Here is a 55,704-nt window from a genome sequence, read left to right on the forward strand (position 1 = left end):
CACTTTGGGAACAACGTGCGCGCGGCCAGCGCGTCGATGCGGCGATCGAATCGTTGGCACCGGCTTTTCGTGAAGTGATCGTGCTGCGGGAGCTGGAGGACCTGTCGTACGAGGACATCGCGCGTATCGCGGGCATTCCCATCGGCACGGTGATGTCGCGCCTGTCGCGCGCCCGGGCCCTGTTGCGTGCCGCACTGCATGCGGAAGCGCCGCGCGCGCAGGTTGGAGGAAAGCGTGATGCAAGCACCTGACGACGACCGACTCGGGCGCCTGATCCGGCGCGAAGCGACCCGGCATGCGCCGCCCCCTGCCCTGGCCGAGCGCATCCTCGCCGACTTGCGCAAGGCGGGCGTGGGGGAACCTGTCCGTCCGCCGCATCGCCCGCCCGCGTGGCGCTGGCTTCAGGCGATCGCACTGTTTGGTGCGGGTGCCGCCACCGCCTGGAGCATTGCGCTGAGTCTGCTGGTGATGCCGGCACAGGACGTCATGAGCGAGTCCGTCGCAGACAGTCATGTGCGGTCCTTGATGGGATCGCACCTTGCCGACGTGCTGTCGTCCGACCGTCATACGGTCAAGCCCTGGTTTGCCGGCAAGCTCGACTTCTCGCCGCCGGTGGTCGACCTCGCGGCGGAGGGCCTGCCGCTCGTCGGCGCGCGACTCGACTACATCGGCGGCCGGTCGGTCGCCGCGCTGGTCTATCGCTCAGGTCAGCACGTCATCAACCTGTTCGTATGGCCGGCATCGGCGGACAAATCGGCAGCGCCCCGCCTGCTCGCGAGACGCGGGTACAACCTCGTGCACTGGACCCAGGGCGGCATGCAGGCCTGGGCTGTTTCGGACCTGAATGCGTCCGAACTGCAAGCCTTCGCCACCCTGACGCGTAAGCGAATGGCCGCCTCAGATCCCGCCCCCCCCTAAGTCCGCCCCAACTCCAGAAATACCGCAGCGCCGGCTCCGTCGGGCTGCCGGTATTGCCCCCGGCAGGGGGTAGGCGGCCACACGAAGTGGGCAAGCCTGGGGGCGAGCTAGATAGCCACCAACTGGCGCACGCCCTGGGCTTCCATGTCCTTGCCGAGCCCGCGCGCGATGACTTCGCCGCGCTCCATCACGAGGTAGTCGTCCGCCAGTTCCTGCGCGAAGTCGTAGTACTGCTCGCACAGCACGATCGCCATGTCGCCGCGGTCGGCGAGCATGCGGATCACGCGGCCGATGTCCTTGATGATGCTGGGCTGGATGCCTTCGGTCGGCTCGTCCAGGATCAGCAGCTTGGGCTTGGGCGCCAATGCGCGCGCGATGGCCAGTTGCTGCTGCTGGCCGCCGGAGAGGTCGCCGCCGCGCCGGTTCAGCATCTGCTTGAGCACCGGGAACAGCTCATAAAGCTCCGGCGGGATGGGCGTGCTGCCGGACTTGTAGGCGAGGCCCATGCGCAGGTTTTCCTCGACGGTAAGGCGCGCGAAAATCTCGCGACCCTGCGGGACGAAGCCCATGCCGGCGCGGGCCCGTTCGTAGGGCGTCCTTTTCTGGACAGGGGCGCCATCGAATTCGATGCTGCCGCTCTTGATCGGGACCAGTCCCATCAGGGACTTGAGCAGGGTGGTCTTGCCCACGCCGTTGCGGCCGAGGAGGACGGTGACCTTGCCCAGCCGCGCCTCGAAGCTCACGTCGCGGAGGATGTGGGAACCGCCGTAGTACTGGTGGATATTCTTTACGCTCAGCATGCGATCCTCAACGTCCGAGATAAACCTCGATGACCCGCTCATCCGCCTGGACCTCATCCAGTGTCCCCTGAGCCAGCACAGCCCCGTCACACAGCACAGTGACGATCTCCGAGATGGTCCGGATGAAGCTCATATCGTGCTCCACCACCATCAGCGAGTGCTTGCCCTTCAGCGAAAGAAACAGTTCGGCCGTCCGCGCGGTTTCCTCGTCGGTCATGCCCGCAACCGGCTCGTCGAGCAACAGCAGCTTCGGGTCCTGCATCAGCAGCATCCCGATTTCCAGCCACTGCTTCTGCCCATGGCTCAGATTGCCCGCCAGGCGCAGCACGCTGCCTTCCAGATGAATCGTGTGCAGCACCTCCGCCAATCGGTCGCACTGCGCCGAATCCAGCTTGAAGAGCATCGACGCTTTCACGCCCTTGTCCGTCTTCAGTGCCAGTTCGAGGTTCTCGAACACGGTGAGATGCTCGAACACCGTCGGCTTCTGGAACTTGCGTCCGATGCCGAGCTGCGCGATCTCGGCTTCCTTGTGGCGCAGCAGGTCGATGGTGCTGCCGAAGAAGACTGTCCCTTCGTCGGGCCGCGTCTTGCCGGTGATGATGTCCATCATCGTGGTCTTGCCGGCGCCGTTGGGTCCGATGATGCAACGCAACTCGCCCGGTGCGATGTCGAGCGAGAGCTTGTTGATCGCCTTGAAGCCGTCGAAGCTCACGCTCACGTCTTCGAGGTAGAGGATGCGGCCGTGCGTCGTGTCGACCTCGCCGGCCGTCATGTGCCGGCCGTAGCCCGCCGAGCGGCCACCCGACTCGGTCTGCAGCGCGTGGTCGAAGGCGATGTGCCTGGCGACGCGTTCCGCGCCGGCGTCCATCAGGTCGGGGGTCATGCGCGGGCTCCCTTCGGTTCGACGGCAAGGGGTGGGGTGAGTGCAGCGGGCTCGACGCCCTGCTCCGCCGCCATGGCGCGCTGCACCTCGCGGCGGCCTTCGCTCGGCGCGGCCTTCTCCCTCGTCGCCCATTTCTTGACGAGGCCGACGATGCCGTTGGGCAGGAACAGCGTCACGGCAATGAACAGTGCTCCGAGGAAGTACAGCCAGTACTCAGGATAGGCCACGGTGAGCCAGCTCTTGGCCCCGTTGACGATGAAGGCGCCGATGATCGGCCCGATCAGGGTCGCGCGGCCGCCGACCGCCGCCCAGATCGCGATCTCGATCGAGTTGGCCGCGCTCATCTCGCCCGGGTTGATGATGCCGACCTGCGGCACGTAGAGCGCGCCGGCCACGCCGCACATGATGGCCGAGATGACCCAGATGGTGAGCTTGTAGCCCAGCGGGTTGTAGCCCGAGAACATCACGCGCGACTCGGCATCGCGAATCGCCTGCAGCACGCGGCCGAACTTGCTGCCTATCAGCCACCTGGAGAACAGAAAGAAGCCGAGAAGCGTGAGGCCGGTGAGTACGAAGAGCGTCATGCGCATCTCCTGCGTCGCCAGCGGAATGCCCAGGATGCGCTTGAAATCCGTAAAGCCGTTGTTGCCACCGAAGCCGGTCTCGTTGCGGAAGAAGAGCAGCATCGCCGCGAAGGTCATGGCCTGTGTGATGATCGAGAAGTAGACCCCCTTGATGCGCGAGCGGAAGGCAAAGAAGCCGAACACGAAGGCGATCAGGCCCGGCACGGCGACGATCAGGACCAGCGTGGCGATGAAGCTGTCGCTGAAGGTCCAGTGCCAGGGCAGCGTCTTCCAGTCGAGGAACACCATGAAGTCCGGCAGGTCGCTCTTGTAGTTGCCGTCGCGGCCGATCTGGCGCATGAGGTACATGCCCATCATGTAGCCGCCGAGTGCGAAGAAGAGGCCGTGGCCCAGCGAGAGGATGCCGGTGTAGCCCCAGATCAGGTCCATGGCCAGCGCGCAGATGGCGTAGCACATGATCTTGCCGACCAGCGCGACGGCGTAGTCGCTCATGTGCAGCGCGCTGCCGGTGGGCACCACGATGTTGAGCACCGGCGCCAGCGCGCACAACACGATCAGCACGACGAAGAAGGTGGTCCAGCCCTTGCCGCTGAGCAGCGGGCCCTTGGTGGGAAGTACGACCTTGCTCATGCTTCTGCGCTCCGGCCCTTGACGGCGAAGATGCCCTGTGGCCGCTTCTGGATAAAGATGATGATGAAGACGAGCACCGCGATCTTCGCGAGCACCGCGCCGGCCCAGCCTTCGATGAACTTGTTCAGGATGCCGAGGCCCATCGCCGCATACACCGTGCCCGCGAGCTGGCCGACGCCGCCCATCACGACCACCATGAACGAATCGACGATGTAGCTCTGGCCCAGGTCAGGCCCGACATTGCCGATCTGCGAGAGCGCGCAACCAGCGAGCCCCGCAATGCCGGAGCCCAGCGCGAAAGCGTAGGTGTCGATGCGCGCGGTGTTGACGCCCATGCACGATGCGATCGGACGGTTCTGCGTGACGCCCCGAACGAAGAGACCGAGACGCGTGCGCCCGATCAGCCACCCCATCGCGAGCAGCACCAGGCCCGCGAAGATGATGATGCAGATGCGGTTCCAGGGCAGCGTCACGTTGCTCAGCATGGTGAAGCCGCCGCTCATCCAGGCGGGGTTCTCGACGCCGACGTTCTGCGCACCGAAGAGCGACCGCACCAGCTGCTGCAGCATCAGGCTGATGCCCCAGGTTGCGAGCAGCGTTTCGAGCGGCCGGCCGTAGAGGAAGCGGATCACGCCGCGTTCGAGCACGGCCCCAACCAGGGCCGAAGCGAGGAAGGCAACCGGAATCGCCGCGACCAGGTACCACCCGAAGGCCGACTCCGGAAAGTAGCGCTGGAAGATGCCCTGCATCACATAGGTCGCATAGGCCCCGATCATCATCAGCTCGCCGTGCGCCATGTTGATCACGCCCATCAGCCCGTAGGTGATGGCCAGACCGAGTGCAGCCAGAAGCAGCACCGAGCCGAGGCTGATGCCGCTGAAGATCGCGTTGATGCGGTCGCCCCACACGAGCGAGCCGTCGATGCTGCTGATCGACGCAACGATGGCCGCCTTGACGTCCGCCTCGGTCTCGTCGGCAAGCCGCTGATTGAGCAGCAGCTTGGTATCCGGACTGCGGCTCTCGCCAAGTTCCTTGGCCGCAACGAGCCGCTTGCCCTTGTCCGCACTGCTGAGCATGCTGGCGGCCCGCACCAGTTCGAGTTGCGCCTTGATCTTCGGGTTGGTCTCGGCGGCGAGCGCCTTCTCGACCATCGGGAGCCGCGATTCGTCGGGTTCCTTGAACAGCGCCTGCGCCGCTTCGGCGCGCACTGCGTCGTCCTTGCTCGTGAGCTTGAGCGCAGCCTGCGCGGCATCGAGTGCGCCACGCATCATGTTGTTGTTGACCACGTCCTCCGCATCGTCGGGCAGTTTCAGCACCGCGCCGGTGACCGGGTCGTAGGCCTTGTCGTCCTTGATGACGAACACTTTGTCTTCAGTGAACTTGACCGCATCGTCCGACATCGCCTTGATGAAGGCGGCGGTCTTCTCGTCAGCCGTCGCAACGGCCTTGTTGAGCGCCGCGATGCGGGCTTCGGATTCGCCCGAAGCGATGGCCTTCGCCTCGTCGGCCGTCAGCGCATGGGCTGAGATATTCGCCAGCAGCAAGAATGCCGCAGCACAGGAGTAGATAAGACGCATAGATGTGTGACGGTCGTTCTCAGCTTCCAGAAACACCGCGGGCCGGCTCTGCCGGCCCGCTGGTGTTGCCCCCCTGAAAGGGGGTGTCCGAGCCACACGAAGTGGGCGAGGCTGGGGGTTAGAGCGATTTACCGGCAGGGTAGTCAGGCTTCTTGTCGTTGCCCTCGATGAACGGGCTCCATGGCTTGGCCTTGACCGGGCCCGGCGTCTTCCACACCACATTGAACTGGCCGTCGGCCTTGATCTCGCCGATGAACACGCTCTTGTGCAGGTGGTGATTCTTCTCGTCCATCTTCGAGACGATGCCCGAAGGCGCAGTGAAGGTCTGGCCGGCCATCGCCGCGATCACCTTGTCGGTGTCGGTGCTCTTGGCCTTCTCGACGGCCTGCTTCCACATGTGGATGCCGATCCATGTCGCTTCCATCGGGTCGTTGGTCAGCGGCTTGTCCTTGTGGCCGGCGATGTTCTTGGCCTTGGCGTAGTCGCTCCATTGTTTGATGAACGCCGTGTTGGTCGGGTTCTTGATGCTCATGAAGTAGTTCCACGCTGCGAGGTGGCCGACCAGCGGCTTGGTGTCCACGCCGCGCAGTTCTTCCTCGCCCACCGAGAAGGCGACCACGGGCACGTCCTTGGCCTTCAGGCCGGCGTTGCCGAGTTCCTTGTAGAAGGGCACGTTGGAGTCGCCGTTGATGGTCGAGACCACCGCCGTCTTGCCGCCGGCCGAGAACTTCTTGATGTCGGCGACGATGGTCTGGTAGTCGCTGTGGCCGAAGGGGGTGTACTTCTCGTCGATGTCCTTGTCAGCCACGCCCTTGCTCTTCAGGTAGGCGCGCAGGATCTTGTTGGTGGTGCGCGGGTAGACGTAGTCGGTGCCCAGCAGCACCCAGCGCTTGGCGCCGCCGCCTTCCTTGCTCATTAGGTAATCGACGGCCGGAATGGCCTGCTGGTTCGGCGCTGCGCCGGTGTAGAACACGTTCTTGCTGAGTTCTTCGCCTTCGTACTGCACGGGGTAGAACAGCAGGCCGTTCATTTCCTCGACGACCGGAAGCACCGACTTGCGCGACACCGAGGTCCAGCAGCCGAAGATCACGGAAACCTTGTCCTGACCGAGCAACTGCTTGGTCTTTTCAGCGAAGAGCGGCCAGTTGGAGGCCGGATCGACCACCACGGGCTCAAGCTTCTTGCCGAGCACGCCGCCCTTGGCGTTGATGTCGTCGATGGCCATGAGCACCGTGTCCTTCAACACCGTCTCCGAAATAGCCATCGTGCCGGAAAGCGAGTGCAGCACGCCCACCTTGATGGTGTCCTGTGCGAACGCAGGCGCGGCAGACAGGCTCGCCAGGGCGACAGCGGCGGTAAGCGCCTTGAGGGTGAAACGACGTTGCATGGTGACTTCCTTCTCCTGGAGTGGTGTGAACGATGGAGAGGAGTCTGCGGAATCGGTCACGAGGCGTGAATACGCCCGGTGGCGTACATGTTGCTCGCCGCCAGCATGTCGCTCGCCCCCAGGTCGGACTCACTGCGTGTAGCCCTCCCACCCCCTGCCGGGGGCGCAGCCGGAGGCCCGGCGAAGCCGGTTCCTCGGCTGCCTCCGGAAGGGCGTGCACGCAGCGATGACAGAGATGCGCGGTTCAGATGTCCGGCGGCAGCCGCGCCCGGCAGGGGGTGCCCGAGCCACACGCAGTGGGCGAGGCTGGGGGCGAGCTAGAAGAACCCTCGCGCGTAGTTGATGGGCGCATGGTCCGCCAACTCGCGCAGCAGCACTGCACCGGGCTTCCACGCATGCTCCGTCGCATAGCGGGCTCGGCCTTCGATGCGGTCGGCCTCGATCATGGGCGGTGCAGGATCGTCGATGCAGCGGCCATCCAGGCAGGAGATGTAGGTCACCGCGCCGGCGTGCGCATAGAACGACAGGGCCGGCGGCAACTGCGTCACCACGTCGCAGCCGTCGACGAGGCGCACGATGTTCGTCTCCGCCAAGGCGGCAACGAAACTCGCGTCGCCCACACGCGGTGACCCGAGCGTGACGAGCAGTTCCGGCCGCAGCAACGTGGCGATCAACGTGGCGAGCGCTGCACCCAGGCTGTGGCCAGCGAAGATCAGGCGGCTGCGGCGACTTCCCTCGCCCGCCAGCCATTCGCTCAATTGCGGAATGACGGCACGTGCCGCCTTGGCGAAGCCGGCGTGCACGCGGCCGCCGCTTTCGCTCCACGCCGACTGCTGCGCCTGGAGACTGGTCGCGAGGTGGCGAATTTCGTCGGGCTGCGTGCCGCGGAAGGCAATGAGCGCACTCCGGTCGCCCGCATGCAAGGTGCCGAACGCAAAGGTTGCCCCATCCACGAAAAGCGTCGGTGCGCCGAAGCCTGCGTTGGCCAGCGCTTCTATCAGCCGCCCCTTCTCGGCCTCGGAAGTCTCGGCGCGATAGTACGCAAGCCGGGACGCCTCGATGGCCCATTGCGTGGGCGTGTAGTTGCGTCCCCGTTCGAACAACGCCTCATGCCGCTCGGGAGAATAGAGCGCCGTTCGGCTTGCGTCGTAGGAGATGGTGGGCATGGGCTGGCGCCTCGTCCATCCACTCTACTGCGGTTGCCCGGCCAACCGGAACTGCCGCGATGCGAACGCCCACACGAGCTTGGTCGCGTCCGGACCCGATGCGTCGGTGAAGAGCATGCTGGCCAAGCCACCGCTCCAGGCATGCCCAAGCCCGGCGATCTCGCAGAGGGTGACCACGGTACGGCCCCGGCGCGTGTAGTCCGTGATGCGCATGGGGTGGCGCCTGCCGCGCTGCTGCAGCCGGGTCGTGCCGGGCTGTGCGCCGGTGGCCACGGCCCAGACCTCGGCGGTGCTGCCGGCATTGCTGGCCGACACGACGGCGTCGGCATCGCCATGGAGGATCAGCAGCGGCGGCAATGTCGTGAACGCCGCCGCGGCGCCCATGGCCTTGCCGACCGCCGTCGCCGGCATGGGCGGCACGTGCCGTCCGCGCATGGCGCCGAGTGCCGTTGCAGGCGACTTGGCGGCGCCGGGCGCCACGCCCGAGTGCATGGCCAGCGCCTTGAAGCGCTGCGGATAGCGCGTCGCCAGGAGGGCCGCCATGCTGGCGCCGGCCGAGAGACCGGCGATCGCCACGCGCTCTCGGTCGATCGGATAGAGGGCCTGCACCTGGTCGATGGCCGCGATCAGCGTCGCGGCTTCGGCGTCGGCCTTGCCGGAGCGTCGGTCGTACCAGTTCCAGCAGCCCTGCGCGTTGGCAAGGCGGTCCTGCTCGGGATACAGCACCAGGAAGCGTTCGCGCGCAGCAAGGCGATTCATGCGGGTGCTGACGGCAAAATCGCGCCCGGTCTGGCCGCAGCCGTGCAGCATGACCAACAGGGGCAGCTTCTCGCCGAGTGTCAGGTCAAGATCAGGCGGACGATAGACGTGATAGCGCCGCGCACCCGCCGGGCCCAGCGCCACGCCGGGGAGCCAGTCACCGCTGCCGGGCGGCGGCTTGAGCTGCCTCGTTGCCGCGCGCTGCACCTGGTTGGCTATGCGCTTGCTGCTGCTCAACGTGGCTTTCGTGAGCGCCTTGAGGTTGCGCTGATAGGCACGCGTGAGCGGGGAAAGGAGGCGGCGGGACATCGGGTGCGCGTGGGTCGATCGACGCACGGTAGCAGCTTCGACCGCCGCTTTCTACCCAAACGAACGGCCGAGCCGGCCGCGCGGTCGGATCAATACACCTCGGGAACGTACATGTTGGCCGGCACGGGGTGGCGCAGGTAGTCCTCGTTGCGCACGCGGGCGGGCAAGGTGATCGGCGCGTGTTCGACCTCCTGGTAGGGCAATTGGCCCAGCAGGTGGGTGATGCAGTTCAGCCGCGCCTTCTTCTTGTCGACCGCCTGCACGACCCACCACGGTGCCTCGGGGATGTGGGTCCGGTCCAGCATCGTTTCCTTGGCCTTGGTGTATTCCTCCCACCGGCGGCGGGATTCCAGGTCCATCGGGCTCAGCTTCCACTGCTTGAGCGGGTCGTGGATGCGGCCCAGAAAGCGCATGTGCTGCTCTTCGTCGGTGATGGAGAACCAGTATTTGATGAGCTTGATGCCCGAGCGCACGAGCATCCGCTCGAAGTCGGGCACGGTGCGGAAGAACTCCTCGTACTCGTCGTCGGTGCAAAAGCCCATGACCCGCTCCACGCCCGCCCGGTTGTACCAGCTGCGATCGAACAGCACCATTTCGCCCGCGGCCGGAAGGTGGGCCACGTAGCGCTGGAAGTACCACTGGGTGCGCTCGCGGTCGTTGGGCGCCGGCAGGGCCGCCACGCGGACCACGCGGGGATTGAGTCGCTGCGTGATGCGCTTGATCACGCCTCCCTTGCCCGCAGCATCACGCCCCTCGAACAGGATCACGACCTTCTGCCTGCTGTGCTGCACCCAGTCCTGCAGCTTGACGAGTTCGCCCTGCAGGCGAAACAGCTCCTTGAAATAGGCCTGCCGGCCGGCCTTGTCGGTGATCCTGCCGGATTCGAGTTCATCGAGACTTCGGTCCTCGAGCTCGAGTTCGATCTCCTCGTCATAGCTGTCGATCAGGTCGCGCGCGATGCGTCCGATCAGTTCGTCCTGGTCTCCGAGGGTGCTGGGCAACGTCATGGTCGTTCTCTGGATGAAGGCAAGGGAAAACCGCATGCTCACCCCGCGGCATGACTGTCATGTGACAGAAAGTGTGCTCACACGGCGTCGTCACACGGCTGACACACGCGGCGACCACGATGGCGCGTTCATGACAAGGACCCCCTGAGCTTCAATGGCCGGCGCGTATGGAAGCGACGAAGCCGGACTGATCTGCGGCTATTTGTTCGATGCGGATTCGCCGGAGCCGGCGCGCTCCGTCGATTCGTCGCAGGCCGCCGAATGGCTCGCCCGGCAAGGCGATGCGGGCCCGGGATCGGGCGGCGCTTACATGTGGCTCCACTTCAATTTGAGCCACGCACAGGCCGAGCGCTGGCTGCAGCGGCATGCCGGTCTTTCCGACCTGTTCTTCGAGACGCTCAGGGACGGGCTGCACTCGACCCGCATCGAGCGCGCCGACGACTCGCTGATCGCCGTCATCAACGACGTGCACTTCGAATTCAGCTTCGAGCCCTCGGACATCTCGACCTTGTGGATCAGCGTCGGCCCGCGTCTGGTGGTGACGGCGCGCACGCAACCGCTGCGCTCGGTCGACGCCCTGCGCACGGCCGTGAAGGCCGGAGACGCGCCGCGCTCCAGCACCGAACTGCTCGAGCATCTGCTGCGGGTGCAGGCGGACGTGCTCGTGAACATCGTGCGCGGCGTGACGACGCGCATCGACCGGATCGAGGATGAGCTGCTGGCCGGCCGACTCGACCACAAGCGGGCCCGGCTGGGCGTGTTGCGCCGGGTGCTCGTACGTCTGCAGCGCCTGCTGGCGCCTGAGCCCGCCGCCCTCTTCCGCCTGCTGCAGGACCCGCCTGCCTGGATGGCCGAGCCCGATGCGCAGGAACTGCGCGGCTCGACCGAGGAGTTCTCGGTGGTGCTGCGCGACATGGGCGCGCTGCAGGAACGCATCAAGCTCTTGCAGGAAGAAATCGCCGACAACGTGAACGAGGACAACAACCGCAGCCTGTTCGTGCTGACCGTGGTGACGGTGCTGGCGCTGCCCATCAACATCCTCGCCGGGCTGTTCGGCATGAACGTGGGCGGGATTCCGCTGGCCGAGCACAAGCACGGGTTCTGGATCGTCGTGGCCATCGTACTGAGCTTCACGGCCGTCGCGGCATGGGTGGCGTTCCGCAAGAAGCGCTGAAGCGCAACTGCGGCATCGCAAGGCCGGAGCCGTACCAGCGCTATCCATTTGGTAGCAGCCCCCGTAGACGCCATGCGCTCTGCAAGCATTTTGGAGAAAGAATAAGATCGTGGTGTGTCTTCCATCCTCAACGCCGACCTGCATTGCCACTCCGTGGTATCGGACGGCACGCTGACGCCCGAAGCGCTGGCGGCCCGCGCCGCAGCCAACGGCGTCGAGCTCTGGGCCTTGACCGATCACGACGAAATCGGCGGTCAGCACCGCGCCGCGGCGGCCGCCCGCGAACAGGGCATGAAGTACCTCACCGGCACCGAGATCTCGGTCACTTTCGCTGGTGAAACCGTGCACATCGTGGGTCTGGGATTCGACCCCGACGACGCGGCCATGAGTGAAGGCCTCTACGACACGCGAGGCGGCCGCGGCAAGCGGGCGCAGGAGATGTCCGAGGGGTTGGCCAAGGTCGGCATCCAGGGTGCCTACGAGGGCGCGCTCAAGTTCGTCGGCAACCCTGAACTCATCTCGCGCACCCATTTCGCTCGTTTTCTGGTGGAAGCCGGCCATTGCAGGGACACCTCCGAGGTGTTCCGCAAGTTCCTCACCGAGGGCAAGCCCGGCTACGTGCCGCACCGCTGGGCCGCACTGAAGGACGCGGTGCAGTGGATCACCGCCGCCGGCGGGCTGGCCGTGATCGCCCATCCCGGTCGCTACAAATTCACCGCCAATGAGGAGTACGCGCTTTTCGTCGAATTCAAGGCGCACGGCGGCAAGGCGATCGAGGTCGTGACCGGCAGCCACACGCCCGCCGAGTACGTCGAATACGCCGACAAGGCGCTGGAGTTCGGCTTTGCCGCCTCGCGTGGCAGCGATTTCCACAGCCCTGACGAAAGCCACTGCGACCTGGGCAAGCTGCCTTGGCTCCCGGGCAAGCTCACGCCGGTGTGGGAGTTGCTGGAGCACCGCATCCAGTGAGCGCGTTGGGAGGCGGCGGCACCGTCGCCAACAAGGGCACACGCGACCTCGAATCGGAACGCATCCTCGCCGGCATCGGCCTGGTGCTGCTCGCCGTCGCCTGCTTTGCCACGCTGGACACCGCGACGAAGCTCTCGACTGCCGCCGTGCCGATCCTGATGGGCGTGTGGGTGCGCTATGCCTTCCAGGCGGTCGCGACGACGCTCGTGCTGCTGCCGAAGCACGGCCCGCGACTGCTGCGAACGGAACACCCGAAATACCAGTTGCTGCGCGGCGCCTTGCTGCTCGCGTCGAGCACGCTGGCCTTCCTGAGCCTGCGCTACATGCCCCTGGCGGAATTCACCTCGATCGTGCTGATCGCACCGCTGGTCATCACGCTGCTGGCCGCCACCACCCTCAAGGAGCAGGTGTCGCCGCTGCGCTGGGCCCTGGTGGCTGGCGGGTTCGCCGGCACGCTCGTGATCCTGCGGCCGGGCGGCGAGGCGTTCAGTTGGGCAATGCTGTTGCCGATCGGGCTGGTGCTGACCAATGCGTGGTTCCAGGTGCTGACCAGCAAGCTCGCACGCACCGAAAACCCGCTCACGATGCACTTCTATACCGGCTGGGTAGGGGCGCTGCTCGCCTCGGTCGCCCTGCCCTTCGTCTGGACGGCCCTGCCGTCGTGGCACTGGTGGGCGCTGCTGTGCCTCATGGGGTTCATGGGGACGGTGGGCCACTTCATCCTGATCCTCGCCTACCAGCGTGCGCCGGCATCGACGCTCACGCCCTATCTGTACGCGCAGATCGCCTTCGCGATGCTGGGCGGCTGGCTCATGTTCTCCCAGATGCCGGACAAGATCTCACTGACCGGCATGGCGCTGATCGCCATCTGCGGCGCGGCCGGTGCGTGGCTCACGGTGCGAGAGCGGCGCGTGCCGATCGAGCCGGCGGAGTCCTGAAGCCCGATACTTTGCATTCCCCAGACCCGGTGACGCCATGGCCCAGTTCTTCGAAGTCCATCCCGACAACCCGCAGCAGCGTCTGCTGAAGCAAGCCGCCGCCCTGCTCGCGCGCGGGGAGATCGTCGCCGTGCCGACCGATTCGAGCTACGCACTGGCCTGCCATCTGGACGACAAGGACGCGGTCGACCAGCTGCGGCGCATCCGCCAGGTCGACGAGAAGCACCACCTGACCCTGCTGTGCCGCGACCTGAGCGAGCTTTCCAACTACGCGCGGGTCGACAACAAGCAATACCGGCTCCTGAAGGCTGCCACGCCCGGCCCCTACACCTTCCTGCTCGAAGCCACCAAGGAAGTGCCGCGCCGCGTGAGCCATCCCCAGCGGAAGACCATCGGCCTGCGCGTGCCGGACCACAGGGTGCTCGGCGAACTCCTCATGCTGCACGGCGAGCCGCTACTGGCAACTACGCTGATCCCTCCCGGGGAAACCGAGGCCCTGAATGACGCCGCCGAGATCCGCGAACGTTTCGAAAAGCAGATTGGCGCGGTGATCGACTCCGGCGCCTGCCCCTCGGAGCCGACCACCGTGGTGGACCTGACGCCGATGGGCACGGGCGGCGATCCCGTGCTGGTGCGGCAAGGCCGCGGACCGCTCGCGGTGCTCGGTCTCTGAGTCCCGCAGGGGACAGGCAACCGTCTGAGACAATCCGGCGGTGGATTTCTCAAACCTCATCCAAACCGTCCTCATCTACGCACTGCCCGTGATCTTCGCGATCACGGTGCATGAAGCCGCGCATGGCTACGTCGCCCGCTACCTTGGGGACAACACTGCCTACATGCTCGGCCGGGTGACGCTCAATCCCGTCAAGCACATCGACCCGATCGGCACCATCCTGATGCCCTTGATGCTGTATTTCGCGACCTCGGGCGCCTTCCTCTTCGGCTATGCCAAGCCGGTGCCGGTCAATTTCGGCCACCTGCGCAACCCGAAGCGGGACATGATCTGGGTGGCGCTGGCGGGCCCCGCATCCAACTTCATCCAGGCGATCATCTGGGCGCTGTTCTTCTACGGGCTGGTCGGCGCAGGCATCAATGAACCCTTTTTCATCAAGATGGCGCAGGGCGGCGTGCTCGTGAACCTCGTGATGTGGGCCTTCAACCTGTTTCCCCTGCCTCCGCTCGACGGTGGGCGCGTGCTGGCCGGCTTGCTGCCGCGCGGAGGCGCGCAGAACTTTCTGGCGCGCATCGAACCCTACGGCTTCTTCATCGTGATGGGCCTGGTCCTCGCGGGCATTGTCAGCACCTACTGGCTGCGGCCGTTGATGAGCTTCGGCTACGCGGCGGTCGACCTCCTGCTCTCGCCCCTTGCCGCCCTGATCCGCTGAGTCTTCTCCCATGGCCTCGTCTTCTACCGACCCCGTTCGCTTCCTCACCGGCATCACGACCAGCGGCACGCCGCACCTTGGCAACTATGTCGGCTCGGTGCGGCATTCCGTGCGCTTCAGCCGCCGCGCCGATGTGCAGAGCTTCTATTTCCTGGCGGATTACCACGCGCTCATCAAGGTCGACGAGCCTGCCCGTATCCAGCGCTCGACGCTCGAAATCGCGGCGACCTGGCTCGCCTGTGGCCTGGACCCCGAACGCGTCACCTTCTACCGGCAGTCGGACATCCCCGAGATCCCGGAGCTGACCTGGTTCCTCACCTGCGTCACGGGCAAGGGGCTGCTGAACCGTGCCCATGCCTACAAGGCATCGGTCGACAAAAACGTCGCCAAGGGCGAGGACCCCGACGCCGACGTCACCGCCGGCCTCTTCATGTATCCGGTGCTGATGGGTGCCGACATCCTGATGTTCAATGCACACAAGGTGCCGGTGGGCCGCGATCAGGTCCAGCACATCGAGATGGCGCGTGACATGGCGCAGCATTTCAACCATCTGTACGGCGAGCACTTCACCCTGCCCGAGGCCGAGATCGACGACGCCGTGGCCACGCTGCCCGGCCTCGATGGCCGCAAGATGAGCAAGAGCTACGACAACACGATCCCGCTCTTCACGCCGCGCGCCCAACTGCAGAAGCTGATCGCCGGCATCGTGACCGACTCGCGCGCACCCGGCGAACCCAAGGACACCGACGGCTCGGCGCTGTTCCAGATCTACCAGGCCTTCGCGGACAGCGAGGAAACCGAGACCTTGCGCAAGGCCTATGCCGACGGCATCGGCTGGGGCGACGCCAAGCAGATCCTGTTCGAGCGCATCGACCGCGAGGTCGCGCCGATGCGCAAGCACTACGAAGACCTGCTGAATGATCCGGCGCAGATCGAAAAGGTCCTGCGCGCAGGCGCCGACAAGGCGCGTGAGATCTCGCGCCCGTTCATGGCCGACTTGCGCCACGCCGTCGGCCTTCGAAACCTGGCGACCCAGGACAAGGCTGCAAGGCAAAAGGCCGCCAAGGTCGTACGCCCGAGCTTCAAGCAATACCGGGAAAGCGACGGCCTCTTCTATTTCAAGCTGCTCGACGCGAGCGGCATACAGCTGGTACAAAGCCGGGGGTTCGCGTCGCCGCAGGAAGCGGGTCGTGCGATCGGCACGCTGCGACAGCAGGGTGGCGCCGCACTGGCCGACCTCGCCGCGCAGCTCGAGCCCATGGACAACGAGGGAACGCGTGCGGCAACGGCCGCACTGGAGGCGCTGGCTGCCGACGCAGCTGGCGAGAAGAGCGAAGTGAAGTGACAGCAACGCGCGGCGATGGGCACGCCCGACCCGCGGACACAGTGAGAAAACCATGAGTATCTATGTCATCGACGACCACCCCCTGATGCGCGACGCCATCGTGATGGTGTTGCGGCGCCTCCGACCTGCCGAGAACATCGTCGAGCTCGAGCGCCTCGACAAGCTGGGCGCAGCGGTCAAGCAGCACGGCGCGCCGGGCCTTTTCTGCCTGGACCTGAAACTGCCTGATACGACGGGCGTTTCCGGCGTGGTCGAAGTGAAGCGCGCCTATCCGGACGTACCGATCGCGGTCTACTCCGCATCGCCGTCGGCCGACATGGAAGAAGCCTGCATCGAAGCGGGTGCCGATACCTATATCGAGAAGTCGGCCAGTTCGGCGGAACTCACCGCTGCACTGCGTGGGCTGCTGATGGCCGATACCGAGGCCGAAGAGCCGGTCGCAGCCGCCAACAGCAAGCTATCGAAGCGCCAGACCCAGCTCATCGCGATGCTGGACCAGGGCATGAGCAACCGCGATATCGCGACCGAGCTCGACATCAGCGAGCACACGGTGAAAGTGCACCTGTGGCGGCTGTTCCGCCGGCTCGGGGTGAAGAGCCGGACCCAAGCGCTCCACCACGCCCGAACCAACGGATTGTTGTCGGGCTGACTCAGCCAACCCCTTTCAGGGGGGCGCTGCCCTGCGGACCGGCGAAGCCGGTTCCGCGGCGGCTTGCGTTGGGCGCGCGCTGCGGGCGGCCCGTTCGCCTAGCCTACTGCGCCTGAGATGCGGGTTTGGGCTTGCGACTCGTCGGCGTCATGCAATGCGACGCGGAAGACGCTGCCGCGGCCGAGGCGCGATCGGACACTGACCGGGTGCCCCAGCGCGTGCGACAGGCGCGCCACGATCGCCAAACCCAGGCCGAAGCCGTCCGACGTACCGGCATGGTCGGCCACCTTGTAGAACTCCAGGAACACGTCGCGCAGGTGCTCGCGCGCAATGCCGATGCCCGTGTCCCACACCTCCACACGCAGGCCGTCGCGGGTCTGCCTTGATGCCAGCAGGATGCCGCCTTCGGCCGTGTACTTGATGGCGTTGGCGAGCAGGTTGCCGATCATGCGGCGCACGCGGATCGGATCGGTCAGTACGGTGCCGGGCGTCACGTGCATGCGGAAGGCCAGGCCCTTGGCTTCGGCCACGGGGCGGTACTGCAGCTCGAGATCGTGCAGCAGTTGGGCGACGTCGACGCGCTCGATGTGCAACCTCACCTGTCCTGAATCGATCCGTGCAAGATCGAAAAGCGAGTCGAAGAGCGCATTGACCGCGTGCGTGGCCCGCACGATCTTCGGCGCGATCTCCGCCACCAGTTCGGGCTCGTTGCGCAGCCAGTCGGCATAGAGCGAGAGCGCCAGCACCGGCTGGCGCATGTCGTGCGCGGCGCTCGCAAGGAAGCGGTTTTTCATCGCCACCGCCGACACCGCCGCCTGGCGCTGCTGCGTGAGCGAGTTGATCAGGATGTGGTTGTGGAAGAGCAGCTCGAAGCTGTTTCGGGCCGTCTCGTGGATGCGTCGGCCTGCGCGCAACAGCAGCCACCAGTGCAGCCCCGGCAGCATCAGGAAACCGTAGTGGAAATGCGGGCGCTCGAAGTTGAGCTCGATCATCCGCAGGATGATGGCCGCCAGCATCGTGAAAAACAGCGTGTTGACGTAGCGCTTCAGCAGCGGCGGATGCAAGGCGAGCCCGTTGAGCGGAAAGGTCGCCACACCGGCCACGATCAGCCAGCTCATGAACTGGTTCACCAGCGGCGTGCGCTCGAAGAAGATCAGGATCGACAGGCCCCATGCAAACGCGCTCGTGCTCCAGAGCCAGCGATAGCGCTCGACGAAGTACTGCTGCGCGGCCGAGTCCCGGTCGGCGTAGTGCCGGGCGTAGAGCTGCTCGCCCCAAATCCGGCAGCCGGTGGCGGCGATGCCGATGCAGAACCACACGATCAGCTGCCATGGCGGCACGTGCCCCCAACTGAGGCCCACCATGGCCGGCATCAGCGCTGCTGCCAGCAGGTAGGAGCCGCGGGACGCGCGCATGAGGCTGCGGATCAGTTCGCCGCGCACCCACGGTTCGGCCTCGTCGGCCGAGGCCGGCGCCGGTGTGAGGCTGGCGAAGGACGAGTTGCCCAGTCCCGCGAACGACGAATTTCCAATCATGGCTTACCGCCCCCTGTCAGCCCGGCCACAAAAAAAGGCCCCTCGCGAGGGGCCCTGCATGTGCGGCGCAATGGCTCGCAAAAAATGAAACGCTAGACGGTATTGAGAACCGCTGCGGACCGCCACCTTGGGTGGCTGCACATCCGCATGATCTTAATTGCCAGCACCGGGGCGCCCGTTCCAATCGTTGCGCGATCCGTCGCGCGCGCACAACGAAAGCAGAATGCATTCAGCCGATCTGCGGAAGAAGTCACCAGGCGTCATGGTGCCCGCGCCGCCCATGCGGGCAAGGCACTGATCACGCACAAAAAAGCCCCGGCATGCGGGGCTTTTGAGCCGATTTCGTGACCATCCGGGATAGCCCTGAAATCGTGTACTGGAGGAGAGGGAGGGATTCGAACCCTCGGTACGTTCGCACGTACGCCTGATTTCGAGTCAGGTACATTCGACCACTCTGCCACCTCTCCGGTGTCTGTCGAGCCTGCGATTCTAGCAGACCTCGCGGCGCACTTTTCAGCGACGCAACACTTCGGTGCCGCCCAGGTAGGGCCGCAACGCGGTCGGCACGTTGATCGAGCCGTCTTCGTTCTGGTGGTTCTCCAGCACAGCCACCAGCGTGCGGCCGACCGCCAGCCCCGATCCGTTCAGAGTGTGGACGAGTTCGTTCTTGCCCTGCGCATTCTTGAAGCGAGCCTGCAGCCGCCGTGCCTGAAAGGCCTCGCAGTTCGACACCGAGCTGATCTCGCGATAGGTGTCCTGCGCCGGCAGCCAGACCTCCAGGTCATAGGTCTTGGTGGAGCCGAAGCCCATGTCGCCCGTGCTCAGCAACACGACGCGGTAAGGCAGTTCGAGCGCCTGCAACACGGCCTCTGCGTGGCCCGTCATGGCTTCGAGCGCCTCGTAGCTCTTGTCAGGGTGGGTGATCTGCACCATCTCGACCTTGTCGAACTGATGCTGGCGGATCATGCCGCGCGTGTCGCGCCCGGCGCTGCCCGCTTCCGAGCGGAAGCACGGTGTGTGCGCGGTGAGCCTGATGGGCAGTTGCGCTTCGGCCACCACCTCGTCGCGCACGAAGTTCGTCAGCGGCACTTCGCTGGTCGGGATGAGATAGAGCGCCGAATGATCGGGCGCCGGCTCGCCGTCCTGTCCGCCCTTCTTCGCGGCGAACAGGTCGCCTTCGAACTTGGGCAACTGGCCGGTGCCGCGCAGCGTATCGGCGTTGACGATGTATGGCACGTAGCACTCGGTGTAGCCGTGCTGCTGCGTCTGGATGTCGAGCATGAACTGCGCGAGCGCGCGATGCAGGCGCGCGATCGGACCCTTCATCACGCTGAATCGCGAGCCCGAGAGCTTGGCGCCCATTTCGAAGTCCAGGCCCAGCGGCAGGCCGAGGTCCACATGGTCCTTGGGCGTGAAGCCGAGCGATGGGGCCGACGCGCCGGCACCGCCCTGGGGGCTCCAGCGCCGCACCTCGACGTTGGCGTGCTCGTCTTCGCCGACGGGCACGCTCGCGTGCGGGAGGTTCGGCACGGCCAGCAGGAGCGCCTGGAGTTCGGGCTGGATCGCGTCGAGTCGGGTGGCCGACGATTCCTGCTCCGCCTTGAGCGCGTTGACTTCGGCCATCAGCGCGTCGACCGACTCGCCCTTGGCCTTCAGGGGCCCGATCTGCTTGTTGAGAGCATTGCGGCGCGCCTGGATTTCCTCGGTGCGGGTCTGCAGGGTCTTGCGTTCGGCCTCGAGCGAACTGAACCGCACCACATCCAGGTAGGGCTGGTCCTTCTTGCGCGTTTCAAGACGGGAAACGACAGACGCGAGGTCCTTGCGTAACAGAGTGATATCGAGCATTTGCGTGATTTTAGGTGCGCGTAGGATCGTTCTCCCCTCCCAGCCCACCTCACGGAGATGCAATGCAAGCCTATCTGACCTTCAACGGAAACGCGGCCGAGGCGCTCGCGTTCTACGCCAAGTGCCTGGACGGCAAGATCGCCTTCAGCATGACCTTCGGCGAAAGCCCCATGGGCAAGGAAACACCCGACTCGCACAAGCAGAAGATCATGCACGCCACGCTCGAGGCCCGAGGGCACCAGCTCATGGCGTCCGACCTGCCGCCAGGCTACCCCTTCGAAGGCCACAAGGGCTTTTCGCTTTCGGTTCAGGGCAATGACGTCAAGGAAGGCGAGAAGCTCTTCAACGCACTGGCCGAGGGTGGCAAGGTGACGGTGCCCTACGCGGCGACATTCTGGGCCGCAGGCTTCGGCATGCTCGAAGACAAGTTCGGCGTGCCGTGGATGGTGAACTGCGAGCACTAGGCCCGCCGCACCGTAAGGCTCAGTTCAACGACGCCGGATCGACGTTGGCACCGCAGACGATGAGGCAGACCTTCTCGGCCTCGCGCGGCATGTAGGCCCCGCTTTGCAGCGCGGCCAGCGGCAGGGCCGCGGCCGGCTCGACGGCCAGCTTCAGTTCCTTCCAGAGCCAGAGCTGTGCGGCGCGGATCGCCTCGTCGGGCAGCAGCAACGCATCGCGCACGTGGCGCTGCGTGAGGTCCCAGGCGATGGTGCCGATTCGCCGCGCGCCCAGCGAATCGGCCGCGATGCCGCCGACGTCCACATCGACCGGCTCGCCGGCCTCGCGCGCACGGAACAGCGTGGGCGCCCGCTCCGGCTCGAGCGCGACCACACGGCTGCGCTGCTCGAACCAGGCCGCAAGACCTCCGATCAGTCCGCCTCCGCCCACGCTCACGAGCACCGAGTCCGGCAGGCCGCCCTGCTGCTCGATCTCGCGGCCGAGCGTGCCTGCGCCGGCGACGACCTCGGGCTGGTCGTAGGCATGGGTCAGCAGCGCGCCGGTTTCGCGCTGGCGCTCGAGGCAGGCGGCCAGCGCGTCGGCGTAGGCCTCGCCGCCCACCACCACCTCCGCACCGAGCGCGCGCAGGCGGGCGCGCTTGGCCTCGGTGGAGACCTCGGGCAGGAACACCGCGCAGCGCGCCCCGATCGCGCGCGCAGCAGCGGCAGTCGCGATGCCGGCGTTGCCGCCCGAGGCGACGATCGCCCCGGCAGCAGGAATGTCGTTGGCGAGCAGCCGGTTCATCATGCCGCGTGCCTTGAAACTGCCGCTGACTTGGAGGTGCTCGAGCTTGATCCAGACTTCGACGCCACGCACCTGGAGGCCCAGCTCCTCCGCGGACAGCTTCCAGAGCGGCGTCTCGCGCAGGAAGTGCGGGGCGTGCTCATGGATCCGCCGCGATGCGGCCTCGATGTCGCCGCGCCAGCCGCGCGCCACGCCGTTCACGAGATATGGCCCGGCGCAGACCGGTCGTCCAGCTTGAGGCCCTTGGGCAGCGGGAACTTGAGCGTTTCCTCGATGCCGTTCATCTTGCGTACCGAAACGGCACCCAGCGCCTTGACGCGATCGATCACCTCGTGCACCAGCACCTCGGGCGCGGAGGCTCCCGCCGTGAGGCCGACGCGGGTCTTGCCCTCGAACCATTCGGGCCTCAGCTCCGCAGCCGAGTCAACCATGTAGCTTTCGGTGCCCAGGCGCTGCGCGAGCTCGCGCAGGCGATTGCTGTTGGAACTGGTCGGGCTGCCGACCACGATCACGAGATCGACCTGCGGGCTCAGGATCTTCACGGCGTCCTGGCGATTCTGGGTTGCGTAGCAGATGTCCTGCTGCTTCGGCTCGCGCACGTTGGGAAAACGTGCGCGCACTGCGGCCGAAATCTCTGCCGCGTCGTCGACCGACAGCGTGGTCTGCGTGACCACCGCGAGCTTCAGGGTCTGCGCAGGCGAGACGTGCGCGACGTCCTCCACGTCTTCCACCAGATGGATGCCACTCGACAGCTGCCCCATCGTGCCTTCGACCTCAGGATGCCCCTTGTGGCCGATCATGATGAATTCGAAGCCTTCCTTGGCAAGCTTGGCGACTTCCACATGCACCTTCGTGACGAGCGGGCAGGTCGCATCGAAGATCTCGAAGCCGCGTTCGCGCGCCTCGGCCTGTACGGCCTTGCTGACGCCGTGCGCGCTGAACACCAGCGTGGCGCCCGGGGGCACGTCGGCCAGCTCCTCGATGAAGATCGCGCCCTTGGCCTTGAGCTCGTTGACCACGTAGGTGTTGTGCACGATCTCGTGACGCACGTAGATCGGCGCGCCGAACTTGGCGAGAGCGCGCTCGACGATCTCGATGGCGCGGTCGACGCCCGCGCAGAAACCGCGCGGCTCGGCCAGGATAACTTCCTCGATCGTTTTCACAAGACCCCGATCAGCTTGACCTCGAAGGTCACGGGCTGACCTGCGAGCGGATGGTTGAAGTCGAAACGCACCGCGGTCTCGTTCGACTCGATGACGGCGCCCGCGTAGCTGCCGGTGCCGTCGGGCGTGGGGAACTGCACGACATCGCCGACGGCGTATTGCTCGTCCGGGTCGCCCATCTGCGCGAGCAGCTTGCGCGCCACCCATTGCTGCATCTCGGGGTTGCGCTCGCCGAACGCATCCCCGGCAGGCAGTTCGAAAGTGGCGTGCGTGCCCTCTTCCATGCCGATCAGCCGCTGCTCGACCGCGGGCGAGAGCTCGCCCGTGCCCAGGGACAGCGTGGCGGGCTTGTCCTGGAAGGTATTGATGATGTCGCCCGCGGGTCCGGCCAGCCGGTAGTGCAGGGTGAGGAAGGACCCGGCCGTGACGACGGGGGCGGTGGAGGTCGAAGACAAGATGGAGAGTCCCGATAGACTGGAGCCCATATTTTAGGGAGTGGGGCTTGAACCCCGAATGCGCCATGTCTTTCAAGGATTTGATCGAAGAAGCTCGGCCGCGCGAGAAGCTCATCGGGCTCGGCGCCGGCGCGCTGGCCGACGCCGAGCTGGTGGCGCTTTTGCTACGAACCGGCATTCGGGGCAAGAACGTGCTGCAGCTCTCCCAGGAACTGCTTGACAGCTTCGGCGGTCTCACCGGCCTGCTCCATGCGGGCCTCGACGATCTCAAGCGCGTCAAGGGGCTGGGCGGCACCGCCAAACGCGCCGAGTTGGCGGCAGTTCTCGAACTTGCGCGGCGCGTGCTGGCCGAACGCCTGAAGGAACGTGCGGCCTTCGATTCGCCGGAGGCGGTCAAGCAGTACCTGCAACTCCACTTGGCGGCGCGGCCCTACGAGGTATTCGCCGCCCTCTTCCTGGACGCCCGGCATCGCCTGGTCGCGATGGAGGAGTTGTTTCGCGGCACGCTTACGCAAACCAGCGTCTATCCGCGCGAAGTCGTGAGCCGGGCCTTGCACCACCAAGCGGCGGCTGTCGTGCTGGCGCACAACCATCCGAGCGGCTGCGTGGAGCCTTCGCGGGCGGACGAAGCGCTCACCCAGGCGCTCAAGTCCGCCCTGGCGCTCATCGACATCCGGGTGCTGGACCATGTGATCGTGGCCAGGGGCAGCGCCCTTTCGATGGCCGAACGCGGCCTCGTCTGAGCCGTCGACAATGCACACCGACGCCTGGATCTACGATCGCCACTTTCATGCCTGCCAAATCCAATAGTCTCAAGAGCCTTGCCGACCTGAAGCAGGTGCAACGCTCCCTCGCCGAACAGCGCCAGCGCGAAGCAGCCGAAGCCGTGGCGCAAGCGGCGGCGCAGAAGATGCGCCTGGCTGACCAGGACCTGTTCTCCCGCGCGATCGGCGCCACGAAGCCCTTGCGGCAAAAGGCCGCGGTGCCGCTGGCCCCCGAGCCGCCGGCGCCGATCCCGGTTCAGCAGCAACTCGACGAGCAGCGCGTCATGCGCGAGTCGCTGTCCGACGAGTTCGACGTGAGCACGCTGCTCGACACCGACGATGCGATGAGCTTCCGCCGCCCCGGCATCAACACCGATGTGACGCGCAAGCTGCGCGCGGGCGAGTGGTCGATCCAGCGCGAGATCGACCTGCATGGCATGCGCAGCGACGAAGCGCGCGACGCGCTTGGCGCCTTCATCCGCGACGCCTACAAGCAGGGCTTGCGCTGCGTGCGGGTGGTGCATGGCAAGGGGCTGGGCTCGCCCGGCAAGCAGCCGGTGCTCAAGGCGAAGGTGCAGCGCTGGCTGATCCAGAAGAACGAGACGCTGGCCTTCGTTCAGGCCAAGCCGGCCGAAGGCGGTGCGGGGGCGCTGGTGGTGCTGTTGGCGCCGTCGCGGCGCTGATCACGCCCGAGCGACTATCCGCCGCGATTGCGCATCCAGTCAGCCGTCTGGAAGAACGATCCGCGCAGCCGATCGCGAAGGTCTTCCGGCACGCCGGTCTCTCCCATCGCCTGGTCCATGCACGCAAGCCATTGATCGCGTTCCTTGATGCCGATGGTGTGGCCGCCGATGCTCTGAGGCAGATGGCGGGCGCGCAGCATCGGATGGCCGAAGCGGTCGGTGTAGTGCTGCGGGCCGCCGAGCCAGCCGCAGAGGAACCAGAAGAGACGCTGTCGCGCATTGTCCAGCGTCGTGCCGTGCACGGCGCGCAATTGTGCGTAGGCCGGCTCGAGGTCCATGAGATCGTAGAAGCGTTCGACCAAGGCGTGGACCTTGTCCTCGCCGCCAATCCATTCGAAGGGCGTGTCGAAGGGCGGTTTGTCCTGAATTTGCATAGGCGAGATTGTCTCCAAGACTTGCGGCACCATCGGGGCATGCGTGATTTGACCCCACCTTCTTCGGGCAGCAGCGATGCCCTCCCGATCATCGACATTTCGGCGCTGGCGGCCAACGCCGCAGGTCGCGCCGACGTCGCCGCACGGATCGGCGCCGCGTGCCGCGCGCATGGCTTTTTCTACATCACGGGCCATGGCGTCGACGAGGCTCTCGTGACGCGGCTCGAAGACCTGAGCCGCCGCTTCTTCGCGCTCGACGAGGCCACCAAGATGCAGTGGCGGATGGCGCTGGGCGGGCGCGCGTGGCGCGGCTATTTCCCGCTCGCCGGCGAGCTGACCTCGGGCCGGCCCGACTGGAAGGAAGGCCTCTACCTCGGCACCGAACTGTCCGAAGACCATCCGCTGGTTCGGGCTCGCACGCCAGTGCACGGGCCGAACCTCTTCCCGGACATCGAAGGATTTCGCGATACCGTGCTCGCCTACATCGATGCAGTCACTCGGTTGGGCCACCGTTTGATGGAATGCATCGCGCTGAGCCTCGGCTTGCCGGCGACGTACTTCGCCGAGCGCTACACGGCCGACCCGTTGATCCTGTTCCGCATCTTCAACTACCCGACCCAGTCGGTGCCGGAGGGCATGGACGTGCACTGGGGTGTGGGCGAGCATACGGACTACGGCCTGCTCACCATCCTGCGCCAGGATGACGTCGGCGGCCTGCAGGTCCGCACACCGGGTGGATGGATCGAAGCACCACCGGTTCCGCATTCGTTCGTCTGCAACATCGGCGACATGCTGGACCGCATGACCGGTGGGCTGTTCAAGTCGACGCCGCATCGCGTGATGCGCAATACCTCGGGTCGTGATCGGCTTTCATTTCCGCTGTTCTTCGACCCCAACTTCGAGGCACGAGTTCAGCGCATCGAAGGGCTTGCCGGCGCCGATGCACTGGACGACAGCGCGGTGCGATGGGATCGGGCCAATGTGCATGCCTTCAGCGGCAAGTACGGTGACTACCTGCTGGCGAAAGTGTCGAAGGTGTTTCCACAGCTCCGGGACGAAGTGCTTTAGGGTCGTCTTGATGATTGCTTGCCCTGGGGGCGGCACAGGTTCACCGCCCGACGGCGCTGCCCGACACCTTCAAAGGTCGCCATCAAGCCCTTGAGAAAGCCACGCGTCACGCGAGAGTCGGTACAGCTTGTGCAAGCGAAGCGGATGACCCACAGGAATGGCCGGATGTTCAAAGGTCCCATCAGCCACCATCCCCAGACGCTTCATCACCGCCTCCGAGGGCAGATTGGGTACTGCAGTGAAAGCAACGATCTCCGACAGCGCGAGCGTCTCGAAGCCCACTCTCAAGGAAGCACGCGCAGCCTCGGTCGCGTAGCCCTTGCCCCAGTACGCATGCGCCAGCCGCCACCCGATCTCGACGCAGGGCGAGCACGGCAGATCGGGCCTCGGCACGCTGAGCCCAGTGAAACCGATCGGAGTTCCGCTCGCACGCTCTTCGACGACCCAGAACCCCCAACCTCTTTCATCGATACCCTGCGCGCAACGGTCTGCCACCGCATCACTCTCGGAGCGCGACAGCGGCGCGGGGAAGAACTCCATCACACGCGGATCCGCATTCAACTTCGCGAAGGCCTCCCGATCGGCGGCGCGCCATTGCCGCAGATGCAGTCGCTCGCTGTCGAACTCGATGCGCTCGGCCATCCCGACGTCCGCTATTCAGCCGCCTGCCGCAGCGTCGCCACCACCGGCCGACGCAACACCTCGCGCAGCCCCCACCATCCGGCAGCGAGTGCCAGAACCGCACCTGCGAGCGCGCCTGCAATCGGAACCAGCGGCGATGCAGTCCACGTGAAATCAAACACGAAGCGCGCGAGCGCCCAGCCGATGACCGAGGCCACGATGCTCGCCAAGAAGCCCGCCAGCAAGCCGACGCCCGCCAGCTCTGCGCGCTGCACCTGCCGCAGCAGGCTCGCCCGTGCACCCACCGCTCGCATCACCGCGAACTCGCGCGCACGCTCCTCGCGAGTGGCCGTGACCGCCGCGAACAGCACGACCAGCCCCGCCGCCAGCGTGAAGCCGAACAGGAACTCCACCGCGCGGATCACTTGGTCGAGCACGCGCTGCACCTGCCCGATCGTCGCGCTCATGTCGACGTTGGTCACGTTCGGATAGGTGCGCACCAACGCGTTGTCGAAGCCCTTCACATCCGGCGCGCGGAACGCGCCCATGTACGTCACCGGCACGTCGGCGAGCGAGGCCACGGTGTACATCACGAAGAAATTCGCATGCATCGATCCCCAGTCGACCTTGCGCAGCGACGTAATGCGCGCGTCGTTCTGCATGCCGCCGATGTCGAATCGCAGTGCGTCGCCCAGCTTCAGTCCCAGCGTCTGGGCGAGACCCTCCTCGACGCTCACCTCGCCGGCTGCACCCGGCTTCCACGTACCCGCGGTGACGATGTTGTGCGCCGGTGCTTCAACGCTGTTGCTGAGGTTGAACTCCCGGTCGACCAGCCGCTTCGCGCGATCGTCCACATAGTCGTCGGGCGACACCGGCTTGTCGTTGATGGCGACCAGGCGCCCGCGGATCATCGGGTACCAGTCGAACTTGCGCACGCCGTTGTCGCGCAGCGTCTTCTGGAACACGTCACTCTGATCCGGCATCACGTTGATGACGAAGCGGTTCGGCGCATCCGGCGGCGTGGCCTTGCGCCAGCTCGACACGAGGTCCGTGCGCAGCAGCACCAGCAGGATCAGCGCGAGCAGGCCCACCGCCAGCGCGCTGACCTGCACCACCGCATAGGCGGGCCGCGCGGAGATCTGGCGCGTGGCCAACACCAGCCAGCGCGGCGCCGTCGTCTCGTTGACGCTGCGGCGCAGCAGCAGGACGGCAATCCAACTCAGCAATGCGAATACCGCTACGGCTGCCGCGAAGCCGCCGACGGCAATGAGCCCCAGCTTCAGGTCGCTGCTGGCGGCCACCAGCAATGCCGCAAAGCCTGCCACGCCCAGCCCGAGCACGGCGATCGATGCCGGCTTCAGGTTGCCCACGTCGCGGCGAATCACGCGCAGCGGCGGCACGCGCGCAAGCTGCAGCACCGGCGGCAAGCCGAAGGCGAACAGCAGCGTGAGCCCCACGCCGAAGCCGAAGATGACCGGCCAGAGTGTCGGTGCGGGCAGCGCGCTTTGCACCAGCCCCGCGAGCAGCACCACGAACGCGTAGTGCACGCCAAACCCGATGGCGACGCCCAGCGCGCTGGCGATCACGCCGATCACCGCAAACTCGAAGGCGTAGGCGCCGGCGATGGTGCGCTGACTCTGGCCGAGCACCCGCAGCATGGCGCAATCGTCGAGGTGGCTGGCTGCGAAGCCACGCGCTGCCAACGCGACGGCAACAGCCGATAGGAGCGCGGCGAGCAGCGCAACGAGATTGAGGAATTTCTCGGCACGGTCGAGCGTCTGGCGCATCTCGGGCCGGCCGCTCTCGAAGGAATCGAGGCGTGCGCCGCGCACCTCGCCCTTCTTGATCGTCGCCTCGGCCCAGTCGCTGAAGCGCTTCACCGCCGCCGGTTCACCGGCTACCGCAAAGCGGTAGCTCACGCGGCTTGCCGGTTGCACGAGGCCCGTGCGCGGCACGTCGGCCTGATTGAGCATCACGCGCGGCGCGAAGCTCATGAAGCCGGCGCCGCGGTCGGGTTCGAGCGTGATCACGCGCGCGATGCGCAGGCCGGCATCGCCGAGCAGGAGCGTGTCGCCCACCTTGAGCGAGAGCGAATCGAGCAGCGACGCATCGACCCAGGCTTCGCCGGACGCGGGCACATCACGCGTGTTCTGGCCCGGCCCGGCCGGATCGGTACTCACCTGCAGATTGCCTCGCAGCGGGTAGCCGGCCGTGACAGCCTTGAGGGCGACCAGTTTGCTCGCGCCACCCTGCGCCTCGTCCGCGCGCGCCATCGTCGGGAAGCCGTAAGTGCTCGCGCCCTCCAGGCCCAGGGCCCTCGCGCGTTCGACGAAAACGGCCGGTGTCGGGTTGTCGGTCGCGAGGACTGCGTCGCCTCCCAGCAACTGGCGCGCGTCGCGCTGCAATCCGCCCTTGAGCCGATCGGCGAAGAAGCCGACCGCCGTAAGCGCCGCCACCGCCAGCAGCACGGCAACGATCAGGAGACGAAGCTCGCCCGCGCGAAGATCGCGCCAGAGCGTGCGCCAGCCAAGGCGAAGGAAAGCGTTCATGGGGCACGACGATAGCCGAGCGGCCACCGCCCGCCAAACCGAAGGTCTTAGACGGTGGTTGCCGGCCGCGCGCCCGCCAGCTCCGGCTGCAGCACGAGGCGATCCACACCCGCATAGCAGATGAAGCGCCGGTTGGTCGCGCGCCCGATCGCGCAAAGGCCGACGCGCGTCGCGACCTCGTGGCCCATCTGCGTCATGCCGCTGCGCGACACCACGATGGCTACGCCCATCTGCGCCGACTTGATGACCATCTCGCTGGTCAGGCGGCCGGTCGTGTAGAACACCCGCCCGCCGGCCAACCGGCTCGGCGGCTGCATCGCGATCCAGCCGGCGATGGTGTCGATGGCGTTATGGCGGCCCACGTCCTCGATGAAGCACTGCATCTGCACCTCGCTGCCGTCATCTCGGAGCGTGAAGAGCGCGCAGCCGTGCACCGAGCCCGCCGACTTATAGGTGCTTTCCTGGAGGCGGATCGCATTCACCAGCGCATAGAGCTGCGCCTGCGTCATGCGCGTGTCGGGCAACTGGAGGCGGTCGATGCCGGCCATCAGTTCGCCGAACACGCTGCCCTGGCCGCAGCCCGTGGTCACCACCTTCTTCGCGGTGCGCTCCTCGATGCGGTCGATGCCGGCGCGGGTCTTCACGGCGGCAGCGCCGACTTCCCAGTCGACTGTGATGGATTCGACGTCCCCGGCCGATTCGATGAGACGCTGGTTCAGCAGGTAGCCAAGCACCAGCAGTTCGGGCTGCGCGCCCAGCGTCATCAGCGTGACGAGTTCGCGGCGGTCGACGTAGACCGTCAGGTCGCGTTCGGCAGGGATGGAGACGAGGCCCGGTTCGCCATGCTCATCGACGATCTCGACCTCACGCGTGAGCGGCGCCCGGGCCTGCGTCAGGCGTGGCAGCCTCACTTCTTGGGCGCGGGATTCGTCTCGGCCGAAGTCTGGTTGGAACTCGGCGGCGAAGCGGCGGTCGTCGCGGGTGAATGGGCGCCCGAGGCCTCGATCGGCTTCACTTCGGCGGGCGGCGCGAAGGCGAAGGGACCCGGATCGGTGCAAGGCGGTGTCGGCGTTGCTGTCGGCACCGGCTTGCCAGCGGCGACCAGGCCTTCGCGGACGTGATTCGCGACACGGGTCTGCGCCTGGCAGAGCTGATAGCCGTCGACCTTGGCGCTCCAGGCCGTCTTCGCGGCGGTTTCGGCCGCCTTGGCCTTCGCTTCGGGCGTGGCGGCCGGTGCGGGCAGCTTGGCCACAGCGGCGGATGCGACGGCCAGGCCGAGCAAGAGGCCGCAGAGGTTCAGAGTTTTGTTCATGAGGGGTTTCCTTCGACCCGGACGCTCTGCACGGGTGCATGCTCGCGCGCCTGAACGGTCCGCTGCGCCGGAATCTTGCCAGCCGCAATGTCGTCGTACCAGAGCGGATGATGCTCCTTGGCCCACGTCTCGTCGACATAGCCTTCGCGCATCGCCTTGTAAGCGCCCTTCATGCCGAGCGTACCGATGTAGATGTGGCCCATGATCAAGGCCATCATGCACAGCGTGGCGACGGCGTGGATCATGTGTGCGATCTGCATCTCGCCGCGCGTGTAGACGAAGCCCGGCAGCAGCTTGTCGAGGAAGAGCCCCGAGCCGATGACGAGGCTGCCGAGGAACAGCACGCCGCCCCAGAACACCAGCTTCTCGCCCGCGTTGAAGCGATGCGACGGGGGTTCCGTGCCGCCACCGAACAGCCCGCCGCCATGACGGAGCCAGGTCAGGTCATCCTTGCTCGGCCAATTGCTGCGGATGAAGGTGACGATCATGAAGATCGTGGTCACCACGAACAGCGGGCCGACGAAGTTGTGCACGGTCTTGAGCACATAGGTCAGGTAACCGAACAGCGCACCGCCGAGCACCGGCAGGAGGAAGAACTTGCCGAAGGCCATCACGATGCCCGAGATCGCCAGCACGACGAAGGCGGTCGCGTTAGACCAGTGCGTGGCCCGCTCGAAGGGCGTGAAGCGCTCGATCTTGCGCCCGGTTTCCTGGCCGTGCAGGCCGATACGCCCGCGCGTGAAGTAGAAGATCGCCAATGCCAGCAGGGTCACGAAGAGCAACGCCGCGCCGTAGGGAATGATCCAGTTGTTGCGCACCTGACGCCACGCCTCGCCGGCGTTGGTGTAGTGCGACCCCGGATACTGGACGAAGCGCTGGATCAGGTTGCCCGCCTCGGGCGCCTCGCTGGTCGGCAGGCTGCTGAAGCCCGTGACACCGCCGCTCACCTCGCGCCACATGGGGGCGTTGTTCCCCGGCTGCACGCGCTGACGCTCGCCGTTGGTCTGGTTGAGGTAGTTCGGGCTGGCGCTGGCTTCCGGCTTGACGTCGAAGATGTTCTGGCTGCGGATGCCGCCGGGCGTTTGCGCGGGTGCAGCGGCTGCCGGTGCGGCGGGTGCGGCGGACGTGTCCGGCGTCTGCGCATTGGCCATGCCGCAGCCCAGTACCGCGACCATCACCAGGGCGTTAAGCACTTGTCTCATGCAACCTCCGGGTCAGTTGATCCGGTTGTATTCGTTCTGGCCATTCTGGGCGCGCGTCTTGAGATGTTGCTCCCACGACGACCTGTCGCCCGGCTGCCAGCCGCTCGCGGTAAAAGCCGTTCCGGTGTTGGGCTGCGTGCCGGTGCCGGTCCACGGGGCCGCGTCCAGCCGTACGCCATGCGCATTCGTCTGCGGCTTCTCGCCGCAGGCGCCCAAGAGCACCGCGGCCGAGATCAGCGCCGCCGCTGCCAGCGCGCGCTTCATTTCGAGCCTCCGTTGGTCGGCGTGCCGGCCGTCTGCGAGCCGTAGGCGGTGCCCCAGCCCCAGACTTCGGCGCCCTTGCCGCGATGGACCACGCGCGTGCGGAAGATGTCGGCGACGACGTCGCCGTCGCCCGCGAGCAGCGCCTTGGTCGAGCACATCTCGGCACAGGCCGGCAGCTTGCCTTCGGCCAGGCGGTTGCGGCCGTACTTCTCGAACTCGGCCTGCGAGCCGTTGGCTTCGGGACCGCCGGCGCAGAAGGTGCACTTGTCCATCTTGCCGCGCGCACCGAAGGTGCCCTGCGACGGGAACTGCGGCGCGCCGAACGGGCAGGCATACGAGCAATAGCCGCAGCCGATGCACACGTCCTTGTCGTGCAGCACCACGCCTTCGTCGGTGCGATAGAAGCACTGCACCGGGCACACCGCCATGCAGGGCGCGTCGGAACAATGCATGCACGCCACGGAGATGGAGCGCTCGCCCGGCACCCCGTCATTGAGCGTGACCACGCGGCGGCGGTTCACGCCCCACGGCACCTCGTTCTCGTTCTTGCAGGCCGTGACACAGCCGTTGCATTCGATGCAGCGCTCGGAATCGCAGACGAATTTCATTCTTGCCATGGGGATTCCTCTCTTATGCCTTCTCGACGTTGCAGACCGTCGTCTTGGTTTCCTGCATCATCGTCACGCTGTCGTAGCCGTAGGTAGTGCTGGTGTTGATGGCCTCGCCGCGCACGATCGGATGCGCACCCTTGGGGTAATAGGCCAGCATGTCCGCCCCCTGCCAGTGGCCGGAGAAGTGGAAGGGCAGGAACACCGTGTCGGGGCCCACGCGCTCGGTCACCAGGGCCTGCACGTTGAGCCGCGCACCGGTGGGCGTGAGGACCCAGGCGCGCTCGCCGTTGCGGATGCCCTTCTCGGCGGCCACCCGCGGGTTGATCTCGATGAACATCTGTTGCTGCAGCTCGGCAAGCCACGGGTTGGAGCGCGTTTCCTCGCCGCCGCCCTCGTATTCGACCAGGCGGCCGGAGGTCATGATGTACGGGAACTTCTCCGCGACCTTGTCCGCGATGTTGCGCTGCTGCACGCTCTTGTAGAGCGTGGGCAGGCGCCAGAAGGCCATCTTGTCGTCGTGCGTCGGGTATTTCGCCGCGAGATCCGGCCGCGTGCCGTAGAGCGGCTCGCGATGCTGCGGAATCGCATCGGGGAAGTTCCACACCACGGCGCGCGCCTTGGCATTGCCGAAGGGATGGCAGCCGTGGTTCTTCATGAACACGCGGATCATGCCGCCCGAGCTGTCGGTCTTCCAGTTCTTGCCGTCGGCCTTGGTCTTCTCCGCGTCGCTGAGCTCGTCCCACCAGCCGAGCTTCTTGAGGAGCAGGTGGTCGAGTTCCGGATAGCCGGTCGTGATGGCCGCGCCGAGCGAATGCGATCCGTCCTCGGCCAGCAGGTTCTTGCCGTTGCGCTCCACGCCGAAGTTCGCGCGGAAGTTTCCGCCGCCTTCCATGACATGCTTGGAGGTGTCGTACAGGTTCGGCGAGCCCGGGTGCTTCAGTTCGGGCGTGCCGTAGCAGGGCCACGGCAGGCCGAAGTAGTCGCCCGCGATGTCGTAGCCATTGATCTTGTCCTTGACGGAGCCCTTCGCCTTGAGCGTGCGCACGTCGAATGCGCCCATGTTGCGCATGTGCGCCTGCAGGCGTTCCGGGCTCTGGCCGGTGTAGCCGATGGCCCAGCAGCACTTGTTGATCTCGCGCAGGATGTCCTCGGGCACGGGCTCGTCCATGCCCTTGACCTTCTGCATCTTGTAGTTCTTGCTCAATTCCTTGCCGAAACCGAGGCGATCGGCGAACTGCTGCATGATCATGTGGTCGCTGCGGCTTTCCCACAGCGGCTCGATGACCTTCTCGCGCCACTGGAGTGAGCGGTTCGATGCCGTGCACGATCCGCTGGTCTCGAACTGCGTGCACGCCGGCAGCAGGTAGACCGCGCGGTTCGGGTTCTGGTCTTCGGGCCGGCCCGGCATGGCGGCCATGGCCGCGGTCGCCGACGGATACGGATCGACGACCACCAGCAGGTCGAGCTTGTCCATCGCCCGCTTCATTTCCAGCCCGCGGGTCTGTGAGTTCGGTGCGTGGCCCCAATAGAACACGCCGCGCAGGTTCGAGTCCTGGTCGATCAACTCGTTCTTCTCGAGCACGCCGTCGATCCAGCGCGAGACGGTGATGCCGGGCTTGCTCATCATCGCGGGCGAGGCGAAGCGGCCCTTGATCCACTCGAAGTCCACGCCCCAGGTCGCAGCGAAGTGCTTCCACGATCCTTCGACCAGGCCGTAGTAGCCGGGCAGCGAATCGGGGTTCGGGCCCACGTCGGTGGCGCCTTGCACGTTGTCGTGGCCGCGGAAGATGTTGGTTCCGCCGCCCGCCGTGCCGACGTTGCCCAGCGCGAGTTGCAGGATGCACGAGGCGCGCACGATGGCGTTGCCGATGGTGTGCTGCGTCTGGCCCATGCACCAGACGATGGTGCCCGGACGGTTCTCGTTGAGCCAGGTCGCAACCTTGAGGACCTGCGCTTCCTTCACGCCGCAGGCCTCCTCGACCTTGTCCGGCGTCCACTTGGCCAGCACCTCGGCGCGCACATCGTCCATGCCGAAGACGCGATCATTGATGTACTTCTTGTCTTCCCAGCCGTTCTTGAAGATGTGGTGCAGCACGCCGAAGAGGAAGGGAATGTCCGATCCCGAGCGGATGCGCACGTATTCGTCGGCCTTGGCTGCCGTGCGGGTGAAGCGCGGATCGACCACGATCATCTTGCAGCCGTTTTCCTTGGCATGCAGCATGTGCAGCATGCTCACCGGATGGGCCTCGGCCGCGTTCGAGCCGATGTACAGCGCGACCTTCGCGTTGCGCATGTCGTTGTACGAATTGGTCATGGCGCCGTAGCCCCATGTGTTCGCCACGCCGGCGACGGTGGTCGAGTGGCAGATTCGCGCCTGGTGGTCGCAGTTGTTGCTGCCGAAGAAGCTCACGAACTTGCGCATCAGGTACGCCTGCTCGTTGCTGTGCTTGCTGGAGCCGATCCAGTAGACGGAGTCGGGGCCGCTGGCCTTCGAAAGTTCCTTGAGCTTGGCGGTGATCTCGTCGAGCGCAGTGTCCCAACTGATGCGCTCGTACTTGCCGTTGACGAGCTTCATCGGATAGCGAAGGCGGTATTCGCCATGGCCGTGTTCGCGCAGAGCGGCGCCCTTGGCACAGTGCGCTCCGAGGTTGATCGGCGAATCGAACACCGGCTCCTGCCGGACCCACACGCCGTTCTCGACCACCGCATCCGAGGCGCAACCGACGGAGCAGTGCGAGCAGATGGTGCGCCGGACCTCGACCTTGCCGGCACCGACCGCGGTCGGCCGCCCTTCGGCGGCGTTGGACTTGCGGATCAGCGCGAGCTGTCCGGCCGCGAGGCCGACGCCGACCCCCAGGCCGGAGCGCCGCAGGAAGGAGCGCCGGTCCATGGTCGGCAGCGCGTTGGAGAGGCCGCGCCGCAGGCTGTGGACAAAGGGCGACGTGGAAGGAGAGGCGCCGTCACGCGTGGCGCCAGACGCTTTCTTGGTCAATAGCATCGTGGGTTGCCTCGTTGTCAGGCCGACGTGGTCTTGTAGTAACGCTTGACGTGCTCGCTCAGCGAGTAGCCCCCGCCCTTCTCGGGCGCGGGCTTGAGATCAGGTGCCGCCGAGGCGGCAGGCGTCTCGACGACTTTCGGCAGCACCGTGACGGCTGCTGCGGCGGCGCCGACCGTGGCGGCACCGAAAAAGAATCCCCGGCGGGATGCCGGCTGGGGACCGGAATGGCTGTCCTGCATGACTGCTCCAGGAGTGGCTTAGGCTAAACGAGATATGAAACCAGTTACATACGTTTGGATACTAGTCGAGACCCTAACAAGCGGTATCCCGAATACCCCTCGGTCTCAGTCCAGCATGTCGAAGCCCTGGCTCTCGACTTCCGCGAAAGCGCGGGTAAACCCTGCCAGCGCGGCATAGAAGCGGGCTTTGGGGTGCTGCGACACAGCGTCGCACAAGGCGGGCAGCCATGACTGCACGTGGGTCGAAAAGAAGGCCTGCTGCTGCGTCAGGTTCGCCACCGCCACGTCTTCTCCCGCAATGAGATAGCGCAAGACTTCGAAAAGGCAGGAAATGTGATCCTCCGTTTCGGGAATCGACTCATCGCGCGCAAGACCCATCCGATCCAGATCGTTGCGTAGATGCGCAAGCGGCTTGTCGTTGAGAAAGCCGCTCAGGTAGTGCGAGCCGAAAAGATAGACCTCCGGCTTGCCGATGCCGCCGAAAAGAGCGTCATATTCGTCGCGCGCCGCGGCCGCATCGGTGCCGCGCGCGGCGCCCACGAGTTGCCGCCAGGGCTCCTCCAGGAATGCGCCGGCGGCCGGCGCTTCGGTCGGCGCGACCTGGAAGGCCTCGAGCAACTCCGCATCGGGTGCGGCGTACCAGAGGCGTGCCAGCAGTCCATACAGCTCGGCGCGCGCGATCTCTTCATCCAGGGCGGAGGAGACGGGGATACTCATGCTCTGGCTCATAGCTGCGTGATCTTCATTTCGTTCTGCGCGCTGTACAGGTCGATGACCCGGCAGTCGCTGCACATCTTCAATCGCTCCAGCGCCTCGCCCTGGAACATGGCGTGGCCGGCCAGCTTGCCGAGCATGGCCTCGATGGCCTTCTGTGTGCCGAAGGGCTTCGAGCAACGGATGCAGGACCAGGGCTTGGCCTCGTTGAGCACGACCGGCTGCTTGCGCTCTGCCGACACCAGCAGCCGGGGCACGAGCGAGATCGCGCTTTCGGGGCAGGTGGTTTCGCACAGCCCGCACTGCACGCAGTTCTTCTCGACGAAGCGAAGCTGCGGCGCATTCTGGTTGTCCTGCAGCGCGCTCGCCGGGCAGGCGCTGACGCAGGCAAGGCACAGGGTGCACTTGTCCTTGTCCACAGCGATGGCGCCGAAGGGCGAGCCTTGCGGCAAGGGGATCGCGATCGGCTCGGTGGCGGGCGCCTTCAGCGCCGGCGACCCGTCCATGAGGTGATCGAGCGCGAGTTCGAGCGTGCTGCGCTTCTCGGCGCCGACCGCATAGCGGGCTGGCTTCGCGGGCACCTGCTGTCGCGTGTCGCGCAAGGCGGCGAGCGCGCCGTCCAGCGTCAGCACCGAGGCAGCCTCGATCAGCCTGAAATGCGTGCCCGTGTAGCCGAGGCCGAGCAGAAGCGTCTGCGCGATGTCCATCTGCTTCCTGAGCGCGGCGACATACTGCGGCGCTTCCTCACCGGTGATCAGCACGACGACCTGCGTCGCACCGAAGGCCACGGCGCTGAGCCATAGATCGATGCCGGTGCTCGCCGCATGGAAGAGGCCGACGGGGATGACGTTCGCCGGCACGCCCTGCGCCTTGCCGAGTTGGGCCTGCCGCCCGAGCTGTTCCACCAGCGCCTGTCCGGCTTCCTGGCTGTGCAGCAGCAGCGCGGCATCGCGCCCGCCGGCACCCGCGTAGGTGGACAGCAAGGTGCGCAGCCTGAGCCCCTGGTCGGGAGCGCGCGGATAGGTGTAGCCGAGCGCACCCGTCGGGCACACGGTCGTGCAGGCGCCGCAGCCGACGCAGAGGTTGGGGTTGACGACGATGCGCTGGCGTTCCTTGTCGCTCGACACCGCATGCGCCGAGCAGACTTCGATGCAGGCATCGCAGCCGACGACCTCGTTGCGGCTGTGCGCGCAGAGCTTCTGCTTGTAGTCGAAGAACTTCGGCTTCTCGAACTCGCCGACCATCTCTCGCAGGCGCAGCAGCGTCTGCAGGCCCAGCGGATTCGCCATGCCGCCAGGCAGATGGAAGTAGCCCTGCGGCGGCGCATGCCAGTCGATGACCGGCGCGGCGTCCAAGTCGAGCACCAGGTCGAAAGCGCCGTCGAGCTGCTCCGGCGCGCGGCTGAAGTTGATGGCGCCCGCCACGGTGCAGGCGCGTTCGCAATCGCGGTGCGAAGTGCACTTGGCGTTGTCGATCTGGTAGTCGAGGCCGATGGCCTGTTCCGGGCAAGCGGCCACACAGGCGTTGCAGCGGGTGCAGAGATCCAGGTCGATCGCGTTGTCGCGGGTCCACTGCAGCTTGAATGCGCCGAGCCATCCCGCGAGCGAATCGAGCCGCCCGGCGGCCACGGGCCAGCGGCGCTCCTGCGCGCCGCCAAGTTCGCCAGGCCCTCGCGAAAAGATCGTCACGTCCAGCGTGTCGGACACGAGGGCCGCTACTTTCTCCGCCGCATCCAGCGCGCCGATGATCAGCAGCCGCCCCTGGCTCGCATAGCTCACGGTCGCGACAGGGTCGGGATCGGGCAGGCTGGCGGCGGCCAGAAGTGCGGCGATCTTCGGCATGGCGCTCTTTGCATCACGGCTCCAGCCGCCGGTCTCGCGGATGTTGACGAAACGGATCGGCGACGCGGCCTCGGGCGTCTGCCCTGCCAGTTCGCCGAACAGGCGCTTCTCCTGCGTGCAGGCGACCACCACGTCGTCGCCCGATTGAATGGCACGCTGGAATGAGGCCGCCTCGCGGCGGCACAGCGCGGAATGGAGGGGAAGTGTCTCAGCCAGCGCCGTCCCGAGCGTCTTCGGCTCGAGGGGCATCGTCTTGTTGCAATCGCAGATCAGCGTGGTGGTCATCAGGTTCTTGGCTGGCGGGTCGCGCATCGGCAACCGGCGGGCTGGGACGGGGTTCGGGATCGCTCGACTGTGCCACGCCCGGCAAGCCATCGTCCCTGGGAGTTTCATCGGACTGTTCGGGCTCTTCGTCGAAGAGATTCAGGAACTTCGCGCTCGCCATCTGGCGCAGCACGCTCTCGGGCAGGGGTGACGGCCTGGAATAGTCGTCGATGTAGGTGTCCAGGCCGTCCATCACATTGAAGTGCGGATCGGCAAAAAGTTTCTTGAAGGCGGCGTTCCTGACATCGGGCGCGACGCCTTTCGCCACGAAAGGCTTGAAATCCGAGTCGATGGTCAAGGCCTCGGCATCGGCCAGGGTGAGGGGCGGCGGCTCGGGCGGGAGATCGGCCGGAGGGACCGCCTCTTGCGCCGGCTCGACGGCCACGGGTGTCGCGGCAGCAAGTGGCGCTTCAGGTTGGGGCTTCGGATCCTCCGGCACCTCCCCGGCGCGCACCTGCTGCTTGCGACGAGACCAGCGGTCGAAGAAGCCTTCAGACATCCCCCGCTCCCCGGCCGCGCTTCTTCTCGGTCGACACGCTGGCCGCATTGCCGAAGCGATCGACCAGCGGCCTGAAGCTTTCGGGCCGCTTGCGGCGCTTGGGTTCGATCATGTAGTGCTCCTGCACGAAGGCGCGAAGCCAGTCCACCACCTCCTGGGGCGCCGGCACCTGCTCGACGGTTTCCTGCGCGTCGAGCCAGCGTCCGGCTTCGTAATAGCTCAGGGTGACAACGACCGGCCGCGGGATCGGTTCGGACGCGAGGCTTGCTTCCTCCTCCATCCGCCAGAGCACGAACCAGCACGGCGCCGGGGCAGTCGCGTTGAGGTGGTAGCCCTCGGCCTCGTCGCGGAACAGTTCGACCTTGAAGCCGGGGTGCAGCCAGTGCTGCTCCCCTTCGTGGTCGTCCATGAGGCGGGGCTCCTCGCCGAAGCCTGGTTCATCCGGCAGGACGGCGTCGAGCGTCCAGCGCCAGGGCTGCCAATGGCTCGACGGACCGTGCAGTCGCTCACGCCGCATGACAACCGCGACATCGAGCGCCGCCGGCCGGGTGTGTGCCGTGGGGGTTTCAGGAATCTCCATGGCCCGGACGATAGCCGATGCGAAAACGTCGGCCGCCGGCGCGGGATTGGGTCGATCAGGTTTCAAAATGTTAAACAACGTACTACTTTTGTGACAAATGTCGGATCAAAAGCGAAACCATAGTTCTCATTTCAGAGAAATTCCGTCGTTGTGCGTTTCAATCAAGCCATACCAACGGAGAGATCCCGCATGAGCTACTACGAGAACGATTACGGCATTGGCGCCCTCGAGGTGAAGGTGTCCGACCTGCTCATCGCCACGCCGGATTCGTGCGACCCGCTGCTTGACCCGGCGGTTCACCAGGTCCTGAAGCTGCTGCGCGACCAGCACGCCATGGAGGCCGCGTTCGCCTGCGAAGTGAATGACGGACAGCGCGTGTCGCACCGCATGCAGGCCTCGCACCGTGCCCAGTTCATCGACGAGCAGGCCGAACCGCTGGAACTGGCTTTCTGCAAGCAGGTGCTGAGCACGCGCGTTCCGGCGGGCTGCTACCTCAGCGCGCCCGTGGTGCTTTCCAGCGGCGCGATGTACGGCACCTTCTATTCCTCCAGCTTCAACCCGGACCCGGCCATCGAGGCGCGCGACCTCAAGAAGCTCGAAATGGCGGCGCAGCTCGCCGCCCGGATGATCGACGAGCGCCGTGCGCGTAGCGCCGCACCCGGCTCCGTTCCTGTTGCAGTTCCGGCAGCGCAACGCCAGCCGGCCGTCGCCCAGTTCGCCTGAATCTCAGCGCACGAAGGTGCGGTTGTCGAGCCCGCTTCGGCCGCTCGGGAGCCTTCCCCGGCTGCTGTGCACTTCCATTTCCTCGAGCTGCAGCAGCGCGTCCGGTGCCGTCAGCAGGCGCAGGGCCTCGACCGGCGGCAGCGTCCTGCTGCTGAAGAGAAAGCGCAACTGGCAATCGCCGACGACGATGGCGTCGCCATTGCGCAGCGTGTGCGCCCGCACCTTCTCGTTGTTGACGTAAGTGCCGTTGCGGCTGCCCATGTCGGTCAGCATGAAGCCCTCGCCCGTCCACTGGATGGCCGCGTGATGCCGGCTCACGCGCTCACTGTCGATGCACACCCTGTTGCTGCCTGAACGCCCGATGGTGGTGAGCGGACCCGCGATGTTGACCTGCCGGACACTGGCGTGCCGGGCCAGGATGATCAGTCTTGCCATTGATAGCCATTCCTCTCGTTATCTTGGAATGGCACCGAGCTTAGGACGGAGCCCCTGTTTCGAAAGACGGAAACAGAAGGCTTAATCCATTCTTGTTCATCACGGGGTGGCCAGTATTTAGCACTCGCCGCTCAATGGGTGACGCGGCCCCGCATCGACGCCGGATGGCCCGCTAGCCCGAAGGACTTGCCGGTGTTCACCAGCGTGTCGCCGTCCACGCGCAGGATCGTGATGTCCTGGTCGATGAAGTTGCCGACGTAGAGGTACTTGCCGTCCGCGCTGAACACCGCGCCTTCGGGGAGGCCGCGCACCTCGACCTCGTTGCCCCGCGTCACCTTCTTGCCGTCGATCCTGAGCGCCACCACCGAACCGTTGCGGTTGTAGAAGTACGCGTTCTTCGCGGCATTGCTGCCGCGCAGCAGGACCGCGACCGCGAACTTGCCGGTCGGGCTCACGGCCAGCCCCTCGGGGCCATCGCCGACCACGACCTTGTCGATGACGCGCGGCGGCGTGGCCTCCAGGTCGATCACGCTCACGGTGTCGATCTGCCCGTCGGAAGCTCCCGAATTGCCGTTGTCGGCGGTGAGCGCGAGCTTGCCGTCCGGCGTCACGTCGACGTTGTAGGGCCAGAGCCCCGCTGCGAGATCAACCTTGTTGTACGTGACCTTCTCGCCCGCGACGTCGAGCAGTGCGATCTTGTGGTTCGGGAACTTGGACGCCAGCGCCCGCCTTCCGTCGGGCGTGAAGCGCACGTGCGAGACCGACTCGCCCATCGCCACGGTATCGATCAGCGTCACCTTCTGGCCCGCGATGCGCAGCACGCTGATCGAGTTGTCGGCGCGGTTCGCGACCAGCGCGAGCGTGCCCGCACGATTGATCGACAGCCCAGAGGGCTGCTTGCCCACCGCGACGGTATCGATGAGCTTCGGCGGGGTGGACGTCAGGTCGATGACGAACAGGCGGTTGTCGGGCACCTGCTTGCGCACGCCGCCTTCCTCGACCACGTTGACGGAGTTCGCGACCAGTGCGAGTTTCTCGTCGGCCGTGATCGCCAGGTTGGTCGGCGGCCCGGCGATGGTGTTGTCCAGCGGCAGGGTGGCCACCGAGCGCGGCGCGAGCGGGTCGGTGCCAATGTCGATCACCTGCAGGGTGTCGCGCCCCGGCGCGCCGAGCACCACGGCGCCCGCGTCGCTCCAGCTCTGCTTCTCGTCGTTGGCGACCAGCATCAATTGGGGTTGCGACCCTGCGGGCGTCGTGCTGCAGCCGGACAGCGCCGCGGCGGCGACGAGGGTGGCCAGTGCAAATGGATGAAAGGGGCTGTGGCGTAGGCGCATGGTGTCTCCGTCCTTGTTGTCGACCGGGGAGGTCCGGCTGCGGGGGATCGTAGTCACCAAGGCCGCAAAGCGGCTCAGGGTAAGTGCCTGCCTAGGTACCGAAGCGGCTGGGGATGCCGGGCTGGTCCTGCGGCTTCAGGCCCTTCATCTCGAAGGCGAGCACCACGAGCATCAGCCCGAAGACGATCGAATAGCTCGCAATCACCCACACCAGCGCGACCGCACCGCGCCCCGGGCTCAGGATCATCAGCGCGCCGAACAGGATCGACACCACGCCGGAGAGGATCAGCATCCACTCGTTGTCGATTTCCTTGCGGATGCGGATCGCGGCCGCGACCTGGAGCACGCCGATGACGATCGCCCATGCGGCGATGAACATCAGCAGCACGATGGCCGTCAGGCCGGGCCACCCCAATGCCGCGATTCCCGCGACGATGCCGATCAGACCGGTCAGCACGAGCGGCCAGACCGGCTTGATGCCTTCACGGATACGAAGTCCCGCGATGATGGAAAAAACACCGTCGGCCAGGGCGTAGGCGCCCCAGAAAAGCGCCAGCGTGAGCAGCGTGGCGCCCGGCCACGCGAAGGCGAGCACGCCAAAGAGGATGGCCGCGACGCCGCGCAACGCCATCCATCCCCAGTTGCCGCGCAGGTGTCCGAACATGTTTTCGATCGCCATGGTTTCTCCTTCCGGCACGAATGCCCCCTGGACGACTAGGTCCAGCCGGGAATATAGGAGGCCGTCCACCGCGCGTAAATTGCCCTTTGGTTCATCAACTCCCTGGCTTGCCCCGTCCCTTGAAGCGCGACTCCAGGAAATCGAGCAGCGCCCGCAGCGCCGCACTGTTGTGGCGCCGCTGGAGGTAGGCGGCCGAGAGCCACATGTCGCTGCGCACGTAGTCCTGCAGCACCGGCACCAGTTCGCCCTGGTCGATGTGCGGCTGCACCAGCATCTCGGCCATGTAGATCACACCGAAGCCCTGCATCGCGACCTGGATCAGGGGCGCGGACTCGGTGGCGTCCATGCGCGTCTTCACGGGCACGTCGAAAGGCTGGCCGTCGACCTCGAAGCGCCATTGCGGATGCAGGCCCAGGCGCGACTGCGTCAGCGCATCGTGATTCGCGAGTTCGCTCGGGTGCTCCGGCTTGCCGTGCTTCTTCCAGTACATCGGCGAGGCGCAGACCACGAGGCTGCGGCGCGCCAGCTTGCGCACGATCAGGTTCTCGTCCTCGATAGGGCCGAAGTGCAGCGCCAGGTCGATGGCCTCCTCCGCCATGTCGAGTGTCCTGTTGGTCAGGTGCAGGCTGATGCTGACGTCCGGGTAGTGGCCCATGAACTCGCCGATCCACTTCGGAAGGTCGCCCTGCCCTGCCCCGAGGGGCGCCGAGATGCGCAGCCGACCGGTGGGCCGGCTCGCATGCTCCTGCACCTCGGCCTGCGTCAGCTCGAACATCTCCATCATCGGCTTGCTGCGTTCCAGCAGCAGCGAGCCGGCATCAGTGAGGCTCACCGCGCGGGTCGAGCGGTTGAGCAGACGCACGCCAAGGCGCGTCTCCAACTCGGCGATGTACTTGCTCACCGTGGCTTTCGACACGTCGAGCTTGGTGGCGGCACGCGAGAAGCTGCCGTGCGATGCGACTTCGCGAAAGGTCCTGATCAGGTCGAGGCTGTCCATGTCTGGGGCGCATTGTCCCCTGTCGTCGAACGCCTGCCGTACCCGACTTCCGCCGTCGGCGCGCCGCCGCGAAGGATGCGCACCGCGCAGTACTTGAATTCCGGGATCTTTCCGAAGGGGTCGAGCGCCGCATTGGTCATCAGGTTCGCGGCCGCCTCGTAGTACGCGAAAGGCACGAACACCGCGCCGTTCGGCGTGCCGTCGTCGCGCCTAACGTGGATCGCCACCTCGCCGCGTCGCGACTGGATCGTGATCACGTCGCCTGCCTTCAGGCCCAGGGCCTCCAGGTCGGCCTGGTTCATCGACGCCGTGGCGATCGGTTCCAGCGCATCGAGCACCGTGGCGCGACGCGTCATGCTGCCTGTGTGCCAGTGCTCCAGTTGGCGGCCGGTGATGAGCACGAAGGGGTACGCCTCATCGGGCCGCTCATCGGCCGGGATGATGTCGGCCGGCACGAGCTTCACGCGGCCGTCCGCGGTCGGGAAGCTTTCGATGAACACGGTCGGCTGGCCGGGGTCGTCGGCGCTCAGGCAGGGATAGGTCACGCTGGACTCGCGCTCCAGCCGGTCCCACGTGATCCCGCTGATGGCCGCATGCATGGCCTGGCGCATTTCCTCGTAGACCGCGGCGACACCGCATTCCTCGCCCTCGTAGTTCCACGGCAGGTCCATGCGACGCGCAATCTCCTGGATGATCCAGAGGTCGGGCTTTGCGTCGCCCGGCGGGTCCAGCGCGCGCTTGCCGAGCTGCACCATGCGGTCGGTGTTGCTCACCGTGCCGGTCTTCTCGGGCCAGGCGCTCGCAGGCAGCACGACGTCGGCCAGCCACGCGGTCTCGGTCATGAAGATGTCCTGCACGACCAGGTGCTCCAGGCTCGCCAGCGCATGGCGCGCGTGGTTCAGGTCCGGGTCGCTCATCGCCGGGTTCTCGCCCATGATGTACATGCCACGGATCTTGTGCGGGTCGTCTTCGGGCGCCAGCGCCTTGTGCATGATCTCGACCACCGTGTAGCCGATCCTGTCATCGAGCGGCACGCCCCAGAACTTCTCGAACCACGCATGCGCACCCGCGTCGTCGACGCGCTGGTAGTTGGGGAACGCGATCGGGATCAGCCCCGCATCGCTCGCGCCCTGTACATTGTTCTGCCCGCGCAGCGGATGCAGGCCGGAGCCGGGCTTGCCGATCTGGCCGGTGACGGTGACCAGTGCGATCAGGCACCGCGCGTTGTCGGTGCCGTGCACGTGCTGGCTGATGCCCATGCCCCACAGCACCATGGCGCCCTTGGCGGTCGCGAAGGCGCGGGCCACCTCGCGCAAGGTCTCGGCCGGGATGCCGCAGATCGGCGCCATCGCCTCGGGGCTGTAGCCCTTGACGTTCTCGCGCAGGGCCTCGAAGTTGCTGGCGCGGTCACGGATGAAGGCCTCGTTCACCAACCCTTCGTCGATCACCGCATGGATGAGCGCATTGAGCATCGCGACATCGGTGTCGGCCTTGAACTGCAGGGTGCGCCACGCGTGCCTGCTGATGTCGGTGCGCCGCGGGTCCGCCAGCACGATCTTCGCGCCGCGCTTGGCGGCGTTCTTCATCCAGGTGGCGGCCACCGGATGGTTCGCGGTCGGATTGGAGCCGATGACGAAGATCAGTTCCGCGTGCTCCACGTCGTTGACCTGGTTGCTCACCGCGCCGGAGCCCACGCCTTCGAGCAGCGCCGCGACGCTGGACGCATGGCACAGCCGCGTGCAGTGGTCGACGTTGTTGCTGCCGAAGCCGGTGCGCACCAGCTTCTGGAACAGGTAGGCCTCCTCGTTGCTGCCCTTGGCGGAGCCGAAGCCGGCGAGCGCCTTCTTGCCATGCGTGTCGCGCAGGCCCTTGAGCTTGCCGGATGTGAGCGCGAGAGCCTCTTCCCAAGTGGCTTCGCGGAAAGCCTCGCTCCAGTCGCCGGGGCGCGGCGCATCGTCGAAATGCTTGGGCACGCCGGGCTTGCGGATCAGCGGCTTGGTGAGCCGTTGCGGATGGTGCGCGTAATCGAAGCCGAACCGGCCTTTCACGCACAGCCGGCTGTGGTTGGCCGGCCCGTCGCGACCGTCGACGCTGACGATCTTCTCGTCCTTGACGTTGTACGTGATCAGGCAGCCCACGCCGCAGAAGGGGCAGACCGAATCCACCTTGCGGTCCACCTGCTGCGAGCCGATGTGGCTCTTTGGCATGAGCGCGCCGGTCGGGCAGGCCTGCACGCATTCGCCGCAAGCCACGCAGGTGCTGTCGCCCATCGGGTCGTCGAGGTCGAAGACGATCTTCGAATCGCCGCCACGCATCGCGTAGCCGATGACGTCGTTGACCTGCTCCTCGCGGCATGCGCGCACGCAGCGGTTGCACTGGATGCAGGCGTCGAGGTTGACCGCCATGGCGGGGTGCGAGATGTCGGCGGCGGGCTGCTCGCGGCGCAGCGCCTTGAGCGCGGGGCGTACCTCGATGCCGAGGCGCTCGGCCCAGTCGCTGAGTTCGCCGTGCTGGCCGGGGGTGCCCTCGCTGCGGCTCGCGGCCTCCGCCACCCCCGCGTCGTTCCACTTGTACCCCGCATCCGGCATGTCCGACAGCAGCATCTCCACCACCATCTTCTGGCTCTTCACCGCTCGCTCGCTGGTGGACTGAACCTCCATGCCCGCTGTCACGGCGCGGCAGCAACTCGGCGCCAGCGCGCGCTCGCCTTTCACCTCGACCACGCAGGCGCGGCAGTTGCCGTCGGGCCTCAGCCCGTCCTTGTAGCAAAGATGCGGAATGTCGATGCCGTGCCGTTGCGCGGCCTTCAGGATGGTCTCGCCTTCGATGGCCTCGACGCTACGGCCGTCGAGCTGGAACTCGATCGTCTGCGGCATCAGCTCCGCGAGCGTGGCGGGCGCGTTCATGCAATCTCCTGCGGGAAGTACTTCTGGATGCTGCGGATGGGATTCGGCGCCGCCTGCCCGAGCCCGCAGATGGAGGCATCGCCCATGACCTGCGCGAGATCCTCCAGGGTGGCGTTGTCCCACACGGGCGCCTGCATCAGCGCCGCCGCCTTGGCGGTGCCGACGCGGCAGGGCGTGCACTGCCCGCAGCTTTCGTGCTCGAAGAAGCGCATGACGTTGAGCGCCGCATCGCGTGCGCGATCTTGCTGGCTCAGCACCATCACGGCGGCCGAGCCGATGAAGCAGCCGTGCGGCTGCAGCGTGTCGAAATCCAGCGGAATGTCGTTCATGCTCGCGGGCAGGATGCCCCCTGACGCGCCCCCGGGCAGGTAGGCGTGCAGCGCGTGGCCATCCAGCATGCCGCCGCAATATTCGTCAATCAGTTCCTGCACCGTGATACCCGCCGGCGCGAGCTTGACGCCGGGGTGCTTCACGCGCCCGCTCACGCTGAAGCTGCGCAGCCCCTTGCGCCCATGGCGGCCGAAACCGCTGAACCATTGCGGTCCTTTCTCGACGATGTCGCGCACCCAGTAGAGCGTCTCGAAGTTGTGTTCCAGCGTCGGCCGCCCGAACAGGCCGACCTGCGCGATGTACGGAGGGCGCATGCGCGGTTCGCCGCGCTTGCCCTCGATGCTCTCGATCATCGCGGACTCCTCGCCGCAGATGTAGGCGCCGGCACCGCGCCGCAATTCGATCTTCGGCAAGTCGCACGGCGGGTTCGCCTGCAGCTTGGCCAGTTCCGCCTGGAGCAGCGCGCGGCAGTCGTGGTATTCGTCGCGCAGGTAGATGTAGCAGGCATCGATGCCGACGATCTGCGCGGCAATCAGCAGCCCTTCGAGGAAGCGGTGCGGATCGCGTTCGAGGTACGTGCGGTCCTTGAAGGTCCCGGGCTCGCCCTCGTCGATGTTGACCGCCATGAGCTTGGGCGCAGGCTGGTCGCGCACGATGCGCCACTTGCGACCGGCCGGGAACCCGGCCCCGCCAAGGCCGCGCAGGCCCGAGTCTTCCATGGCCTTGATGACGGCTCCGGCGTCTTCCTCGCCATTGACCAGCGCGGCCGCGAGCGCGTAGCCGCCGTTGGCGCGATAGGTGGCGTAGTCCGTGAACGCTGGCAAGGCATCGACCGCATCGGGCAGCGGCGAGATGCTTTGTTCCGCCAGCGCCGCCGGCATGAAGTTGGTGGTCGCTTGCACGGGCTCCGCCGCGCCGAAGTCCGAAGAGGACGCCAGCGCCCGCAGTACCTTGCCAGCCGTCGCCAGCGGCACCGCGCGCTGATGCAGCGCCACGGCGGGCGCCTGCTCGCAGCGGCCGATGCAGGGCGCCGAGATCACGCGCACATCGCCGCGGCCCTCCGCGCCGAGCAGGGCCGGCAGCCGCGCGAGGAGATCCTGCGCTCCGGCCAGTTCGCATGCCAGGCCGTCGCACACGCGCACCGTCAGGCCCGGCGCCGCTTCGTCGCCGCGCACCACCTCGAAGTGGTGATAGAAGGTCGCGACCTCGTAGACCTCGGCCATCGGGATATTGGTCAGCGACGCCAGCGCCACGAGGTGGTGGTCGTGCAGGCAGCCGTGCGCGTCGTTGAGCCGGTGCAGGTGCTCGATCAGCAGATCGCGCCGATAGCCGTCCGCCGGAGGCGCGCCGATCAGCGCTCGCACCTGGGCCAATGCGGCCTCTTCGGGCTGCCGGCCCTTGAGCTTGCTCTTGCGCCGGATGCGGTCGCGCATCTGGTCGGGCGTGGCGAGCGGAATCGTCTTGATCTGGTCCTGGGTGCCTGGGTGAATCATTTGCCTCGGCCGTGATATTGGAGTGCGGCCGCACGGAGCGCAGCCTGTCCGACTGTCGGGCGCGCCGGCACCGTTGGCAAATTGAATCCACACATGGAGTGATTCATTTCGGAAATGACGTGCCGACTGGGGCGGCACCCCTAGGGTCAACCCTGAAGCGATCCGCTGTGTGCGGCGGCCTCCTGCTGCCAGTCCGGGCTCTGCACCAGCGCCAGCGCCGCCTCCAGCGCCCGCGAAGGCCGGACCACCGTCTGCGTCATGAAGCCGATCGGAGTCCGTATCTCCGGCGCGACAAGCGGCAACGCTTCGAGTTGCCCATGGGCGCGAACGGCATCGACCATCGCACCCGGCAGCACGGCACAGACACTGCCGGACATCACGCTCAGGGCCAGGGTCAGCACGGAATTGGTCTCGATCGCGGGCGCCACCGTCGCACCCGCCGCCTTGAAGGCATGGTCGACGATGGCGCGGTTGTGCATCTCCGGCGTCAGCAGGCACAGCGGCTGCCGGGCGGCCTCGGCCCAGCCGATGGGATCGCCGATGTGCAGGGCCGCCGCACCGGCCTGCCTGGAACGGCGAAGCAGGAAATAGTGTTCGATGCTCTGGGGCCAGGCCGTGAGCTTGACGTCGCGCAGATGCATGCGCTCGGTGTAGCCCAGCGCGATGTCGAGCGACAGGCTCTCCAGGCCCGCTTCGAGTTCGAGCGAACTCATCGTCAGCACGATGGGCACGATGCCCGGATGGCGCGCCTGCAGCCGCGCGGCGAACCGTGCCAGCAGCGGAATGGCGGTCGGCACGGCGGCCATGCGCAGGCTGCCGCGCGGGCGGCCTTCCTCGCTCTTCAGCAACTGCTGCAGGACCTCGTTCTCGTGCAGCATGCGATGGGCCGCGGCCAGGACGGCCTCGCCCTCGTGGGTAAACCCGGCGTAGGTGCGGCCGCGCTTGACGATGACGACGCCGAACTCCGACTCCAGCGCGCGCAGCGCATTCGACAGCGCCGGCTGCGTGATGTGGCAGGCCTGCGCCGCGCGGCCGAAGTGGCGATGCTCGTCGAGCGCGACGAGGTAACGCATCGAGGCGAGCAGATTCATGCGGCGGTGCGCTGGCTCAGGTGTTCTTGCTCACAGTGATCGTCGGGAACTTGGCCGAGAAATCCTTGGCCTTTTCCGAGATGCCCACGGCGACGCGGCGCGCGACGGACTTGTAGATGCCCGCCACCTCGCCATCGGGATCGGCCACCACGGTCGGCTTGCCGCTGTCGGCCTGCAGGCGGATATTGATATCGAGCGGCAGCGCGCCGAGGTAGTCCATGCTGTACTGCTCGGCCATCTTCTTGCCGCCCTCGGCGCCGAAGATGTGCTCCACATGGCCGCAGTTCGAGCACACATGCACCGCCATGTTCTCGACGATGCCGAGGATCGGCACGCCGACCTTCTCGAACATCTTGATGCCCTTCCTGGCGTCGAGCAGCGCGATGTCCTGTGGCGTGGTGACGATCACCGCGCCCGTCATCGGCACGCGTTGAGAGAGTGTGAGCTGGATGTCGCCGGTGCCGGGCGGCATGTCGACGATCAGATAGTCGAGGTCCTTCCAGTTGGTCTGGCGCAGCAACTGCTCCAGCGCCTGCGTGGCCATCGGGCCGCGCCAGATCATGGCTTCGTCCTGGTCGACCAGGAAGCCGATCGACATGACCTGGACGCCGTGGTTCTCCAGCGGCTCCATGGTCTTGCCGTCCTCGCTCTCGGGGCGGCGGTCGATGCCCAGCATCATGGGCTGGCTCGGGCCGTAGATGTCGGCGTCGAGCAGGCCGACGCTGGCGCCCTCGGCTGCGAGCGCGAGCGCCAGGTTGGCCGCCGTCGTGCTCTTGCCGACGCCGCCCTTGCCCGATGCCACGGCGATGATGTTCTTCACGTTGGGCATCAGTTGCACGCCGCGCTGCACGGCATGGCTGATGACCTTGGTCGCGATGTTGACCGACACGTTCTCGACACCCGCCACCGTCTTGGCGGCCGCCACCAGCGCCTTGCGCAAGGCGGGCATCTGGCTCTTGGCCGGGTATCCCAGCTCGATGTCGAAGGACACGTCGCCTTCATGGATCTGAACGTTCTTCAGCGCCTTGGTGCTGACGAAATCCTTGCCGGTATTGGGGTCGAGGACGGACTTAAGCGCCTGAGCGAGCGCCTCTTGCGTAACTGCCATTTGGAAACTCCTGAATGGCGGCTAGTCTAGTGCGCCGCGGGAAGGCGCCCTGCCGGGCGCCCCGCTTGACCCTAAAGCCGGGCGAACCCCGGTGTGCCTAGATCACTTTGAAGTGATGTGTTCCGTCAGCAGCAAGCTGCGCGACAAGGCCGAATTCCCAGTCGAGGTAGGCCTGCATCGCCTCAGCCGGCGCATCCGTTCCCTCGTACGGCCGGCGGTAGCGGTCGGTCACCGGTGTCGCGAGGCGGGTCAAGCCGGTTTCCGCGGGCAGGCCGGCGGCGAACCATGCGGCATTGCCGCCCTCCAGCACGACCACCTCGGCATCATGGCCGCGCGCGGCGAGCAAGGCGCGCAGATCGACAGCGGCAAAGCTGGCGAGCAGGCTGCTGCCGCAGGTGAGCACGTATCGGCGAGCAGCCGGGATCACCTCCAGCGCCTGCCCCAGTTGCGCCCGGATCGCGAACCACGCGCCGGGAATGTGGCGTTTGGCATAGTTGGCGCCCGTCGTCACGTCGATCACCGCAACGCCTTTCGGCGACCCTTCCAGGACGAGCGCCAGTTCGGCCGGCGTGATCCCGGCCACCGAGGGCGCAGCAGCATGATCGGACGGCGCGGCGCCAGTCGCACGGCGCGCCGTCGCTGGCTGCGCCTCCACGACATGCACCTCCCACCCCATCTGCGCGAGCCATGACGCCGTCATGGGCGCGCGCACGCCATCGTCGTCGGCGAGCACGATACGGGCGCCGCGCACCGGCACGTGATGATCGGTCTCCTGGACCAACTGGCCGCCGGGCGCACCGGCAAAACCCGGAAGGTGGCCGGCCTCGTACTCCTCGGGCGTGCGGACGTCGAAGCGGTAGACCGTCCGGCCCGGCGCCTCCAGCGTCGCGAGCGCATCGAGACCGATCGAGCGGACGCCTGCGCGCCGCGCCACGTCCTGCGCATTGGCCCGCGCGGCGGAGCGATTCGCCTCCCCCGGCTCAGGCGCGCGGCGCGCGGCACCGTGGTCCAGCACCTGTCCTGCCAGCTTCCAGCCGATGGTCCCGTTGCGCAGTGCAGCGACCGGGTTCGGGATGCCCGCATTCACCAGCGATTGCGTGCCGATGATGCTGCGCGTTCGCCCCGCGCAATTGACGATGACCCGGGTGGCCGGATCGGGCGCCAGTTCGCGCACGCGAAGCACCAGTTCCGCGCCCGGCACGCTGGTCGCGGTGGGGATGCTCATGGTCTGGAATTCGTCGAAGCGACGCGCGTCGAGCACCACCACATCCGCACGCACATCGATCAACGCCTTGACCTCCTGCGCCGAGAGTGAAGGCGTTTGGCGCTCGTGCTCGACCAGTTCGCCGAAGGATTTGCTCGGCACATTGACGTCCCGGAACAGTTCCCCGCCGGCATCGCGCCAGCCCTCCAGCCCACCCTGGAGCAAGTGAACGCGCGTGTAGCCCAGTGCCGCGAGTCGCTCGGCGGCAAGCGGCGCAAGGTCGACGCCTTCGTGCGCGCCATAAAGAACGATCAGGGTGTCGCGGCGCGGAATGCGGCGCCACGCATCGAGTTCGATCCGCGACAGCGGCAGGTTGGCAGCCCACAGCGGGTGGGATTGTGCGTACGGGTCTTCCTCGCGCACGTCGAGCAAGGCGATTTCGTCACGCGCGAGCAGATGTCCACGCACTGCGGCGAAGGAGATGGAAGCGGTCATTTCAATCAGATAGGCAAGCTGGGCTGTGATCTCGAGTATCCGGAGACGAATGGCTTGCGCCCCCCGCCCGGTGGGTAAGTATGGCGTTGCACCTTGCCGATGTCGGCGCCATAGACGTGGATGCTGATCGACACACGGTCGTCGTAGGCGTTGCGCACGCGGTGCACGTCGCCAACGGTCGGCGAGACGGCCTCGACATGGCCGGGTTCGAGCCGTACCGGCGCGCCCTCGGCCATGAGCTGCCCATCGCGCTCGCGGTAGGCCTGGCTGTACTCGGCGCCGCGCAGCATGCCGATCAAGCCCCACACCGTGTGGTCATGCACCGGCGTGGCCTGGCCAGGCCCCCAGACAAAGCTCACCACCGAGAAGCGCCCGGCCGCATCGAGGTGCAGCAGGTACTGCTGATAGCGCTCGGGATGCGGCTTCGCGAAGGCGTCGGGCAGCCAGTCGTCGCGCACGACGAGGCCACGCAGCAAGGCGCCGCCCTCTTCCAGGATGCGCGATTCCTTCGGATGGGTATCGAGGAGCCGGCCGAATGCGATGGCGAAATCGCGCAGTCGCGCGCTCATCGGGACAGCGCGGCCCTGCCGGCCGTCACCAGGATCGCGTCGTTCTGCGGCGTGTGGATGCGGCTGCAGAGCACGTCGCGGTAGTGGCGCTCCAGCGGGTTCTGCCGCGTGAGGCCGTGATTGCCACTGAGCTGCAGCGCCAACTCGACGGCGCGGATCGCATGCGTGGTGACGGTGTATTTCAGCAAGCCGCTCTCCGTCGCGGAGGGGGTCCTTCCCGCGTCGACTTCGGCAGTCGCATGGTCCAGCAAAACGCGGCTGGCGCTCAACACGGCCTCGATCTCGCCGACGGCCTCCTGCACGCGCGGCAGGCTGGCCAGCGGCACGCCGAGCCCGCTCGGGGCCCGCCGGTTGAGAAAGCCGACCAGCCAGTCGCGCGCCGCACGTGCCACCGCGTCGTAAAGCGTGGCGAGCAGCACCACCATCCAGGCCTGCTGCGTGGCATGGGCGTCGATGTCGGTCTGGCTGCCCGCATCGGGCGCCCATTCGGCCGGCGCGCGCAGATCGACCGCATGGTCGAGCGGGATCGCGACGTCCTCGAAGATCACTTCATGGCTCCCGGAGGCGCGAAGGCCCAGGTGGTCCCAACTCGCGATCACGCGAACACCGGGCGCATCGCGCGGCACCAGGAACACGCCGACACGAGGGGATTCCTCCTCCGTGCGGCCCCAGACCGACAGCCAACTCAGCCCTTCGATGCCTGTGGTGTAGAGCTTGTGGCCGCTGAGCTTCCATTGGTCGCCGTCGATGCGCGCGATCGTGGCGGGCAGGCCACCCCGCGCGGGCGAGCCGAGCGCCGGTTCCACGCGCAATGCATTGATCAAGGCCCCGTCGCGCACGGCATCGTGCAGCACGCGTTCACGAAGATGCGATGGCCAGCGGCTGTCGGTGCGTCCGATGCCAAGGTGCTGCAGCCAGGTCATCGTGAGGATCAACGCGGTCGCGGGCTCGCCGTAGGCAACGGCGGCCAGCACGCGGCGCGCGGTTTCCAGCGATGCACCACCGCCGCCGTGCACGCGTGGCGCGACCAGGCTGACAAGTCCGTTGGCGTGCAGCGCAGCGAAGTTCTCGCGCGGGAAGGCGCCGCTGCGATCGTGGTCGGCCGCGGTCTCGGCAAACAGGGACGACAACTGCGCGAGCAGCGCATCGTCCGATTCAGGTGCGGCCGGCACGCGGCGCAGGACTTGTGAACTCATGGGCCCGGACCTTAGCCCCCGCCGCGTGCGCGGAAAACGACGGAAGCCGCATATCCAAACTCGTTTTTCTGCGTTCGTTTTCGAGGACCCGAGCCTTACGGTCACCCCTTTCTGCAAGACGACACGGAAGGCGCGCGCTTCAATGACCTCCCCTCTTCATCCCGCCCACGCCTGGTCGCGGCGCCGCTGGCTGCAAGCTGCCAGCGCGGCCGGAGCCCTGGGTGCCGCAGGTCCGTTCGCCGCGGCGACGGCCGCCGACCTGTCCGGCGTGACCCTTCGAATCGGCACCTACAAGGGCCTCTGGCGTCCCCTGATCGAGGCCTCGGGCCAAGGCAGGACACCCTACAAGATCGACTGGCGCGAGTTGAACAACGGCGTGCTCCACATCGAAGCCATCCAGGGCGACGCGCTCGATCTGGGCTCCGGCAGCGAGATCCCCGCCACCTTCGCCGCCCGACAGAAAGCCAAAGTGCGCTTCGTCGCCGTGATCCACGAGGACTTGAACAACCAGGCCACGCTGGCGCGCAAGGACGCGCCGATCAAGACCATCGCCGACTTCAAGGGCAAGCGCGTCGGCTACGTGCGTGCCACCACGGCGCACTACTACCTGAGCAAGCAACTCGCGGAAGCCGGCCTTTCGTTCAACGACATCCAGCCGATCAACCTGAGCCCGGCCGACGGCCTCTCGGCCTTCGCGCGCGGCGACCTCGATGCATGGGCGATCTACGGCTACAACGGCCAATTGGCGCGCACGCAGTACGGCGCGCGAACCATCAAGACGGGCAAGGGCTACCTGTCGGGCAACTTCCCGGTCTACGCCAATCCGCGCGCAGTCGATGACCCGTTGCGCCACGCCGCCATCACCGACTTCCTGCTGCGGCTGCAGCGCGCCTATGCCTGGGCCAACGACAACTACCTGGACTATGCCAAGGCGCAATCCGCCGAAACGCGCGTCCCGGTGGGCGACCTGATCGAACTCTTCAACGGTCGAAGCAACGACTACGGACTCGGCCCGGTGACCCACGCCGTGGTGCGCAGCCACCAGGAGGTGGCCGACACATTCCTGAAGCTCGGCGTGCTCGACGGGCCGGCCGACGTCGCCCCGTTGTGGGACCGCAGCTTCGGCCCGGCGCTGTCGCGCGGCAATCCGGCCTGACCTTCTTCCTGTTTCCATCCCTCATTTCATAGCAAGGACGCCCCCATGAGCGACATCGAATTCATCGGCATGATCCAGGCCCAGAAGGTCTCGGAAATCCATCCCGCGCGCGGCCCCGCGATCGACCGCGACTACGTGCGCGCCTTTGCGCAGGCCCACGAGCAGGCCGGCTTCGACCGCGTGCTGGTGCCGCACCACTCCACCAGCCCCGACGCGACGCTGACCGTGGCCTACGCCGCGTCGGTCACCGAGCGCATCCACTTCATGCTGGCGCACCGGCCCGGCTTCGTCGCACCGACGCTCGCGGCTCGGCAGTTCGCCTCGCTCGACCAGTTCAGCGGCGGCCGGCTCGGCGTGCACTACATCTCGGGCGGCTCGGACGACGAGCAGAAGCGCGACGGCGACTGGCTCGACCACGACCAGCGCTATGCCCGCACCGACGAATACCTCGACGTGCTGCGCAAGGTGTGGACCAGCGACAAGCCTTTCGACCATGACGGCGCGCACTACCGCTTCAAGGATGCCTTCTCGGAGGTGAAGCCGGTGCAATCGTTCAACGGCA

54 protein-coding genes and 1 tRNA gene (2 of these 55 cut by a window edge) are annotated in these 55,704 nt (G+C 66.5%); 16 read left to right on the plus strand and 39 right to left on the minus strand.

Annotated elements, in window-relative coordinates; translation table 11 throughout:
• Positions 1-251 carry the 3' end of a sigma-70 family RNA polymerase sigma factor gene (locus QTH97_RS15575; RefSeq protein WP_286569174.1) on the plus strand. Its footprint begins 325 nt before the window's first position, so the window shows 251 of its 576 coding nt (coding positions 326-576); its start codon lies off the left edge, out of view; its stop codon occupies positions 249-251.
• Entirely contained in the window at positions 238-918 is a 681-nt protein-coding gene (locus QTH97_RS15580; protein ID WP_286569176.1) for an anti-sigma factor family protein, read from the plus strand. The genes QTH97_RS15575 and QTH97_RS15580 overlap by 14 nt, the downstream gene beginning before the upstream one ends.
• A gap of 107 nt (positions 919-1,025) precedes the next feature.
• Here the strand turns inward: QTH97_RS15580 and urtE are convergent, their stop codons facing one another.
• From urtE to ppk2, 8 genes are all read right to left on the minus strand, one after another.
• Complete coding sequence (gene urtE, locus QTH97_RS15585) at positions 1,026-1,718, minus strand: urea ABC transporter ATP-binding subunit UrtE (RefSeq protein ID WP_286569177.1); 693 nt, start codon at positions 1,716-1,718, stop codon at positions 1,026-1,028.
• A 7-nt stretch (positions 1,719-1,725) separates the two neighbouring features.
• Positions 1,726-2,601 carry an urea ABC transporter ATP-binding protein UrtD gene (gene urtD, locus QTH97_RS15590; protein WP_286569178.1) on the minus strand — a complete coding sequence of 292 codons (876 nt, stop codon included), beginning with the start codon at positions 2,599-2,601 and terminating at the stop codon, positions 1,726-1,728.
• Positions 2,598-3,815, minus strand: coding sequence for an urea ABC transporter permease subunit UrtC (gene urtC / locus QTH97_RS15595; protein WP_286569179.1), 1,218 nt, complete (start codon positions 3,813-3,815; stop codon positions 2,598-2,600). Before urtC ends, urtD begins: the two co-directional genes overlap by 4 nt.
• On the minus strand, positions 3,812-5,392 hold the full coding sequence (gene urtB / locus QTH97_RS15600) for an urea ABC transporter permease subunit UrtB (RefSeq protein ID WP_286569181.1): 1,581 nt from the start codon (positions 5,390-5,392) through the stop codon (positions 3,812-3,814). Before urtB ends, urtC begins: the two co-directional genes overlap by 4 nt.
• A 118-nt stretch (positions 5,393-5,510) precedes the next feature.
• The gene (gene urtA / locus QTH97_RS15605) at positions 5,511-6,779 is read right to left on the minus strand and encodes an urea ABC transporter substrate-binding protein (RefSeq protein WP_286569182.1); all 1,269 of its coding nucleotides are present in this window, start codon (positions 6,777-6,779) and stop codon (positions 5,511-5,513) included.
• 317 nt (positions 6,780-7,096) lie between these two features.
• Positions 7,097-7,945: a lipase family protein gene (locus tag QTH97_RS15610; RefSeq protein ID WP_286569183.1), complete on the minus strand. Its 849-nt coding sequence runs from the start codon at positions 7,943-7,945 to the stop codon at positions 7,097-7,099.
• 24 nt (positions 7,946-7,969) lie between these two features.
• Positions 7,970-9,013: an extracellular catalytic domain type 1 short-chain-length polyhydroxyalkanoate depolymerase gene (locus QTH97_RS15615; protein ID WP_286569184.1), complete on the minus strand. Its 1,044-nt coding sequence runs from the start codon at positions 9,011-9,013 to the stop codon at positions 7,970-7,972.
• A gap of 89 nt (positions 9,014-9,102) precedes the next feature.
• Positions 9,103-10,020: a polyphosphate kinase 2 gene (ppk2, locus tag QTH97_RS15620; RefSeq protein WP_286569185.1), complete on the minus strand. Its 918-nt coding sequence runs from the start codon at positions 10,018-10,020 to the stop codon at positions 9,103-9,105.
• A 154-nt stretch (positions 10,021-10,174) separates the two neighbouring features.
• On the opposite strand from ppk2, the gene QTH97_RS15625 reads away from it, so the two are divergent.
• The 7 genes from QTH97_RS15625 to QTH97_RS15655 all read left to right on the plus strand — a co-directional run bounded on the left by QTH97_RS15625 (position 10,175) and on the right by QTH97_RS15655 (position 16,480).
• Positions 10,175-11,194, plus strand: coding sequence for a transporter (locus QTH97_RS15625; protein ID WP_286569187.1), 1,020 nt, complete (start codon positions 10,175-10,177; stop codon positions 11,192-11,194).
• 114 nt (positions 11,195-11,308) lie between these two features.
• A complete protein-coding gene (locus QTH97_RS15630; RefSeq protein WP_286569188.1) occupies positions 11,309-12,163 on the plus strand; it encodes a 3',5'-nucleoside bisphosphate phosphatase in 855 nt (284 codons plus the stop codon).
• Positions 12,164-12,168: 5 nt separating this feature from the next.
• Entirely contained in the window at positions 12,169-13,101 is a 933-nt protein-coding gene (locus tag QTH97_RS15635) for a DMT family transporter (protein ID WP_286569470.1), read from the plus strand.
• Between the two features lie 37 nt (positions 13,102-13,138).
• A complete protein-coding gene (locus QTH97_RS15640; RefSeq protein ID WP_286569190.1) occupies positions 13,139-13,774 on the plus strand; it encodes an L-threonylcarbamoyladenylate synthase in 636 nt (211 codons plus the stop codon).
• Between the two features lie 40 nt (positions 13,775-13,814).
• Positions 13,815-14,486: a site-2 protease family protein gene (locus tag QTH97_RS15645; RefSeq protein ID WP_286569192.1), complete on the plus strand. Its 672-nt coding sequence runs from the start codon at positions 13,815-13,817 to the stop codon at positions 14,484-14,486.
• A gap of 10 nt (positions 14,487-14,496) precedes the next feature.
• Positions 14,497-15,831: a tryptophan--tRNA ligase gene (locus tag QTH97_RS15650; RefSeq protein ID WP_286569193.1), complete on the plus strand. Its 1,335-nt coding sequence runs from the start codon at positions 14,497-14,499 to the stop codon at positions 15,829-15,831.
• Positions 15,832-15,883: 52 nt separating this feature from the next.
• Entirely contained in the window at positions 15,884-16,480 is a 597-nt protein-coding gene (locus tag QTH97_RS15655) for a LuxR C-terminal-related transcriptional regulator (RefSeq protein ID WP_286569194.1), read from the plus strand.
• 98 nt (positions 16,481-16,578) lie between these two features.
• On the opposite strand, the gene shkS is transcribed toward QTH97_RS15655, so the two are convergent.
• The 3 genes from shkS to serS all read right to left on the minus strand — a co-directional run bounded on the left by shkS (position 16,579) and on the right by serS (position 19,860).
• Positions 16,579-18,015 (minus strand): surface-behavior sensor histidine kinase ShkS, encoded by a 1,437-nt coding sequence (gene shkS, locus QTH97_RS15660; protein ID WP_286569195.1) that lies wholly within the window; start codon positions 18,013-18,015, stop codon positions 16,579-16,581.
• A 377-nt stretch (positions 18,016-18,392) separates the two neighbouring features.
• Positions 18,393-18,482: transfer RNA gene (locus QTH97_RS15665), tRNA-Ser, on the minus strand.
• Between the two features lie 46 nt (positions 18,483-18,528).
• On the minus strand, positions 18,529-19,860 hold the full coding sequence (gene serS / locus QTH97_RS15670; RefSeq protein ID WP_286569197.1) for a serine--tRNA ligase: 1,332 nt from the start codon (positions 19,858-19,860) through the stop codon (positions 18,529-18,531).
• A gap of 62 nt (positions 19,861-19,922) precedes the next feature.
• Between serS and QTH97_RS15675 the strand changes: the two genes are divergently transcribed.
• A complete protein-coding gene (locus QTH97_RS15675) occupies positions 19,923-20,324 on the plus strand; it encodes a VOC family protein (protein ID WP_286569199.1) in 402 nt (133 codons plus the stop codon).
• 19 nt (positions 20,325-20,343) lie between these two features.
• Here QTH97_RS15675 and QTH97_RS15680 read toward each other — a convergent pair whose 3' ends face one another.
• The 3 genes from QTH97_RS15680 to QTH97_RS15690 are packed head-to-tail and all read right to left on the minus strand — an operon-like array spanning position 20,344 to position 22,723.
• The gene (locus QTH97_RS15680) at positions 20,344-21,306 is read right to left on the minus strand and encodes a threonine/serine dehydratase (protein ID WP_444813440.1); all 963 of its coding nucleotides are present in this window, start codon (positions 21,304-21,306) and stop codon (positions 20,344-20,346) included.
• Positions 21,303-22,268 carry a 4-hydroxy-3-methylbut-2-enyl diphosphate reductase gene (gene ispH / locus QTH97_RS15685; RefSeq protein ID WP_286569200.1) on the minus strand — a complete coding sequence of 322 codons (966 nt, stop codon included), beginning with the start codon at positions 22,266-22,268 and terminating at the stop codon, positions 21,303-21,305. The genes QTH97_RS15680 and ispH overlap by 4 nt, the downstream gene beginning before the upstream one ends.
• Entirely contained in the window at positions 22,265-22,723 is a 459-nt protein-coding gene (locus QTH97_RS15690) for an FKBP-type peptidyl-prolyl cis-trans isomerase (RefSeq protein WP_444813441.1), read from the minus strand. Before QTH97_RS15690 ends, ispH begins: the two co-directional genes overlap by 4 nt.
• A 65-nt stretch (positions 22,724-22,788) precedes the next feature.
• On the opposite strand from QTH97_RS15690, the gene radC reads away from it, so the two are divergent.
• Complete coding sequence (gene radC, locus QTH97_RS15695) at positions 22,789-23,466, plus strand: RadC family protein (RefSeq protein WP_286569202.1); 678 nt, start codon at positions 22,789-22,791, stop codon at positions 23,464-23,466.
• A 47-nt stretch (positions 23,467-23,513) separates the two neighbouring features.
• On the plus strand, positions 23,514-24,170 hold the full coding sequence (locus QTH97_RS15700; RefSeq protein WP_286569203.1) for a Smr/MutS family protein: 657 nt from the start codon (positions 23,514-23,516) through the stop codon (positions 24,168-24,170).
• Between the two features lie 14 nt (positions 24,171-24,184).
• On the opposite strand, the gene QTH97_RS15705 is transcribed toward QTH97_RS15700, so the two are convergent.
• Positions 24,185-24,604, minus strand: a complete 420-nt coding sequence (locus tag QTH97_RS15705; protein ID WP_286569204.1) for a group II truncated hemoglobin — start codon at positions 24,602-24,604, stop codon at positions 24,185-24,187.
• 39 nt (positions 24,605-24,643) lie between these two features.
• Between QTH97_RS15705 and QTH97_RS15710 the strand changes: the two genes are divergently transcribed.
• The gene (locus tag QTH97_RS15710) at positions 24,644-25,672 is read left to right on the plus strand and encodes an isopenicillin N synthase family dioxygenase (protein ID WP_286569205.1); all 1,029 of its coding nucleotides are present in this window, start codon (positions 24,644-24,646) and stop codon (positions 25,670-25,672) included.
• Positions 25,673-25,741: 69 nt separating this feature from the next.
• Here QTH97_RS15710 and QTH97_RS15715 read toward each other — a convergent pair whose 3' ends face one another.
• From QTH97_RS15715 to QTH97_RS15775, 13 genes are all read right to left on the minus strand, one after another.
• Positions 25,742-26,314: a GNAT family N-acetyltransferase gene (locus QTH97_RS15715; protein ID WP_286569206.1), complete on the minus strand. Its 573-nt coding sequence runs from the start codon at positions 26,312-26,314 to the stop codon at positions 25,742-25,744.
• An 11-nt stretch (positions 26,315-26,325) separates the two neighbouring features.
• The gene (locus QTH97_RS15720; RefSeq protein ID WP_286569207.1) at positions 26,326-28,842 is read right to left on the minus strand and encodes an ABC transporter permease; all 2,517 of its coding nucleotides are present in this window, start codon (positions 28,840-28,842) and stop codon (positions 26,326-26,328) included.
• 47 nt (positions 28,843-28,889) lie between these two features.
• The gene (locus tag QTH97_RS15725; protein ID WP_286569208.1) at positions 28,890-29,753 is read right to left on the minus strand and encodes a formate dehydrogenase accessory sulfurtransferase FdhD; all 864 of its coding nucleotides are present in this window, start codon (positions 29,751-29,753) and stop codon (positions 28,890-28,892) included.
• Entirely contained in the window at positions 29,750-30,154 is a 405-nt protein-coding gene (locus tag QTH97_RS15730) for a hypothetical protein (protein ID WP_286569209.1), read from the minus strand. Before QTH97_RS15730 ends, QTH97_RS15725 begins: the two co-directional genes overlap by 4 nt.
• Positions 30,151-31,356: a formate dehydrogenase subunit gamma gene (locus tag QTH97_RS15735; RefSeq protein WP_286569210.1), complete on the minus strand. Its 1,206-nt coding sequence runs from the start codon at positions 31,354-31,356 to the stop codon at positions 30,151-30,153. The genes QTH97_RS15730 and QTH97_RS15735 overlap by 4 nt, the downstream gene beginning before the upstream one ends.
• Before the next feature lie 12 nt (positions 31,357-31,368).
• Positions 31,369-31,620 carry a hypothetical protein gene (locus QTH97_RS15740; RefSeq protein ID WP_286569211.1) on the minus strand — a complete coding sequence of 84 codons (252 nt, stop codon included), beginning with the start codon at positions 31,618-31,620 and terminating at the stop codon, positions 31,369-31,371.
• Positions 31,617-32,237, minus strand: coding sequence for a formate dehydrogenase FDH3 subunit beta (gene fdh3B, locus QTH97_RS15745; RefSeq protein ID WP_286569213.1), 621 nt, complete (start codon positions 32,235-32,237; stop codon positions 31,617-31,619). The genes QTH97_RS15740 and fdh3B overlap by 4 nt, the downstream gene beginning before the upstream one ends.
• 13 nt (positions 32,238-32,250) lie before the next feature.
• A complete protein-coding gene (locus QTH97_RS15750) occupies positions 32,251-35,229 on the minus strand; it encodes a formate dehydrogenase subunit alpha (protein ID WP_286569214.1) in 2,979 nt (992 codons plus the stop codon).
• A gap of 17 nt (positions 35,230-35,246) precedes the next feature.
• Positions 35,247-35,468 (minus strand): formate dehydrogenase, encoded by a 222-nt coding sequence (locus tag QTH97_RS15755; protein WP_286569215.1) that lies wholly within the window; start codon positions 35,466-35,468, stop codon positions 35,247-35,249.
• Between the two features lie 105 nt (positions 35,469-35,573).
• The gene (locus QTH97_RS15760; RefSeq protein ID WP_286569216.1) at positions 35,574-36,185 is read right to left on the minus strand and encodes a TorD/DmsD family molecular chaperone; all 612 of its coding nucleotides are present in this window, start codon (positions 36,183-36,185) and stop codon (positions 35,574-35,576) included.
• An 8-nt stretch (positions 36,186-36,193) separates the two neighbouring features.
• Entirely contained in the window at positions 36,194-38,272 is a 2,079-nt protein-coding gene (locus QTH97_RS15765) for a 4Fe-4S binding protein (protein WP_286569474.1), read from the minus strand.
• Positions 38,232-38,894, minus strand: a complete 663-nt coding sequence (locus tag QTH97_RS15770) for a DUF3306 domain-containing protein (RefSeq protein WP_353655634.1) — start codon at positions 38,892-38,894, stop codon at positions 38,232-38,234. The genes QTH97_RS15765 and QTH97_RS15770 overlap by 41 nt, the downstream gene beginning before the upstream one ends.
• Positions 38,839-39,426, minus strand: coding sequence for a DUF3305 domain-containing protein (locus tag QTH97_RS15775; RefSeq protein ID WP_286569219.1), 588 nt, complete (start codon positions 39,424-39,426; stop codon positions 38,839-38,841). The genes QTH97_RS15770 and QTH97_RS15775 overlap by 56 nt, the downstream gene beginning before the upstream one ends.
• Before the next feature lie 189 nt (positions 39,427-39,615).
• On the opposite strand from QTH97_RS15775, the gene QTH97_RS15780 reads away from it, so the two are divergent.
• Positions 39,616-40,149 carry a hypothetical protein gene (locus tag QTH97_RS15780; RefSeq protein WP_286569220.1) on the plus strand — a complete coding sequence of 178 codons (534 nt, stop codon included), beginning with the start codon at positions 39,616-39,618 and terminating at the stop codon, positions 40,147-40,149.
• Positions 40,150-40,152: 3 nt separating this feature from the next.
• Here the strand turns inward: QTH97_RS15780 and QTH97_RS15785 are convergent, their stop codons facing one another.
• The 11 genes from QTH97_RS15785 to QTH97_RS15835 all read right to left on the minus strand — a co-directional run bounded on the left by QTH97_RS15785 (position 40,153) and on the right by QTH97_RS15835 (position 53,986).
• A complete protein-coding gene (locus QTH97_RS15785) occupies positions 40,153-40,584 on the minus strand; it encodes an FHA domain-containing protein (protein WP_286569221.1) in 432 nt (143 codons plus the stop codon).
• A 131-nt stretch (positions 40,585-40,715) separates the two neighbouring features.
• Positions 40,716-41,918: a lactonase family protein gene (locus tag QTH97_RS15790; RefSeq protein WP_286569222.1), complete on the minus strand. Its 1,203-nt coding sequence runs from the start codon at positions 41,916-41,918 to the stop codon at positions 40,716-40,718.
• A 91-nt stretch (positions 41,919-42,009) separates the two neighbouring features.
• Positions 42,010-42,597 carry an HdeD family acid-resistance protein gene (locus QTH97_RS15795; protein ID WP_286569223.1) on the minus strand — a complete coding sequence of 196 codons (588 nt, stop codon included), beginning with the start codon at positions 42,595-42,597 and terminating at the stop codon, positions 42,010-42,012.
• 94 nt (positions 42,598-42,691) lie between these two features.
• Positions 42,692-43,594, minus strand: a complete 903-nt coding sequence (locus tag QTH97_RS15800) for a LysR family transcriptional regulator (protein ID WP_286569224.1) — start codon at positions 43,592-43,594, stop codon at positions 42,692-42,694.
• Positions 43,576-46,500, minus strand: coding sequence for a formate dehydrogenase subunit alpha (gene fdhF / locus QTH97_RS15805; protein ID WP_286569225.1), 2,925 nt, complete (start codon positions 46,498-46,500; stop codon positions 43,576-43,578). The genes QTH97_RS15800 and fdhF overlap by 19 nt, the downstream gene beginning before the upstream one ends.
• Complete coding sequence (locus tag QTH97_RS15810; protein ID WP_286569226.1) at positions 46,497-48,323, minus strand: NADH-ubiquinone oxidoreductase-F iron-sulfur binding region domain-containing protein; 1,827 nt, start codon at positions 48,321-48,323, stop codon at positions 46,497-46,499. Before QTH97_RS15810 ends, fdhF begins: the two co-directional genes overlap by 4 nt.
• A gap of 146 nt (positions 48,324-48,469) precedes the next feature.
• Positions 48,470-49,414: a LysR family transcriptional regulator gene (locus tag QTH97_RS15815; RefSeq protein ID WP_286569227.1), complete on the minus strand. Its 945-nt coding sequence runs from the start codon at positions 49,412-49,414 to the stop codon at positions 48,470-48,472.
• 16 nt (positions 49,415-49,430) lie between these two features.
• The gene (gene apbC, locus QTH97_RS15820) at positions 49,431-50,522 is read right to left on the minus strand and encodes an iron-sulfur cluster carrier protein ApbC (protein WP_286569228.1); all 1,092 of its coding nucleotides are present in this window, start codon (positions 50,520-50,522) and stop codon (positions 49,431-49,433) included.
• Between the two features lie 97 nt (positions 50,523-50,619).
• Complete coding sequence (locus tag QTH97_RS15825) at positions 50,620-52,221, minus strand: rhodanese-related sulfurtransferase (protein WP_286569230.1); 1,602 nt, start codon at positions 52,219-52,221, stop codon at positions 50,620-50,622.
• A 5-nt stretch (positions 52,222-52,226) separates the two neighbouring features.
• Positions 52,227-52,790 carry a cysteine dioxygenase family protein gene (locus QTH97_RS15830; RefSeq protein WP_286569232.1) on the minus strand — a complete coding sequence of 188 codons (564 nt, stop codon included), beginning with the start codon at positions 52,788-52,790 and terminating at the stop codon, positions 52,227-52,229.
• Complete coding sequence (locus QTH97_RS15835) at positions 52,787-53,986, minus strand: acyl-CoA dehydrogenase family protein (RefSeq protein WP_286569234.1); 1,200 nt, start codon at positions 53,984-53,986, stop codon at positions 52,787-52,789. Before QTH97_RS15835 ends, QTH97_RS15830 begins: the two co-directional genes overlap by 4 nt.
• A 142-nt stretch (positions 53,987-54,128) precedes the next feature.
• Between QTH97_RS15835 and QTH97_RS15840 the strand changes: the two genes are divergently transcribed.
• Positions 54,129-55,142: an ABC transporter substrate-binding protein gene (locus QTH97_RS15840; RefSeq protein ID WP_286569235.1), complete on the plus strand. Its 1,014-nt coding sequence runs from the start codon at positions 54,129-54,131 to the stop codon at positions 55,140-55,142.
• 45 nt (positions 55,143-55,187) lie between these two features.
• A protein-coding gene (locus tag QTH97_RS15845) for an LLM class flavin-dependent oxidoreductase (protein WP_286569236.1) crosses the window boundary here: on the plus strand, positions 55,188-55,704 show its 5' end (the start). The gene runs 587 nt beyond the window's last position; 517 of the gene's 1,104 nt are visible here — the first part of the coding sequence; it begins with the start codon at positions 55,188-55,190; the stop codon falls past the right edge of the window.

The sequence above is a fragment of the Variovorax gracilis genome (assembly GCF_030317115.1).
Classification (GTDB): Bacteria; Pseudomonadota; Gammaproteobacteria; order Burkholderiales; family Burkholderiaceae_C; genus Variovorax; species Variovorax gracilis.

What these genes read in the sequence shown, in the direction of transcription:
- QTH97_RS15580 (WP_286569176.1), top strand. Translation starts at nt 238, where the DNA reads ATGCAAGCACCTGACGACGACCGACTCGGGCGCCTGATCCGGCGCGAA.
- urtE (WP_286569177.1), bottom strand. Translation starts at nt 1,718, where the DNA reads ATGCTGAGCGTAAAGAATATCCACCAGTACTACGGCGGTTCCCACATC.
- urtD (WP_286569178.1), bottom strand. Translation starts at nt 2,601, where the DNA reads ATGACCCCCGACCTGATGGACGCCGGCGCGGAACGCGTCGCCAGGCAC.
- urtC (WP_286569179.1), bottom strand. Translation starts at nt 3,815, where the DNA reads ATGAGCAAGGTCGTACTTCCCACCAAGGGCCCGCTGCTCAGCGGCAAG.
- urtB (WP_286569181.1), bottom strand. Translation starts at nt 5,392, where the DNA reads ATGCGTCTTATCTACTCCTGTGCTGCGGCATTCTTGCTGCTGGCGAAT.
- urtA (WP_286569182.1), bottom strand. Translation starts at nt 6,779, where the DNA reads ATGCAACGTCGTTTCACCCTCAAGGCGCTTACCGCCGCTGTCGCCCTG.
- QTH97_RS15610 (WP_286569183.1), bottom strand. Translation starts at nt 7,945, where the DNA reads ATGCCCACCATCTCCTACGACGCAAGCCGAACGGCGCTCTATTCTCCC.
- QTH97_RS15615 (WP_286569184.1), bottom strand. Translation starts at nt 9,013, where the DNA reads ATGTCCCGCCGCCTCCTTTCCCCGCTCACGCGTGCCTATCAGCGCAAC.
- ppk2 (WP_286569185.1), bottom strand. Translation starts at nt 10,020, where the DNA reads ATGACGTTGCCCAGCACCCTCGGAGACCAGGACGAACTGATCGGACGC.
- QTH97_RS15625 (WP_286569187.1), top strand. Translation starts at nt 10,175, where the DNA reads ATGGCCGGCGCGTATGGAAGCGACGAAGCCGGACTGATCTGCGGCTAT.
- QTH97_RS15640 (WP_286569190.1), top strand. Translation starts at nt 13,139, where the DNA reads ATGGCCCAGTTCTTCGAAGTCCATCCCGACAACCCGCAGCAGCGTCTG.
- QTH97_RS15650 (WP_286569193.1), top strand. Translation starts at nt 14,497, where the DNA reads ATGGCCTCGTCTTCTACCGACCCCGTTCGCTTCCTCACCGGCATCACG.
- QTH97_RS15655 (WP_286569194.1), top strand. Translation starts at nt 15,884, where the DNA reads ATGAGTATCTATGTCATCGACGACCACCCCCTGATGCGCGACGCCATC.
- shkS (WP_286569195.1), bottom strand. Translation starts at nt 18,015, where the DNA reads ATGATTGGAAATTCGTCGTTCGCGGGACTGGGCAACTCGTCCTTCGCC.
- serS (WP_286569197.1), bottom strand. Translation starts at nt 19,860, where the DNA reads ATGCTCGATATCACTCTGTTACGCAAGGACCTCGCGTCTGTCGTTTCC.
- QTH97_RS15675 (WP_286569199.1), top strand. Translation starts at nt 19,923, where the DNA reads ATGCAAGCCTATCTGACCTTCAACGGAAACGCGGCCGAGGCGCTCGCG.
- radC (WP_286569202.1), top strand. Translation starts at nt 22,789, where the DNA reads ATGTCTTTCAAGGATTTGATCGAAGAAGCTCGGCCGCGCGAGAAGCTC.
- QTH97_RS15700 (WP_286569203.1), top strand. Translation starts at nt 23,514, where the DNA reads ATGCCTGCCAAATCCAATAGTCTCAAGAGCCTTGCCGACCTGAAGCAG.
- QTH97_RS15705 (WP_286569204.1), bottom strand. Translation starts at nt 24,604, where the DNA reads ATGCAAATTCAGGACAAACCGCCCTTCGACACGCCCTTCGAATGGATT.
- QTH97_RS15710 (WP_286569205.1), top strand. Translation starts at nt 24,644, where the DNA reads ATGCGTGATTTGACCCCACCTTCTTCGGGCAGCAGCGATGCCCTCCCG.
- QTH97_RS15715 (WP_286569206.1), bottom strand. Translation starts at nt 26,314, where the DNA reads ATGGCCGAGCGCATCGAGTTCGACAGCGAGCGACTGCATCTGCGGCAA.
- QTH97_RS15720 (WP_286569207.1), bottom strand. Translation starts at nt 28,842, where the DNA reads ATGAACGCTTTCCTTCGCCTTGGCTGGCGCACGCTCTGGCGCGATCTT.
- QTH97_RS15730 (WP_286569209.1), bottom strand. Translation starts at nt 30,154, where the DNA reads ATGAACAAAACTCTGAACCTCTGCGGCCTCTTGCTCGGCCTGGCCGTC.
- QTH97_RS15735 (WP_286569210.1), bottom strand. Translation starts at nt 31,356, where the DNA reads ATGAGACAAGTGCTTAACGCCCTGGTGATGGTCGCGGTACTGGGCTGC.
- QTH97_RS15740 (WP_286569211.1), bottom strand. Translation starts at nt 31,620, where the DNA reads ATGAAGCGCGCGCTGGCAGCGGCGGCGCTGATCTCGGCCGCGGTGCTC.
- fdh3B (WP_286569213.1), bottom strand. Translation starts at nt 32,237, where the DNA reads ATGGCAAGAATGAAATTCGTCTGCGATTCCGAGCGCTGCATCGAATGC.
- QTH97_RS15750 (WP_286569214.1), bottom strand. Translation starts at nt 35,229, where the DNA reads ATGCTATTGACCAAGAAAGCGTCTGGCGCCACGCGTGACGGCGCCTCT.
- QTH97_RS15755 (WP_286569215.1), bottom strand. Translation starts at nt 35,468, where the DNA reads ATGCAGGACAGCCATTCCGGTCCCCAGCCGGCATCCCGCCGGGGATTC.
- QTH97_RS15760 (WP_286569216.1), bottom strand. Translation starts at nt 36,185, where the DNA reads ATGAGTATCCCCGTCTCCTCCGCCCTGGATGAAGAGATCGCGCGCGCC.
- QTH97_RS15765 (WP_286569474.1), bottom strand. Translation starts at nt 38,272, where the DNA reads ATGCCCCTCGAGCCGAAGACGCTCGGGACGGCGCTGGCTGAGACACTT.
- QTH97_RS15770 (WP_353655634.1), bottom strand. Translation starts at nt 38,894, where the DNA reads ATGCGGCCAGCGTGTCGACCGAGAAGAAGCGCGGCCGGGGAGCGGGGG.
- QTH97_RS15775 (WP_286569219.1), bottom strand. Translation starts at nt 39,426, where the DNA reads ATGGAGATTCCTGAAACCCCCACGGCACACACCCGGCCGGCGGCGCTC.
- QTH97_RS15780 (WP_286569220.1), top strand. Translation starts at nt 39,616, where the DNA reads ATGAGCTACTACGAGAACGATTACGGCATTGGCGCCCTCGAGGTGAAG.
- QTH97_RS15785 (WP_286569221.1), bottom strand. Translation starts at nt 40,584, where the DNA reads ATGGCAAGACTGATCATCCTGGCCCGGCACGCCAGTGTCCGGCAGGTC.
- QTH97_RS15790 (WP_286569222.1), bottom strand. Translation starts at nt 41,918, where the DNA reads ATGCGCCTACGCCACAGCCCCTTTCATCCATTTGCACTGGCCACCCTC.
- QTH97_RS15795 (WP_286569223.1), bottom strand. Translation starts at nt 42,597, where the DNA reads ATGGCGATCGAAAACATGTTCGGACACCTGCGCGGCAACTGGGGATGG.
- QTH97_RS15800 (WP_286569224.1), bottom strand. Translation starts at nt 43,594, where the DNA reads ATGGACAGCCTCGACCTGATCAGGACCTTTCGCGAAGTCGCATCGCAC.
- fdhF (WP_286569225.1), bottom strand. Translation starts at nt 46,500, where the DNA reads ATGAACGCGCCCGCCACGCTCGCGGAGCTGATGCCGCAGACGATCGAG.
- QTH97_RS15810 (WP_286569226.1), bottom strand. Translation starts at nt 48,323, where the DNA reads ATGATTCACCCAGGCACCCAGGACCAGATCAAGACGATTCCGCTCGCC.
- QTH97_RS15815 (WP_286569227.1), bottom strand. Translation starts at nt 49,414, where the DNA reads ATGAATCTGCTCGCCTCGATGCGTTACCTCGTCGCGCTCGACGAGCAT.
- apbC (WP_286569228.1), bottom strand. Translation starts at nt 50,522, where the DNA reads ATGGCAGTTACGCAAGAGGCGCTCGCTCAGGCGCTTAAGTCCGTCCTC.
- QTH97_RS15825 (WP_286569230.1), bottom strand. Translation starts at nt 52,221, where the DNA reads ATGACCGCTTCCATCTCCTTCGCCGCAGTGCGTGGACATCTGCTCGCG.
- QTH97_RS15830 (WP_286569232.1), bottom strand. Translation starts at nt 52,790, where the DNA reads ATGAGCGCGCGACTGCGCGATTTCGCCATCGCATTCGGCCGGCTCCTC.
- QTH97_RS15835 (WP_286569234.1), bottom strand. Translation starts at nt 53,986, where the DNA reads ATGAGTTCACAAGTCCTGCGCCGCGTGCCGGCCGCACCTGAATCGGAC.
- QTH97_RS15840 (WP_286569235.1), top strand. Translation starts at nt 54,129, where the DNA reads ATGACCTCCCCTCTTCATCCCGCCCACGCCTGGTCGCGGCGCCGCTGG.